A 57,021-nucleotide genomic window follows, 5' to 3' on the forward strand; every position below is an offset into this window, starting at 1 on the left:
AGGCGAAAATTCAAAGGGAATTTCAAAAGGGTTTCAGAATTTTTTAATTCCGAACCCCTTTTGTCTACAAACTGAAAAGACCAGAAAAACCAATTCATTTAGATGAATTGGTTTTTCTGGTCTTTTTATAGATTTAATTTCAGTATGTATAGATTATTTTTTAACTTTAATGCATGTTCATTCGAATATAGGACGCATAAAGCTTCTCTCATAACTTAAAATACATTTAGTCTCTTCAGCAAATTTATATGCTTCTTGACATTCTGCATCCAATGCCATTTTTACTCGGTACTCTTCATATGCTGCTAAACTTGGGAAAGTGAATAATGCAAAAGCAATATTATTAGCACCCTCATGTGGAAGGAAATAACCCTGATGTGTACCGCCTAATTTATTAACTAATCGAATCCACATCTTACCGTATTCCTCGAACTCATTTAATTTATATGGGTCAATAACATATTTCAAATAGCATGTAACCATTTTAACCCCCCAAAAAAATCTATTTTTTCCATCATAACATATAATTCGACTAACCTGCCCCGTTAGCCATCCATGAAGCGCAAAAAAAGACTAAGACTTGAAAGTTTAGGATACACAGTTACATGACAAGAATCTGAAGCATCTTAATCCAGTCCACTTACCTACAATAAATCAGTAAATTAGGCGCTCTCCCCTTTTTAAAAAACAATGAGCTGCGTCTTCTTAAGTATTGTCTTTTCCCCAAAATTCCAGAAGTCTATTTTCATGGTAGTACAATTGGTTACTCCATGTACTTCCACCTCTTTATCCTACTAGTAATTCAATCAAACCCCACCCTCTTTCGAGGTGTAGCTTTTAAATAAAGTTTAATCAAAAATATCTCGCAAACCCACATTTTATGATAAATAAAAAGAATCTATTTTGAAAAAAGATTGATCAAAATAGATTCCTATACAGAATAATCCGGTTTGATTTTTATAAAATATTTTAATCAATTTCAGTGTATCTAAAGTTTATTCTGCCTTCTCGAATTGAATGTGCCAGCTTTCCATGACTTTCCCGGCTAGGCTGATCTCTGTAACAAGCCTGTGCTTCACCGGCTTGTGTTCTGTCCCGGATGGGTTGATGGTCAGAAGCATTAGCTGAAATATTTGCCGAATTAGCCATCAGTGCGCCTCCTGGATCGTCCATCCTGCAAGATCGGACGGACCGGCCAACTTCTTATTGTTGGCGGAGCCGTCGCGTGGACGAAGCATGCCGCCAACGAGACGAAGTCCCTGTTTCTTCGTCATGAATCGTCCGATCTGCGTACCTATATAATTCTGTGTACCCGGAACGACATACATCTTCCCGTCCTTCAAAGCCCGAAGCGCAACTTCCACAACTCGCTCCGGTGTGTCTTTCTTACCGACGGCGGCTTCTTCCGCTCCTACGGCGGTGAAGAAGCCGGTGTCCGTCGCTCCGGGACAAAGCGTGAAAAATTGGACGCCACTGTTGCGGTTTTCCCACCACAAAGCTTGAGTAAACGACAAGACGAAGGCTTTCGTTGCTCCGTATACGGCCATATAGGGAAGGGGCTGAAATCCGGCGGTCGATGCGACATTGATAACGGCCCCGGAGTTTCTACACAACATATCCGGCAAGAACAAGTGCGTCATATCTACAACAGCGGCAACATTGAGCATGACTTCCTCATGCTGGCGCACGCCTGACACTTGTTCAAACAAACCGTGCGTGGCAAAGCCTGCGTTGTTGACCAGCAGTTCGATCTCTAAATTCAGAAGTTGACATTGCCGATATAACTCGCCTGGCGCGCCCTCTTTGCCAAGATCGGTAGGAATCACCTCGACCTTGACGCCGTGCTTCTTTCTAAGCTCCGATGCCAGGTTCTCCAGCTTGTTTTTCGATCGGGCTACGAGTACAAGGTCGCCACCCTCTTTGGCCAATTGTCGGGCGAATTGCTCTCCGATGCCGGATGAAGCTCCCGTGACAAGCGCCCAATTTCCTTTTATGTTCATTGTGCAACTCTCCTATCTACTTTTTTATAATTAGGAAACAGTGTTACTTTGTCCTTAAAAATAATTCCTGACTCTCATAAGAGTCAAGAATTGTGATGCGTTCCGGTAACACTGTTTCTAATTGAAATCATTGTAACTAAGCTTTTTAAGAAAGTCAACATCGTTTTTTGAATCGTTGGTTTTTGGCATCCCTCTCAACATTGACAACGGTCCGACAATTATATTAAAATTCCTGTTAAGAGCTGGAAACATTGTTTCTTATCAAAAATGTATTAATTGAGGGTGATATAGATGACAGACCAAAATAATTCCTTCGATGCAAATACGCAAAAGTTGGAAACGTATCAGGAGGCTCGCTTGAAAAATATTGAAAATCTTCGAAAGCTCGTCGTCGATGCTGCGGCAACGATTTTGTACGATGAGGGTCCTGAAGCTGTGACGGTGCGTAAAGTTGCGCAGAAGATGAATTGCTCTACCAAAATCATATACAACCTGTTTGTCAATAAAGATGGACTGGCTCAGCAGCTTTATCTCGACGGCTGCAAGCTTCTCGCCAACGAATTCGAGGGAACGCCGCGCGCTGACGATCCGATGCAGCAGCTGTTTAATTTAGGCGAAACCTTCTGGCAATTCGGACAGCGTTACTCCGGTTATTACAAGCTGATGTTCGGAGGAGCCTTCGCGGATTTCAAACCAGACGAGGAGAGCATACACGGCACCGTAACAGCCATGCGGCAATTGTTGACGGTAATTAGTAATGCGCAAGAGCAGGGACTGATTACCGGTCCGTATGACACGGAAACAGTCGTCCGTATCTTCTGGGCGTCGCTCCACGGTGTTATCCATCTTTACATGTGCGGACATTTTGGTGATGTGCAGTCCGCACATGCCGTTTACGAGCAAACGTTGTCTTTGGTTGTGGGTTCGTTATTTTCGAGTTGAGGCTTCTAGAGAGGGAAAAAAGCACCTTAGGGTGTCTTTTCGTTATTTTTTAAAACGTCGCAACTTTATTTCAAAACGACACGAGGGTATTTTTTTAATACAAGCAACCTTGATAAATGAATAAATAGAAAGGGTAGTTTTGAAAAAGATTAATCAAAACATGCCCTTATACTATTTAATTGGATTATTCTATTATAAAAAAGATTGAAAATTTTTATGTCCCTTAATGAACTAAACCAGCTAATAGGATGTCAATATCTTTCTCTAATATTTTCATTTCCCTAATGATATACTATTTTTGGCCATACCAAATAACCCTCCAAAACCCTTTTCGAAGGATTTGGATTTTTCTCTGTTTCACAAAACCGTTAATTAGGCTAAATCTAGGAACGTTTCTTTTCTCTTTAATAAAGCATAAATCCAATGAAGCAACTTATTCATACAGGCAACGATTGACACTTTGGCAGGTTTCCTTCTGATTTTTTCTTTTCATAGAATGCTTTAAGCTTTTTGTTCCTTGAACTTCTTATGCCGCATAGTACGGCAAGATACAGAGAATGACGTAGTCTGCTCGAACCCCTTTTGGTTATACGATTAATGGTTGCCGTAAACTTACCCGATGAGTGAACACTTGGATCCACTCCAGCGAAGGCAACCCGTTTTTTCGGATGATTAAACCGATCGATTTCACCAATTTCAGAGATAATCGTGGCTGCGATTTTTTCTCCTATACCGGGAATCGATTTGATCTTATATTCTTCCAGTTCATTTGCCAGGGCCACTATACGATCTTCCAAATCAGAGAGGTGTCCCTGGTAATGAAAAAGCAACTCCATATACATACGAAGATTGATTACGTGACTTTGAAACACGTTTTTTTGGAATGGATTTCGAGATGCGGAGTCCATTATTTTTTTTGCTTTTTCCCATGCCCAATTGACCCGATCGGCAAGGACAGAACTCTATAACACTCTCTGCTAGCTTACTTTCCCCGGCTGTTAAAACCGCCTCTGAAGTGGGATATTCCTTTAATATCAATAAAGAAACCCTTGAATATAGATCACCAAAAACCTTCCGGTATTCAGGAAACACATGATCTAAAATGGTGTGAAACTGAAGTTTAGCCTCCACATACATATTCGTTACGATTTCCTGTTGTCTTGACAAATTCCGAAGGTCTAATAGCTGTATTCCTCTAATTTTATGAGGGTCAAAATCCTCTTTGTAATACAGCACACAAAACTGGTACGCATCGATAGCGTCTGTTTTACCTTCCGTAAATTGGTCTTCTTTGCCTGATAAGAAATAATCGGATTTAGTAAGATATATAGAATCCCAAGTATTGAATAACAGGAGTATGGTAATGCCCTGTAGATTCTAAAATGACCATTGGCATCTGCCCTGTCACCTCTTCAATTTCTTTTAGAAAGTCTAAAAAATGATTTAGTTCCTCTTTAATATGCTTCATTGAAAAGCTCTTCCCATACGTTTAGATTGATCTAAAAATCTCTTCTTATGGCGCTAACGCACCCGATAGTTGAAGTAACGGGTTTTGTGGTTGACATTAATTTTGACAACAGTATTGACGTTAAAGACAGAATTCTGCAATTAGCTGCCTATCTGACTATATTAGAGTAATAATTGGAGTAAGCTCGGTAATATGATAAATAACAAGTATTGGAAGTATTAAATTTGTTTGGGACCCAACGGGTTATTAGTCTTATCACTATACTTAAAAAAGGGAGATGAACAAATGAATACTACCAAAAAGAGCGCAAAAATTGTAGGGGTACTGTTTATACTTGCAGCAGTTACAGCAATAATAGGTCTAATTTTATACAAGCCTATCCTAAATGGTCCGGATTATCTGATTAATGGTTCTGAACATGCCAACCAGGTGACACTGGGAGCGCTTATGGAATTAATTCTTGTCGCTTCAGCGATTGGTACTGCAACTACAATGTTTCCAATTTTAAGAAGGTATAATGAAACTATTGCTCTTTGGCATGTTTGCTTCAGGTTTCTTGAAGCGATTGTCATTACTATTGGTGTAATCGGCGTACTGTCCCTATTGACCTTAAGCCGCGAATTTGTCGCAGCAGGAGCCCCGGATACCGCATCTTTTCAAACTTCAGGTATAGTATTAAAAGCAATACATGACTGGACATTTATGCTTGGTCCCCTTTTCATGTTGGGTATAAATACGATGATGTACAGTTATATATTTTACAAAACCAAGCTCGTACCCAGGTTTATACCAATCTTGGGTATGACCGGGGCAACTCTTGTTTTTATTTGTGCCTTGTTGGTAATGTTCGGTGTAATTCAACAAATTTCTGTTTGGGGTGCTATTTTGGCGCTTCCAGTAGCAGCTAATGAAATGATTTTAGCAGTATGGCTCATCGTTAAAGGGTTCAATGAATCTGCGCTTGCTTCCATGTCTGCAAGCAAGACAACGAACGAGAGCTGATGGCAACCACCATTTAATCATCTGAACTTAAAGGTGAATCGTTTCTTACCTTTAAAGTTAAAGACGTTTGGAAGAATTTCTAAACGTCCCTTTTTATTAATCTTTACATACTCTTATTGAACTAAACTGCCCCTTCGTATTATAAGGTCAGCCAGATATTTAAACTGTACCCTATAGAGTAGACACTAAAAAAAGGTCATGCCACTTGGAGAAGGTGATTTCTGTATTGAACAGGAGTCATCTTTAATAATGGGGTAATCCTTAGAGTCTGAATAAAAGTCTCAATAAAGATCGGTTTTGGTTCTGGTTTAAAAATATTTTTTACCAAACAAAAAGGGGTTCGGAATGTTTTAATTCCGACCCCCTTTTGTCGACAAACTGAAGAGACCACGAGCTCTTGGCTGGGATGGCGCAGGCCGTGTAATCAACTGCCACTCCTGTCAATGCCCCGTTCTGTCCTGCATGGTTCTGACCATACGGGTCACCATCTTGCGTGGCATTAACCGTGGAATGAACGCCACGAACCGGTTGCGAGCCCCTGGCATTATGAGCGTCTTGCCGCGCAAGAAGCCTCGGTACCCTTCCTCAGCCACCTGCCCGGCCTCCATGATGGCGCCACTTTGGAACAGCTTCGAGGCGCCCATACCCGAACGATCGACGAATCCGGTTGACGTCAGCCCCGGACATAGTGCCGTCACAGTCACGCCCGTGCCGCTCACCTCGTTCTCCAGAGCCTCGGTGAACGACAGCACGTACGACTTCGTCGCGTAGTAAACCGACATCATAGGTCCTGGGAAAAAACCCACCAACGAAGCCACATTCATGACGCCTCCTTGGCCCCGTTCGACCATATCTGGCAAGAACAGCTTCGTCATAACAGTCAGAGCCTTGATATTGACGTCAATCATATTCGTCTCTTGCTCCAACTTCGTTTCCAAGAATGTCCCGTACAAACCGAATCCTGCATTATTGACAAGGTAGTCGACGACGATTCCCTTCTCCTTAAGCTCCGCGACAATCTCCTCCGGCACTCCGGGTGACGCTACATCCTTGGCGATGACCGTCGCTTGGACGCCATATTTTTCCCGATATTCCTTCGCCAACTCCAAAAGTTTACCCTCGGTGCGCGCCACCAGGACCATATCATGTCCATCTTTGGCGAAACGATCCGCCAACTCTTTGCCAATCCCACCCGACACTCCAGTGATAAGAACAGTTTTTCTCATTTTGCAGCCCACCTCTATTTTTAGTGTAAAACTTTAAACCGTTTTGCAGCGTTTCTAACCCCGGATTGTGACTATGGATGTTGGTTATCCATATAGAAGAATCCGCTGGTCGGACCGTCATCACGCAAAGTGGTTAGCTTCGCCTGTCATACAAGCTTCTGCGATGGATTCCCATATGCTCGACCAGATCGGTCATGGATGTCTTCTCGTAGCCCTGTTCCCAAAAAAGCCTCATAGCATTATCCAATACCGCGGACTCTTCGAACGTTTTGCTTCTCGCCATTCCAACTCCCTCCCGTCGACATAATCTTTACGTAGGTTTTTATGTTCTTCGTAAATTTTTCCTAACTCTAAAATGTTGCTCAGGTTGATTAACTTCAGAGGAAAGACAAGTTTTAAGTTGAGAGTAGATACATGCTGACTTACAATCTGTATGCCAATATATCATGACCCGCCCCCATGTTTTTGATGCCATTCGATTTATTATCTTCTTTTGCAGCTTTAAAACTTAAATATACAAGGGTATTACCATCTCCGTTTAACTGAGCCATAATACCCTTGTGGTCAGAAAGGGCAAATAATTTTCCTCGACTATTAAAAGCAGCAATCTCAGGATGTTTAGTTTTAACATCTTGCAACATGATTTCCACCATAGTCAGCCCTGTATATTGGGCCAGCATCTGGAGAAGGGAACGAATATAGAAAAGGCACCATCTGAACCAACGACTAAATCAACCGTATCTATATATCCATTCTCTAATCGAAGCTCATGTTTACCATTAAGAGTATCTACTTCACCTTACTAATATTATGAATGATTTGTTGGAGAATGGGGGCTGCGGCATCCACTTATCTTTGTCCCCTAACGGAGTAGGTAGTTTAGCAAAAATAACAAACTGATGGATTATCAATGTGATTGTTTGACATATGGTTGGATACTTGTGACATTCCATTCGATCAACCTCAAGAAACAAAAATGTACTTTCTCAACAATTTAAAGACTGGGATGAATCCTTAACAAACTATATTAAATGTCCAGAGGGTCCTCTTCTTCCACGACGTATTTATATGCTCCCTGTAGGTCTTACTTGGGATCATAAACCAGGCGTATCCAATTTCTGCGGTTAATTTTCCCCTGTGACTTCTTCAGCGAAAAAATGGCATGCCAGCTGAGTTAAACAGGATGTCTAGTTTCGGATACTGTTGTTTGATTTGATGCCGACTTCACTTAACTGACATCCGCAGCAATGCCGATTAAAATTAGGTTTTTCTTTGATTGCTTGGTCAATATTTTGCTTCGAGCGACTAGTGACAATCACCGTGTTGCCCATTTCAAGAAACTTTTTCGCAATTGCCGAGCCTATACCAGACGTCCCGCCCTTTACTAAAATAGTTCGATTTGTCAATATTATGTTGTTTTTCCCTCTTGTATAGTCATAAGAATCTTTCCTTGAGCTTTCCCTTTTGCGATTTTGGCAATAGCTTCGTTCACTTGCCGAAAAGCAAATGTCGAATCAATGGTTGGTTTGATGCCCGCTTCATCAATCCACTGGGTGATGTTTTTTAGTTGTTTGCCATTTGGCTGAACATATAAGAAATCATACGTTTTCCGTTGAAGATGTGCCGCTATATCAAACGGCATTCCGATCACACCGAAAAGAAGCCTCTGCAACGTTGAAAATCCGCCATGCTGAATTGCAAAACGTGCATTTGGACCAGCATTTAATGACAATAATTTTCCGCCAGGTTTTAAAACACGCAATTCTTTCCTGAACTCACTTGCACCACGGGTATCAATCACGTAATCGAAATCTTTCAGCACCTCAACATAATCTTGCTTCTGATAGTCGATGAATTGGTCAGCACCAACGGATAGCGCTAAATGACGAGATGATTCACTACCACTGACAGCTACAAAAAGCTTCTTTGATCTCGCAAACGGAATTGCAATCTGCCCAAATCCGCCTGTTCCACCAGGAATGAACAGTTTTGCGCCAGGTTTCACGTTCAGTACATCGAATGCTTGAACAACTGTCAGAGCCGATAATGGAATGGCAGCCCCTTCTTCAAAAGTAAGATGTTTTGGCATTTTCGCAACGATATTTGCATCAGCAACAACATATTCTGCAAAGGCACCCATTGTATCTAGTGGCATTAACGCATATACTCTGTCGCCCTTTTTAAAGTCTGTCACCGCTTCGCCAACCGATTCAATCACACCTGAAAGTTCATTTCCGAGTGTCAACGGAAAATCATAGTGGTCAAAAATGCGCACCTTTCCGGTAATCGCCAATATAAGATGTGGGTCAACGCCCGCCACATTTGTTTTGATTAACACTTGATGTTTGTTTATTCTTGGAATAGGCACATCGTTGATGTGAGCTTCTAGCTTTTTCGAGTAGCTTTTTATTTGGACTGCTTTCATCATGTTCCCCTAAAAATTAATAATCACTTTCCCTTTTGGTCGTCCATTTGCGACTAGTTCTAGCGCTTCATTTACGTTGTCTATGGTAAATAGTGTTGGATGAATTGCTGGAACAATGTTATTTTCTTCAATGATTTTAGTAATCTCTTTGAGTTGTGCGCCGTCAGAACGAACGAAGATAAAATGGTATTCCACGTCGTGTTTCTTGGCTTTGTGGTCATACTTTGCGCCAGCAATGGAAAATAGCTTTTGTTTCCACAATGGAAAGTTTCTGTCTTTTCCAAAACGTTTATTTGGTCCTGTACGGAGAGAGAGCAATCTTCCGCCCGGTTTGATGATACTCAATTCATTGTCAAATTCTTTAGGACCCAGTGTATCAATCACGTAATCCACATTCGCCAACAAGTCAACATAGTTTTCTGTTGTATATTCCAAATATTGGTCTGCACCAATTTCCAAAGTGCGTTCGCGCGATTCTGAGTTACCACTAACAATGACATTTAGACCCATTGCCTTTGCGATTGGGACAGCCGTTTGACCAAAGCTACCCGATCCACCTGGAATGAAAACAGATTTACCAGACTGTGCTTCAAGTTCTTCATGTAGACCTTGATACGCTGTGAGTCCAGCCAGTGCTGCAGCAGCGGCTTCCACGTAGGACAAGTTTTTTGGCATGGGTGCAATTGCAGCAGCGTCAATTGCGGCATATTCCGCAAAAGCACCAATTTTTTCTAGTGGAAGACGTGTATAGATGGCATCTCCTACGTGAAAGTCTGTCACATTTTTTCCGACTTTTTCGATAACGCCTGTCAATTCATTACCAAGCGTTAATGGGAATTCATAATCTTGAATCAGTTTCACGCTACCTGTGATAATCAACATTTCGAGCGGATTGACCGCCGCAGCTTTGACCTTTACCAAGACTTCGTTATCATCGATTTCTGGAATTGGAATGTCATTGACTTGGACATGGATATTTTTTGAGTACTTGGTGATCTGAGCTGCTTTCATGAGTGTTTTCATTTTTTCATCAGCATCCTTACGTTGAGTTACATTTATTAGGTTTCTTTACCTTATTTTTATTATTTTCACTGTCTACTTGCCATAATCGAATTGAGCTAATTCTTTTCAAGGTAGTGATAAACTTCAGGACCTTGTTCACCGGCAATTTCATCCCCCCCTCATCTACTTATTGGGTGACTACCGTCCTTCTACAGATGGTTGAAGATCATCGTTCTTTCATCTTGCCAGTGAGAGAATAGAGGAGTTAGCAATTCCCTCAACTTCCCAACTGTTTGTGAAACCTTGATTTTTTATATAAGCTATACTTCCCCCTCTTGAGATACTAATTCTTTCATATCGTAGGATAATCCGTATAACCCTTGCTTCTGATACCAAAGAATGTTGTAGGATCTGCTTCATTCAATGGAGCACCTTCTTAAGCCGTTCTACTAAATCCGGATTAGCTAATGACCATGCACCGACTGGTACCATATCAGCAAGACCATTATCAAGATCGACACTAAGGTCTTCTAGAGCCCGTTCAGCTCGATTGACTAATAATGGATTCGTCCAAATTGAATGAATTTCACGTAGCAGTGTTTCGTTTCCAAGATGCATGACATGAAGGTAAGCTAAATCGAATTGAGCTAATTCTTTTACAAGATGGTTGGGAGTTATTATTGAACTCCCCGTTAATTCAATAAGAATAAAGTGATTTTACGACTGAGTCCATATTTTAGTTATTCAAGAAAAGGGCGCTTTTCTGGAGTATAGATTGCATAATTTACTACTGTTTGAATTGATTGGTTCGGTACATAATCCAATAAATTATTTACTGATATGAATTGGGGTTCCGAGTGCAACTTCGGCAGCTTCCATTGTCATTTCTCCAAGTGTTGGATGGGCATGGATTGTCATAGCGATGTCTTCTGCAGTCAATCCTGTTTCAACAGCTAAACCTAACTCCGAAATGAGATCTGATGCATTTGCTCCGGCAACTTGCGCCCCGATAACAAGTCCATCTTCTTTACGAGTTACAAGCTTAACGAACCCATCTTTGCTGTCAAGTGACAAGGCACGTCCATTTCCCGCATATGGGAATTTCGCAGCTACTACTTCAATACCTTTATCTTTTGCTTGTTGTTCAGTATAACCTACAGTTGCAAGCTCAGGGTCTGAAAATACGACTGCTGGAATGCCTATATAATCAATTTCAGATGGATGTCCGGCAATCGCTTCAGCAGCAATTTTTGCTTCATAGAATGCCTTATGTGCTAATTGTGGACCTGGAACAACATCACCGATTGCATAAATATTAGGAACATTCGTGCGGCATTGCTTATCGATTTCAATAAGTCCACGGTCTGTCTTTTTTACGCCGGCTTTTTCAAGACCTATTTCATCCGTATTCGGGCGGCGTCCGACCATTACAAACACATAATCAGCGTCTAATTTCTTTTCTTCGCCTTTTACCTCAAAGGTTACAGTGACGCCATTTTCTGTTTCTTCTACACCTTTTGCCATTGCTTTGGTATAAAATTCTACACCTTTTTTCTTCATACTCTTCTTAACAACGGCTGACATTTGTTTTTCAAAACCTACGCCTAAAATTTCATCTGCACCCTCTAAAATCGTTACTTGGGTACCAAAGTTTGCATAGGCACCGCCAAGTTCGATTCCGATAACACCGCCGCCAATAACAACGATTTTTTCAGGAATTTCATTTAAGCTGAGGGCACCAGTCGAATTTAGAACGCGTTTTGAATATTTAAATGTAGGCAACTCGATTGAACGCGATCCTGTTGCAATAATTGCATTTTTAAAGGTGTATGTTTGAGCATTTTTTTCGCCCATTACGCGTAATGAATTACTGCCTACAAAGAATGCTTCACCACGTACAATCTCAACTTTATTTCCTTTTAATAGTCCTTCGACACCGCCAGTTAACTTTTTCACTACACTAGCTTTCCACTCTTGTACTTTTGAAAAATCAACCTTTACATTCTCTGCTGTAATCCCATATGCATCCGAATGCTTAGCTGTTTCATAGCGGTGACCAGCGGCAATTAATGCCTTTGAAGGAATACAGCCGACATTACAACATACACCGCCCAAATATTCCTTTTCAACAATTGTTACTTTTTGTCCCAGCTGGGCAGCACGAATTGCTGCTACATAACCCCCAGGACCTGCACCGATGACTATAGTATCTGTTTCAATTGGGAAATCTCCGACAACCATTACTTACGCCTCCATTAACAATAGTTTTGGGTCGTTTAATAATCGCATAATATGATTCATTCATTGCATTCTGCTGTAGCTCCGTCGATCTATTCTGTAGTCGAAGCTTAATAAAAGAACAAGTACAGACGCTTCTACAATTTCACCATCTCGAACAATTGGTTTTTCAGCAATACGGCCAACCCCAAGAATAGCTACTTCAGGATGGTTAGTAACAGGTGTATCCCATTCTCCGCAGGCTGAACAAATGTTTGAAGTCGTACATGATGCACCATTCATTTCGTTTTGGGCTTAGGGAAGTCTAAAAAATTTGGTTTTTTACCGTAGTTTTCAATTGCTAAAGCTTTCATTACAATCCTCCACATTTTTATTTAACGCACATGTATCTTTTCATAACGAACCTAAGAAAAAAGATTATGAATATCCCTAGATGGGATATTCATATTAAATAAATTATTTTAAGAAAGGATAATCTGTATAACCTTCTTTTCCTCCTGCATAGAGCGTGTTTTTATCAGGTTCGTTTAGGGGAGCACCTGATTGAATCCGTTCTACAAAGTCTGGATTAGCTAGTACCCAAGTTCCAACTGTGACAACATCTGCAAAATTATTATCTACATCAGACGAAAGTTGATCTAAAGGACGACCTGGACGGTTAACAAGAAGTGATTGATCCCAAAGTTGACGCACATCTTTTAGGAATTGCTCGTTTCCGAAGTGCATTAAATGCAGATATGCAAGGTTAAGCTTATTTAATTCACTTATTAAATAGCGATACATCTCAAGGCTATTTTCCCCCTCATCAATGCCTTGCAGTGTTCCTTGAGGAGAAAAACGGATGCCTGTTCTTTCTGCTCCTATTTCATCAACAACTGCTTTAGCTACTTCAATAGCGAATCGAGAACGCCCCTCAATCGTACCACCGTATGCATCTTGACGATGATTGGAGTTTTCACTAAGGAATTGTTGGATCAGATAACCATTCGCTCCGTGAATTTCAACTCCGTCTGCACCAGCTTCAATTGCTGAACGTGCTGCTAAACGAAACTCATTGATAACATCTTTTATCTCAAGCTCACTCAATTCTCTTGGTATTGGAATATCTTTCATTCCTTCTGCCGTGAAGATTTCTACACCAGGTGCAATAGCTGACGGTGCAACTGCTTGGCGGTGGTGAGGTGTGTTATCAGGGTGTGATACACGTCCCACATGCATAAGCTGAACAAAAATATGACCGCCTTCACTATGAACTTTAGAAGTTACTTTTTTCCACCCTTTAATATGATTTTCTGTATAAATACCAGGTGTATTAGTGTAACCTTGCCCACCATCTGAAGGTTGGGTTCCTTCGCTAATAATTAAACCGACTGAAGCACGCTGACCATAGTACTCTGCTATTAAATCGCTCGGTGTACCATCTGGTAAAGCTCTACTTCTAGTCATCGGAGCCATTCCTATACGATTTTTTAAGTCAATGTTTCCGATACGAACTGTTTCAAATAATCTGCTCATATGAATACTCCTTTTTAATAAGAATTAGAATCAAGGAATGAATTTACGTGTTCTGCAAATAGTTCTGGAAATTGAAACAGGTGCCCGTGACCAGAATCAGGATATATAATCAGCTGTGCTTTCGGTAATTTCTCTGTTAAGATATAACTGTTTTTAGTCGGTACCATCACATCATTAACACCATTAGTAACAAGTACAGGGTGTTTGATGTTTTGTAACCATTCATAATCATGATTAGATTTTTGTTTAGCCCATTTTGCAATGGCTTGTAATTGTGCCTCTTTTACTTGTTCAGAACTGTTTACTTTTTTCTGATTAAAGATTCTTTGTAGTGAAGCCATTCCTGCAGATTTACTTGTTTCGGTTTGTTCGTAGAAAAAGAACATAAAATCATTTATTCCATCTTCTTCCGTTCCGCCGTGACGATTCATTCTTTCAAAAATCTCTGGATTTGGATTAATACCAGATTCAGGCGAAGTACCTGCCATAATAATTTTTCTTACTAAATCTCCTTCTTGTAAAGCCAGCTCTTGTGCAACCATGCCACCAATGGAAAAACCAAGAATGTCAACTTGTTCTAATCCAAGAGTTTTTATAAATGTTGCTGTATCTTTTGCCATATCAGCAATTGTAGTAGGCGTTAGTCCATCGGTCTCACCAACCCCTTTATTGTCAAATAAGATTACTGGGCGTGTATTTGCAATAGGTTCAAGCATGTTTGGATCCCAGTTTTCCATCGTTCCTCTAAAGTGAACAAGAAATACTACTGGTATACCATCTTGTGTACCAAATTTCCTATATGCGTAACGAGTTCCATCTGCTTCAATAAATTCTGATTCTGTTGGTAATTTAAAGGTTGTCATTTTTGTGTTCCTCCTTAGAAATTAAAAAACGATTTTATAAGTATCATTATGATGGTTTGTTTCATGCTAATTCTAGAATGAACGTTCTAAAAAGGGTAAAAAAAGAAAGCTAGTCCAACACTGAAAGTGCTAGAGTGATGATGCCTTCTAATTCTTTTTTATTGTAATTAGTTTTTATTAGTACTCTTATACCTACCAAATTGTTGTGTAAGAAACGAGATGTGTTATCAGAATCGATTTCTTTTGATAGCTCTCCACTAGTCTGGCCCCGTTTTATAAGGTTATTAAACATATCTTCAGTACGGTTAAACATTTTTGTAACTATGCGTCCAATTTCCTTGTCCAACAAAGATAATTCAATGGCTGCATTTACTGATAGACAACCTTTTGGGTATTGTTCAATGGAATTCAGTACGAAAATAAAAACATCACGTATCGTCTGTTTAATGGATGAAGTGCTACTAATTATGCTTTCCATCTCATTGACGATGAGCTCTTCATAGTGATTAAGGGAAGCTAAAAACAATGAACGCTTGTCACCAAATGTATCATATATACTCCTGCGGTGTATCCCCATATGATCCACCAAATCTTGGATGGATGTTTTTTCATAACCCTGTTCCCAGAAAAGCTCCATTGCTTTTCTTAATACTGCTTTTTCGTCAAACTCTTTACTTCTGGCCATTTTATTTCTCCTTAAAAATATCCATGAACCAATACTAACAAAAACAAACGTCATAATCCATTATAGAATGAACGTTCTAAAATAAACACATGAATTTCAAACCATGATTAAATAATACCCTTTTTAGAACGATTAGTAAAGAATTATAACTAACCAATAATCCCCAACACATTTGCTACATATCACAATGTTATCCCTTAACTTTCACTTAGGGGTACTGCCAAACATTTCTTCTATTCATTTAGTTTCTTCATGATTGTTTTCTTCCACTGTTTCAATTAATGGATCAAACTCTTTTACAGATGCACTCATACCAAATAAACAAGAAATAGCAATTAGAAAAAAACATCTGAGCCCTTACTCAACCAAACTGCCCCTTTAGTTGCATAAGAAACTTCTATGGCGGCCGGCTGCCACAGCAACCCCTGTTATTGAAGTAAAGCAACCATTACTTGAAGAAGAGTGATACAAAAATAAAGCCGATTATGATTACAAGAATAAGAATTCCCGTACCTTTCCAACCTAAGCTATTAACTAAATCAGCAAGATCTCCACCGTGAACGATGCTAGAAGGATTTCCTTTTAATTCTTCTTGCCTTAATTTTTCTCTTCTTCTTTCAGGAGTTAATAAACTAGCAAATCCATCTTCATTATTTTCAAATGCAAGTGGATCTCCGACTACAATTCCACGGAAATTCACTGCTCCAGCCACATGTAATTGTTGGGCAATATCCACTCCAACAACAAGGTGTTTATCAGAAATTCTTTCTATTAGTTGATTTTGTTTATCTTGCATTTTTAAACTTCATATTAGGGTTCCTCCTAAAGTTTTGAGTTAGAGTGGTGCCCTATCTTTTTCAAAGCTGAAAAATAACGAACTACAGGAATGCTATCCTGCCCCGTTAGTGTATTAAGAACAAAATAAAAAGGATCCTCGGTCCCTTAAAAATACTTTCTATACAAGTCTCTGCGCATTGCACCACTTAGATATGCATAAATTTTTGTGGTTTCACTATTTTCATGACCCATTAAATTTTGAATCACTTCTAGAGGCGCTCCATTATTCAATAAATTTGTGGCGTAACTATGTCTAAGCTGGTGGGGATGAATGCTCTTTTTAATGTCCGTTCTCTTTGCTACCAGTTTTATAATGTTTCTCGCTTGAGAAATACTCATTCGATGGGGTGCACGTGTTGTCACAAATAGTGCTTCCTCATGATCTTTTCGCTCACTTAAATATCGCTTCAACCATATTTCACAACGGGTATTGAAATATACTTCTCGCTCTTTACGCCCTTTACCTAAAACGATTGCTGATTGATTAGAGAAATTGATTGAGGCCCTATCTAGCGTTATTGCTTCACCAATTCTTTGGTTGCTTTTACATTTTTTGAACCACTTTTTCAATCACCATTCTTCATGCTCCAACATATAATACCTCAAAGGAAAACCGGGGGTATCAACATGCAAGACAATCAACATGGATCGCAAATGAATGAGGTTGAAAAGTTTGATGAATGGGTAAAAAGTTTTTTTCTGGATCCGGAAACTTGTGCGTTGGATCATCAACTTTTTTCAATTGATATATACGAAAGTGACGATGAGTATATGGTGGAAGCGGTTTTGGAAAATCATGATGTGAAAGATATAAAAGTTTGCCTATGTGATAATGAGCTATCGATCATCGTTGACGATACTGATAAGCCAATTCTTGAAAAGAAAGAAGATTCACTGCCCACACAGAGAAAGATCCCTTTCCCCTTTTCGATTTGCTCTCGAAGAATTACCGCTGAATTCTCGAATCCGATATTGGTGATTCGCATCCATAAGTTTTCCCCCGGAAAAACAGCTGAAGATATTAACATTGAATAGTTCATTCATGAAAATAAAAAGAATGGCTAAGGGGAACCACATCCCCCTTAGCCATTCTTTTTTCTTAATTAACCAGCAAAATAAAAGGACGTTCGACTTCCATTTTGTGTCGAAATGACTTGCAGCTGTGCATCGATTCTTTCTTTCAATTCCGGAACATGAGAAATTATCCCGACCAATCTCCCGGTGCTTTGTATATCCATTAATGCTTCAATCGCATGATCAAGAGATTCAGGATCGAGCGTACCGAAACCTTCATCGATGAACATCGTTTCGAGTGAAATACCGCCAGCATTCTGCTGGACAACATCCGCAAGACCCAAAGCAAGTGCAAGGGATGCCTTAAAGCTCTCGCCTCCCGAAAGGGTTTTGACATGCCTCTCATGTCCTGTATATTGGTCATACACAGATAACTCCAGACCGCTCTGGATGTTCCTGCGTGTAGGATCAAGCTTTCGCAACAGCTGATATCTGCCGCTTGTCATTTTCAGCAGCCTTGAATTGGCTTCTTTTAAGATATCATCTAAAAAGGCTGCCAGTACATATCGTTCAAAAGTTATTTTGAAGGAGTTTTGACCTTTGGAAATCTCAGACAGATGACCGACGATACTGTACCTTTCATCTAAACTTTTCTGATTTTCCCTGATTTGCGCCAATTTCCTTTCGATTTCTTCGTTAGTCCGAATTTCAGCCTGTAATTCATTCTGATTTTGGCGTAACGACTCCAATTCTCCATCTATGAAATCGAAAGTCTTTTTCAATCCTTCAAGATCTGGTTTGGCCACATCTTTTAATTTCATTTCCAAATCATGAAACAGACTTAAAACACTTTGCCAATTTTGATTATACTGTTGTACTTGGTCCTCCAAATTTCCAAGAGCCGCTTCCGATTTTTTTGCTGCCGTATATTCTTTATAATTGGAAAAGCCTTGATTGGTCATATCCGTAATTAACTTTTCCCGCTCCTCTTTCAATTCTGTATTTAAGGCCTCTATATTTCCACTTAGGGATTCTTTTTTTGCAATGATGGCCGATTCTCTTTCCTTCACCAGTTGGAGGTTTTTTTGTGCATCATCAAAGGCCGATTGTAAGCGTTTCTGTGTATTTACAGCCATTTGATAAGCTTCATTATATTCTTCCTCATTCCGTATTCCGTCTGGCAGGGAATCGGTTAATCCTGTTAGTTTTGTAGAGTTTTCAATATACCTCGTTTTCCCTTGGTCCTCTTTTCTCTCTAAAGAGATCATATTATCCTTAAGCTGGGATGCTTTCTCTTTTAAATCCTGCAACCTTTTTTCCAGATCATTGAGTACAGACTTTTTCCGCATCCATTCTTTTAGCTGCTCTTGAAGCATTTTTCCTTTTTGTACAAACTGTAGCAAATGCCCATCAATATTTTCACACCTAAACTCCGGCATGTCGTTTTGTAAGTCACTAAGCTTTTCTTGTGAAGACTCTACCAGTGCATCATATTTGGATTTCGCTTGATAATATTCACTTTCAGCTTGGCTTTTTTGTTGTTCTGCAGTTTTCAGCTTGTTTTCTTGCTCTTTCAGTTCCAAATCCGTCGGCATATGCTCATGCAATTGCGCTGGTTTTGGATGACTTTGCGAACCGCACACAGGACAATTTTCTCCAGAATGCAGCATGGAAGCAAGCATACCCGCTTGGCCAGATCTCCAGTTTCGGTTCAGGGATTCCAGTTTTTCCTTCTCCTGAATTTGTATTCTTTGTAACTCTTGGAACCGATTATTCTTTTCATCCAGAACTCGTTTCGTATTCTGGATTTCATAAAGAACTTCTTGAAGCTTTTTAATCTTCGATAACGAATGATCATTTCTTTCTGCTTCAATTTCCTGATCACGATAAAGAACAGCCGCTTTTTCCGCTTCTGTTTTTTCTTGAGCGACTTTCTCTGTTTCCGCTTCAATCGACAGATGTTCCGAAACAGTTTTTTCACGAAGTCGTTTGCTAGTTTGCCACTCTTTTTCATCTAAAGTAACCTGTGCTTTTAAACTTGCAAAAGTCATGACAGCCTCTTTTACCTGCTCAAGCTGATGAACAGTTCGTACTGCCTGCTCCCTTTGATTATCCTTCAACTTTTCCTTATCATAGGAATCCTGCTTCTCAATGCGCTCAATCCGTAACTTCTCGGACTGCTCACTTAACTTTTGAAGTTCGGCATTCGCATCTTGTACTTGTTTGCCAATTCGCAAATAGTATTGTTCCTGCTTTTCAAGCGAAGCCGCTTTGTGTGCCATTTTTATTTGGACTTTCACTAATTCCATTTCTGGCAGCTTTGCTTCAAGGGCTTCCTTTTCATTTCGCAGTTTTTCTTTTTCCGAAAATCGGTTTAATAAATCGACAGCTTTTGAAAGTTCTTGATTTACTTGATCACGAGCTTTCTGCTTTTCCTGTATTTGTTTATTTATATACTCACTTTTTTCTGCCGCTTGCAAAATGACTTTCTGTAACAGCGGTAAGACCTGTTGTTCATTAGGCTCTTCCCCTTGTATTTGTGCCTGTAATTCTTCATTATTGCCAGGCTGGATGCCTTTCATTAATTCAATTCGACGCTGAGCACTTTTTTCACTTTCCTTTTTTAGGATGGAAGCCTCTTCTTTTAATTTTTCTTCTATTCGTTTATAAAGTTCAGTATGAAATAATTTCTGGAGAATCTGTTCTTTATCCTTGCTGTCGGAAGTTAACAGTTTTCGAAATTCATTCTGTGGAATCATCAGGATTTGCCGGAATTGATTAGCGTCAAGTCCAATGAGTACTTTGATTTTTTCTTCAACTTCCCGTACATTTGCTCCCAGCAATTTTTTTCCTTCGGCCAATATCTCATATAATTCAGCCTTTGCTCCAACCGTTGTTGTTCCTTCACCTGCTTTTTTCTTGCGTTCCTGCTGCGGGGACCGGGTCACCAAATACGTTTTTCCACGCAGGGTAAATTGCAACGAGACTTCCGTCAATATATCATCTTCGGCAAACTGACTTCGTAAATCTTGCCCGCTTCGATCTTCACCACTGGCTTTTCCATATATCGCAAAACTAATACCATCAAATATCGTTGTTTTCCCTGCGCCTGTCTTTCCAGAAATGACAAACATCGTCCGTTCTCCAAGGGAATTAAAGTCAATCGTTTCCCTTCCTGCATATGGTCCGAATGCCTGCATCGTTAAAATATCCGGTCTCATTTCAAAGCCTCCTCTTTCTTAACAGCCTCAATTACCGAAACCATCAAATCCTGCTTTTGAGAATCAAAGTCCCGATCTGTCATTTCTTGATAAAACGTTTCAAACAGGTCCAATTCTGATTTCCGTTCATCTTTTACAGAGGAGAAAGATTTTTTTCTTCTAAGGTCGGTCAAATCCCATTTACGCTCTAGATGTAGTACGTTCGGATAAATCTGGCGCAAGCGGTTAATAGGATCGATGAGTGCCCCCTCATCATTTAGTGTTATTTTCAAATAGTCATCCCTTTTTTGCGATTGATAGAAAGCGGGATCGAGTAACTCTTCCATAACTCCGGATATTTCCCTCATATCGAACTTGGGTGCCAAAGAACGATAGCGTATATCAAAGCTTCCATCTTCTTGCATATCGACGATGGAAAGCGACTTATTTTGCTTGGCCTCGGAAAAAGAATATTTTAATAGTGATCCAGAGTAAAACACTTTAGGATGACGTATCGCATCTGGACTATGTAAATGCCCAAGTGCCGTATAATCGAACGCATCGAATAAGTCGGATGAAACACAGCCGGAGCCACCTACAGACAAGACCCTTTCCGAATCGCTCGTTTTTCCGCCTAATACAAAAGCGTGTCCTACGAAGACATTCGGCTCATCCTTATTGAAATTCCCGGCAATCGTTCCGTTTATCCGCCTCATCGCGTCTTGATGGGAATGGATACTATCATCTTCAAAAAGATGGCGGACCGTCCCAGGTTCTGCATATGGAACACAATAAAAGTTCACGCCTTTGATACGGACCGGCTCACATGTTTTTGTCAATTTCCCATGAATGTATAACTGACTATGACGATACCATGATGAACCGAATGCGAGCCTTTCCGCAGAATCATGGTTTCCCGATATCGCAACGATCGGAGTATTCATTTTCACATTAATCGTATAAAGGATTTCATCAAGAAGCTCCACCGCTTCAGTCGGCGGAACGGAACGATCATATAAATCACCGGCAATCACAACCGCATCCGGTTTTTCCTCTTCGACAATTTCTATGAATTGCAAGAGTGCATGCCTTTGGTCATCTGTCATATGTACCCCGTGAACGATTTTCCCTAAATGCCAATCAGCCGTATGGATAAATTTCATAGTTTCACTCCGTCCTAATTTTTACTTACTATTATTATATCAAAAATTTTACGAATAGCATGGTTTGGGTACAAACGTTCTAATTTTTACCACACTGCCCCATTCTTTTGAAAGATTCAGAATAAAAAAAGCAAACTCCAAAAGAGTCTGCTTTTTTCATCATTAGCTGAATAAGTGTTCATATGGACCCATATTCACCTTTCTTTCAGCTAATTTTTTTTGTAAAAATTTATGGTCACGTTTTGGTGTGGCAATGATATAGCCGCGTATCACTAAATCTTCCGTAATATCGCCCGCTTTTTCCTTTAACGCCAACTCTCCGATTTTCCCCGCGATTTTATGACGTGCAACATCACGAAAAAGTTCTGGCACAGGGCTCACTAAATCTTCCAGTAATTCCTTTTGCCGCTTTGACCATAAGTGCTTTGTTTGTTCCAAATAATATTCTTCCCAATCCATATCGGATTTCCCATCTTCTTTCGGAAATCTTTTCAGGAACTTCCGAAACATGAAAAAGCCACCTATGCTCATCAATATAATTAAAAGGGCTACCCAAAATAGAATAAACCATAAAAACCATCCACTAAGCAAAGTACCACCTCATATGTATAGAATGATCGTCACTATTATTATAGACAGTAACCCATATCTTTACAAGACTGGCAATGCAATCATTCCTGACCGTTCACTTCCAGCAATACAAGCGAAAATTCCCCCACCGCATTTTCTTCATATAGATTCGTGACCGAAGTTGCGTAGTTAAAGATCTCTGCTCGAAACTCCTCGTTTGACTGTGGAATCTTTAAATCAAATACCATTTGATAAAGCAGTGTTGTAATATCATGATATTCACTATTTGTAACCTTGAAATTAAAACTGACTTTTCTGATTTCTCTACCTTTAGAATCCTTTACATTTTCAGAAAGAAAGTCAGTGACATGCAGTGGAACATCGTTTAAAATGACCTTGTCTACCATTATCAACATCTCCTTAATAAATTGGTTAAAGACATGTTATCACTAGAAACTTTCAGCTTCCAATTATTCAACCTCGAAAAAATAAAAAAAACGTGCACAGGAAACCCGAGCACGTTTTCTTCAAATCAATTTACTTTCCCTTTTTCACGATTATACGCCATTTAGCGTCATTGATTTGCTTAAACTCCGTGATTTCATGACCTTCGGTAGCAGCCCAACGCAGGATGCTCCCGTTGCTTGTGTGCAATCGAAATTAATGATCAATTCCTCTCCTATTGCCATGTCCACTATCGCTTCTTTTGCTTCCACTAAAGAGAATGGACATACCATTCCAGTCGTTTCCAATACAATACCCAATACTAAAAACGTACCCCAATCGATTAACGCATCATCTCCTGTTATAAGGAAAGTTAGAATGTTCGCGGAAGGCGCTGTAATTCCAAGTCCGAACATCCTGCCTGTCATAGCGCTTAGCGGCCATGCCTTGATTAAAATAAGGCCGACCAATGATGCCGTAACAAAGGGATGCCACCGTTTCTCGAATAAGATGTGGGCCAATCCTGTTTTTTCGGTTTCATTTTAAAGATTGGAAGTTTCGGTTTTCTCAATTCACGAATCACCAATAGGCCAACCAAAAGTGTCACAATAATAACAAGCACCCATGGCGAAACATTTAATGTTTCATGAATATACGTATCACTTGTACGATAAGATAACAGATTATCTCCAGCCACTTTTCATACACCATATTTCGTCATTGCTGCCCCTAGCATATATCCAAAAAGAGCAACCCAACTTCCGATCATACCCTCACTGAATGACCCCTGTATCATTCAATGTATAAACACCAATACTTTGTAATGCAATTACAATAAATGTAGCTAAGAGCATCCGTCCATCTTTAGCTAAAATCAAATCACGATATGCACCAACAACACAGAAACCGCCTCTTTGAAGCACAAATCCCAGCAGTAAACCAAAAATAAACCCCGGATAAAATTACTAGGTTTTTGAATGAATTTTTTTACCCTCATGAAAAGTTCCCAGGCAAATGAAAAACCTGAGTCATTTATCGACTCAGGTTTATTGATTGTTCCTTTGATTAAATCCTACAGTACATGTATTACACCATGCTACTTCTGCCGAAACTGGCTGCTTTAACTTTCTTATATTGGTAAAGCATGGCAATTCTCCACGGAACGATCATCGCAAAAGCAAGCAAGAAAAACATTCCACTCAATACACCGATTTCAATCGTGCTTCCCAGCATCAGTTTTGCCACCAGTCGAATCACCATTAGACCAATCAATATGAATATGAACGCTTTAGAGCGCAGAATATAAATTTTTTCATCTCTAACTTCAAATTTAGATGTTTTTATCAATAAGATGGAAAATAACATCCCTGCAACAAGTGCCTCCAACAATTCGTATCGAGTCACCCGGAACATCGGGAAAATAAACATCAAAGCACCCGTACTCATGAACAGCGGCGGTAAAATGATTTTCTTTTCATTCACTGGTTTTTTCGTTTCCTTCATCCGTAACATGAAAACACCTATAGCCATCACAATCGCTATACCTGTTGATATATATATCATCTCTTAACCATCCCTTTAAACTAAAATAGGTAAGTACCATTTAAAATTATATATGACTTCAATTTATAAACAAAGTATATATTACCTATTTGAGATAAACAAGGAGAGTGTTATTAATCAAGCGCCGTTTTTATGTCATCCAATACCATGCCCTCGTCAGAATGCTTGACGTTAAAATCTTGCGCCCCAGCTTCTATAGCCTCGACAACCATTTTTTGCTGACCCATGGCAGAGCACATTAACCTGAAATTCCTTCTTAATTTATTGAACGGCATCCAGCCCGCTCAAGATTGGCATGGTAATCTCCATCATTATAAGGTCAGGATTCGAATTTCGATATCATTCAATGGCTTCTCGTCCCTCACTGACCACTTCATGTCCTGCTTTAGGTAAAATATTTGAAAGTGTCATTCTTATAAACTTTGCATCTTCAACGATAAATATTCGGGCCATAGCCGTTCTTCCTCACTCAACAGCATGAAAAATCCTATCATTATAGAAAGAAAAAATTAAAAAATCACATCATAAAACCTAATTAAAGACAATCCATTTTGAATTTTATTGAAAAAATAGCTTATTATGGACTAAAACCCGGTAAAGCCACCGAATAGTCTAGACAGGACTGCGATTATTTTGGTCATCCAATCAAAAAACAAAATCACACCCATTACAATCATTAAATATCCACCAATCTTCATGATGTATTGGCTGTACTTTTTGATCCATATCAATTTTCCGACAAAGAAGGATAATATGAAAAACGGTATGGCAAATCCTAAAATATAGGCAGTCATATAGCTCATGGCCGCACTAGGATTAGTTGCACCCAGTGAAATGACAGCACCTAATAGCGGACCTGCACAAGGGGTCCATCCAGCCGCAAAGGCAAGTCCGATAAGAATGGAACCTATATATCCGCTAGGTCGGTTCTTAAATTCAAAACGACTGTCTTTCATCAAAGATTTCGGCTGAAAGATTCCTACAATGAATAAACCAAAGATAATAATCAGGATGGCTCCAATCTGACGAATTAATTCTTTATAATTCGAGAAAAAAGAACCTAGGTATGATGTGCTAAACCCTATTGCAATAAAAACCAGAGAAAACCCAAGAAGGAAGAATAAAGTATGCAGCATGCTTCTTCTTTGGAGCATGGCGTTCTCGGATTTGATTTCACCAACACTCATACCAGTGATATAAGATAAAAAGGCCGGATATAGCGGTAAGCAGCATGGCGAAATAAAACTCAGAAATCCCGCCCCAAAAGCTAAAAAAATATTAATATCATCCAAATAAGCTCACTCCTATGTATGTCAACCTATAAACATTGTAACAAATAAGATAAAAAAATACATTTATGGAACTTTGAATATTTCATGACAACCAATTGCTTAAACTTGACGGATTAAGTTAACTTATTTGAATTCATTAGTCCAAGCCGATATAATTGTTATATTCATACATATTTTACAACGAACACATAAATTAAGGGTACCTTGAAAAAATGTTGGGGCCAGAAAGGAAATATAATGGCTAAAAAGAATGAATTTCTCGAACAGATTGAATTAAAGAGAAATGAACTTATCAAGATTGTCGCTAAAGATGGTTTAAACTCGCATGTTGCCGTTGAATATAGCCAGCAACTTGATCAATTATTAAATAAATATAATGAACTTTTTTATAAAACCGGTACAGGTTTTTAACTCAGTCCATCTCCCATAGATAACCACATATGGTATTATATGAATTATTTTGCTGTCAAATTCCCCTTTTTACATTCATTCTCATATGAATACTTAGGCATGACCTTTGGTATATAAAAAACAGGCAAGCGCTATGTGCGCTGCCTGTTTTCCTGTTTTTTCATTTAAAAGGATGCACTTGAATCACGTAGCAATATCAACATCGGATGTCGGTGCTTAGTTTGTCACAACAAGAACAATTGGAGATCCAGCTAAGATGGAAGAACCGTCCGGAACAGTGATGACATGACTTCCTTTTATAAAATGTATAGGGAGATAATCACGAGTAATTCAGCAAAACTCACGAGTAAAAGTACGAAACTCACGAGTAAGATAGATGTGCAGGGAGGTCATTCGTTTGAAGATAATTGTGACTGTTACAGCCAAAATATTCATGACGAAGTCTACCAACAGAACGATAATGGAATATGTTACGGTTTCTGAAGGCAGTACCATCTCAAAAAGCAAAACTTCCTCCCATCCAGATTTGCATGCAGTACGCTGTAATTGTAGTAGCTGACAGTGAACATTCCTCATCTTTTTCTGGCTCATCTCCCTTTAGTACAGAACCTCGTTCCTTTTTCTCCACGGCAATCATTCAAATTGAAATGAGAAAATTATATTTGACAAATCGCTCAAAAAATATTATCTTTAATTAAAGATAAATTAATTCGAGATAATATCCCTTACTTTTTTTTAATATGAATCTCGAATCAAAGATATCTAAATTAAAAATAAATTCCAGGAGGAATCATAAATGATTGGTATAGGTTTATTAGTTATACGTGTGGTAATCGGGTTATCGTTTGTTGGACATGGAGCTCAAAAATTATTTGGATGGTTTGGCGGACATGGCTTGAAAGGTACAGGAGGCTGGTTTGATTCGATTGGCATGAAGCCAGGAGTTACCATGGCCCTATTTGCAGGTCTATCAGAGCTTATTGGCGGAGCTTTATTTGCTTTAGGTCTCCTTACACCCTTTGCTGGTATATTAATTGCACTTACAATGCTCGTTGCGATCGTTAAAGTCCATGGAGCAAATGGCTACTGGGCAACTCAAAATGGTTATGAATATAATCTTGCCATTCTTGCAGTGGCGATTGGCGTTGCGTTAACCGGAGCTGGCCCATACTCACTTGATTCTTTTCTATTTTAAACAAATCGCTTGGATTTGTTAGTGCCAATATGGAAAACACGGAGTTGGATAAAACCACTCCGTGTTTTTTCTTTTTCCCCATTGCTCCAGAAATTTTTCTATTGGTTATCAAAGCTTATAACTCGAGTAATGGATACTTCGATTATAGTGTTGGTTTGAAATATCATGTCTAAAAACTAAAACTCAAAATCAGGAAAAATGGAGTACAGTAATAAAGAGAATGATCATAACCTCATGTTTTTTATCTCTGGAGTGTCCTCACTGAATCAAAAGAACCGCTATAAGTTAAATTTTCCCTCAGAGACAGTTAAAGTGCTCCTATCCAAGCCTGAGGATATAGAAATCAATCGTACTTTAATTTGAACCTATGGTTTTAGAATACATACGATAGATATTTAGACTGTAGTAAAAAAAATAACCTATGGTCTTAGAAAATTGCTGGTACACCTTCTGTGTCAGTTTATCCGACCGGTTTATCTATTACACCAACAACAGCTACAGATACAAGGTCATATGCATTAACGCTGTCTTCTTGATCTGTTGTTAGAATGGGGGGACCATGAGGCAAATCATTATTAATTTCATTTTCATTCTAGTAATATCAGTAATCTTATTTTTTATCATTAGCTATGATGCCTCTTTAGATGAACATTTTATATTATCTCTTTTACTTATCATTACTCTGCAAATATCTTTGATATTAGCTATTCTGTTAAAAAGAAGATAACACCAGAAAAGCAGCCATTATTGGTTGCAATTCTGGCGTTTAATCGCAACTTCCTAAGTGCTGTTTAGATAGATTCTCCCCATATAAATGACCCTTCCATAAACATAAAAAACCCCGGATAAGGAGCACATATATATATGTTCCTTATCCGGGGTTATATGCATTTTTCATTTCACTAATATCTGAACGTCTATTTATTCAATCCCTGGAAACCATCCTGGAGAGTGAATGATCGCCTGCCATAATGGGTCTGGAATATCAAGTTGCTGCTGATTATCCTTGTTTATTTTTGTCACGATTTCTGCTTCCCTGCCTTGTTCCACTTTTTGTACCCATTCAGGATCTATAATGATTTCACGGCCTAATGCGATTAACGGAACCCCCGATTGCAGTGCTTTGATCGCATCATCCGCTGTATAGATGGAACCAACACCAATGACAGGTACTTGATCTCCGATACGGTCTTTTATAATTTCTATCCGAGGTCTGTCAACCTCGGCTCCCCTTCTTGCTTTCGACCAGAAATCCATTAATGAAACATGAAGATAATCAAGATTTTTTGTTACAAGCCCATCAATTAATGTAAGTGTATCATCCATGGTGATTCCTGGTGTTTCAGGCTCCTCCGGTGAAAAACGATATCCTACGATGAACGGATCCTTGGCATGTTCAGCAACAGCCTTTTTCACTTCATCCACAACCGCTAATGGAAAAGTCAGACGCTTTTCAAGGGAACCGCCCCACTTGTCTTCACGCCGGTTTGAATGAGGCGAAAAGAATTGCTGTAGCAAGTAACCATTTGCACCGTGAATCTCGACACCGTCAAATCCCGCTTCAATGGCACGTCGGGTGGTTTCACCAAAGTCAAGAATGATCGATTCTATTTCCTTTTCAGATAGTGGACGCGGAACTGCTTTCCCTTCGCCTTCCGATGGGATATTGCTTGCACTGACAACATCGCCATTTACTAATTCCGGTGGTACCTCACGGCCGCCATGAAAAATCTGAAGAATTGCCTTTGCACCTTTCGCTTTAATTGCTGATGCCAAACGACTTAGACTAGGTATCAATTCATCCTGATCTCCGCCAAATTCCCCATGAAAACCTTTGCCATTAGCCGTCACGTAAGTACATGCCGTTATAACCATGCCGACCCCGCTTGACCTACGTTCATAATAGTTAACTTCGGCGTCGGTTACAGTCCCGTCAGGATTAGAAGAGAAATTTGTCATAGGCGCCATCACCAATCGATTTTTCACTTCTAATTTCTTTCCAAAATTGAACGATTCAAATAATGGTGTATATTTAGAATTCATTTAGTAATCCTCCATTTAGTTACCCACCATGTTGGTTGGTATTATTCCTTAATTCACAATACACATCCGCATATCATGATAATGATCATGCATGTTTTGTGATTAATGCCGAAATGGCTTCTTTTGGCTGGAAGCCAATAGCTTGATCTACCTTTTCTCCATCTTTGAATAGAATTAGAGCTGGAATTCCCATAACTCCATATTCGCTTGTAGTATCAGAATTTTCATCCACATTAAGTTTTACGATTTTAACCTGATCACCCATTTCCACATCAATTTCATTAAGCACTGGGGCAATCATTTTACACGGACCGCACCACGGTGCCCAAAAATCAACCAATACTAAACCTTCCTTGATTTCACTAGCAAAATTATCATCTGTTACATGTTCTATTGTCATGTTCATTTCCTCCTTGTATTATCCGAAATATTTATGGTCTTTACTCATCATCTATTTAAATCAAGTTTAGCGATTCTATTTCCCGGGATAAGAAACTCTGATTTCCTCGCATTTATTTTCGGATGGATTTTGATGGATTCCAATTTACCGGATAACTCCATAAACCATGTTTCATCTTTAGAAAGTAACGCTAAATCAATTAAGGCCAAAAGATGATTTTCGTTACTGATTTCTAGATCCGGCAGTTTTTCAGTCCATTTACTCGGAATCCAAATCGATTTCCCGACCGCTTTTTCATTGTCACTTTCCACTACATTCACTTTAACGATTTCTCGATTATCACTTACCGTTTCAATGAAACCATGGATAAGTTCCCCATCTCTTGATTTTCCCTGTACCCAATCCCCATTTTTGAACTGATCGTTTTCAACCATTTCCTTAACACCCCTTTTATGTTCATTTAATATTCAAACTATAGTTATTAACTGTAATAATAAAATATACATTTAGTGCAAAGAAAAAACTAAATCAATATCACGGACATTGTTTAATTTTTTCCAAAAAAGTGCTGAGAGTTATATCTTCTAAATATTTTTCAAAATATAATTCAGCTTCATCGAATATTTGATTCATGACTATCTGGGTATTGGAAGATATGACACATTTTTTCTCCGGATCACCTGTACACCACTTTGGTTTCAATGTCCCATGTGAAACAGTTATATAAATATCTGCCAAACTTACCTCTTCAGGGTTACAGTCTAGAATATAGCCTCCGCCAACACCTTCTTTAGTTTTTACAAATCCTTTTTTTCTTAAGCAGCTCATCATTTTTCGAATCCTTACCGGGTTTGTACAAACGTTTTCTGCGATAGACTCGCTGCTTGCCATATGATCTGGTAGATAAGCTAAATAGACCAAACTATGCACAGCTATTGTAAAATCACTATTCACTTTTCGCATCCTCCTCAAGAAGATTACTGTAATAATAATATTTACAGTTGGTAAAGTCAAGTCAAAAAACTCAACAGCTTCCTCAACTGTGTTGATTAATTTATTATTGTGATGAAATCCCCCTACACAAAGGAAAGAGGGAATGATTTTTAGAGAGATATCTCATTGTTGAGAAAGATTCAATGCTGTATATGCCGATATTAGATTAACCTAGAGTACTCACTTTTATCCTGAGGATGATAATAACCTTTTGAAACCATATAATCACCTATTAACCCAAAAGAAGTTAAATAACCCTATACCAAAACTTCAGATGATATTATCGTAAAAGTTACAAATTCAGCCATTTGCGGTTCGGATTTGAGCTTGATTCATCAAAGATTCAAAAAAACAACGGATTATGTTAGATGCCATAAGCCAATGGGGGCTGTCGAGGAAGTCGGTCTTGGTATAAATAAAATCCTATATAAAAAATAAGCACTCGACCAATTCAGGTTAATTGCTTTTCTATTTATAAGGTTCATTCAAATCAAAAACACCCGATTACTTGGATGCTTACCTTTAATCAATTTCATATATTAACTAACTCTCCATTGGTAAATAAAAAGACTAATAGAAAAGATTTTTATTTTTTACATTTACATTTAGATTTCCATTTGAATTTAGATTCCCATTTGTTGTCTTTAAATTTACTTTTGTGTTCAAATTTATGTTCACATATAGGAAACCACACCTTACAAGTATCCTCAAAGCATTTTTTCACAAAATCATTTATCATTTTAACACCCTCCTTAATACTGTATATGCATCTTTTGATAGTAGGTGTGGACAAGTATTGTTTTAGTTTGCGTGTTTACTTTCAAAATAAAAAAGCCCTCACATAGAACGAGGACTTACCTTACAATTCCAAAACAAAAACCACCTTTACTGAATCATTCATTCAGAAAAAGTGGCTTAAGAAACAAAAATGAAAGATAAACCAAAATTTTATATAAAATCGGTGGAAAAATTCAGTCTAAATGGATCACCATTTCGATATTATATAAAATTTTGCATCCAATCTTCCAAGAACATTGATATATCAAGGTTTCATGCTATCTTATTTTGTTTGTTGTTTATTCATGGCGCTCATCATTTGATTAATTTTCTTTTGGGATGGTTTCATACCCATTTGCATCATCATCATTTTCAACATCTGTTCGTTAATTGGCGGATTTTTCTTTAAGTAATCCATCATGTATTTACGAGCGATGAAAAATCCCAGCACTACTCCAGCAATCAATGCCAGTACGCCAACTAGAATGTAAACCCACATACTATTTCCTCCTTCATGTTGTCTAACATCAGTGTACTAGACCAAAGGTTATTATACAATACCCGCTACCGAAAAGTCCCCCATTTAGACAAATTTTCTTTCTTTTATCGGTTTTAACCAACCGTATTTTTCATGTTCAAAATCAATGGCCAGAAAACTTGCTTCATATTTTCGAATACTTTCAAAGAAAGCGGTCTCCGCTTCATAATCTCCTTCAGCTTTAAGAGTAATGGACTCATTTTGAATGATTAAAACGGCTTTACTTGTTCCGTTTGTTTTTTCTAAATAGTATTTTCCATTTTGACTCCAATAATTCATCTTTTTTTGCAAACGTTGTTCAATAGCTACCTGCAACTGGTTAATCGGGACTGTTTTGGTGACATATTCGATTTGTTTTTGCAAAATACTCTTCAGTCTGCCCCTTGCTTGAATATACTCCAAAAACAAATTGAAAAATAGCTTTTCTCTACCATAATAATGATGGGCAAATTCATCTTCGATTAAATAAATTTGATAGGTTCTCATCAGCCAATGCCTCCTAGCTCTCCTATTTTGGTCATGAAAACATCTAACCACCAGGACCCTCTCCACTATTTTCCACTATTGATGACTTTCCCCTTTAACTGACACATTTAAACGAAATTTATTTATTCTCATTATATATTGACAAACTAAAAAGATATGTTGATTGCTGGAGAAATTTTCTTCTTTTTTTGTCGAATGGAAGATTTCCTTTAGAATAGGAACACATTCAATATAAAATAGGATTGTTTTTTGGAAAAAAACTGACACCAATCCAATTGGTGTCAGTTCCCATTACTATTATTTAAGCATTTCCTTAACTCGAGCAACTACATTTTCTACAGTGAAACCGAATTCCTCCATGATTTTACCGCCTGGTGCAGAAGCTCCAAAATGATTGATGGCCAATATTTCACCTTCATCACCTGCATAACGATCCCAGCCAAATGGTGAAGCCACTTCGATAGCTAGACGTTTTTTCACTGCCGGATTGATTACGCTTTGTTTATATTCTTTAGATTGAGTTTCAAATCGATCCCATGATGGCATGCTGATTACCGAAACATCAATTCCTTCGTTCGCTAAAGCTTTCTGTGCTTCCACAGCCAAGTTCACTTCGGAACCAGTCGCAAGAAGTAATGCATCGGCTACTTCTTTCTTGGAAGCAGAGATGATGTAAGCACCTTTTGAAACACCTTCATACGCGGTTTCGGAAGTGTCTTTTATTGTTGGCAATCCTTGACGAGTCAGTACAAGAGCAGTTGGTTTATTTGTAGACTCCATTGCCACTTTCCAGGCTGCTGCCGTTTCATTGCCATCAGCTGGACGTATTACCCCTAGGTTAGGCATTGCGCGCAATGATGCTAATTGTTCGATTGGCTCATGAGTCGGTCCGTCTTCCCCTACAGCAATGCTGTCATGAGTGAACACATAGTTTACTGGCAGTCCCATTAGTGCTGCCATTCTTATGGCAGGACGTAGATAATCAGAGAATACAAAGAATGTTCCTCCGTATACTTTTAATCCACCATGAAGTGCCATTCCATTTAAAGCCGCACCCATAGCGAATTCACGTACACCGAACCATATATTACGGCCACTGTAATTACCAGGTAATAGGTCTGTCTCACCTTTTATGGCAGTATTATTAGATCCGGCTAAATCCGCAGAACCCCCAATGAAGCTAGGGACCTTTTTGGCAATCGCATTTAGTACTTCCCCACTCGAAGCACGGGAAGCTAATGTCTTACCTTCTTCATAGACTGGAATTTCCTGATCCCATTCAGCAGGCAGTTCACCTTTGATGGCAAGCTCCAATTGCTCTGCTAACTCAGGATGTGCTTCTTTATAATTTTTAAACAATTCATTCCAAGCCTCTTCTTTTTGAGCGCCTGCATCAACAACAGCTTCATTGAAGTGTGAATACACTTCTTCCGGAACATGGAAGTCCTCTTCGAATGTCCATTTATATGCTTCTTTTGTCAACTTCAGCTCATCTGCACCAAGCGGAGCGCCGTGAACAGCAGATTTACCTGAACGGTTTGGTGAACCGTAACCAATAACCGTTTTCACTTCGATTAATGTTGGGCGTGCATCATCGGTTTTCGCTTCTTCAATCGCTTTGGCAATTTCCTGAAGATCGTTCCCATCCTCAACGCGGATATATTGCCATCCATAAGATTTAAACCGGTCTGCCACGCTTTCACTAAATGATTGACTTAAGTCTCCGTCAAGGGAAATATCATTAGAATCATATAAAACAACAAGTCTTCCGAGTTGTAGATGTCCAGCTAATGAAGCGGCCTCTGCAGAAACACCTTCCATTAAATCCCCATCTCCACAAATGCTATATGTATAATGATCGACCACATTATAAGAATCGCGGTTATAGCTTTCTGCCAAGTGACGTTCTGCCATTGCCATTCCGACTGCCATTGCGATACCTTGTCCAAGCGGCCCAGTAGTTGCATCTACACCAGCAGTATGTCCGTATTCAGGATGTCCTGGAGTTTTACTGCCCCATTGGCGGAAGCTTTTCAAATCATCGATAGATAAGCCATAGCCCGATAGATGAAGAAGGCTGTATAACAGCATAGACCCATGACCAGCTGAAAGAACAAAGCGGTCTCTATTAAACCAATCTGGATTTTTCGGGTTATGGTTCATATATTCGGTCCATAGTTTATACGCCATCGGCGCTGCACCCATTGGCATACCTGGATGGCCAGAATTAGCCTTTTCAATTGCATCAATCGATAATGTACGAATCGTATTAATAGAAAGTGCATCTAATTTATCTAACATATCGTAAAAACATCCCTTCCTGTAATGTACCTCTTTATATTATAGTGACAAGCATAATATCACAACTAAAATCACTATTTACTGCCCCAATATTACAATTTTCTAGAAATAAGAGAAGTCCCCTATTTAGATTAAACTAAATAGGAGAATACATACATGAATGCACTCTCTTTTTACTCCAAATTGCTAATAGAATCCTCAAATGGAATGTTCCATCAGAAGAATCCAAGCATTATTAATGTAAGTTTCTTTTTTCTTTTATATTTTTTATCTTTTGAGGAGTGACATCATTACCTTCTGGATCCACGACTTTCACATGCTCCAACGTAGAGGTCATGGACTTTCTGAATGTTTCCAAATACTCACTTCTCAATTGGGTTTGTTCTTTCGCCTCAACTTCCGTCAAACCTTCAGCCTTTGCCTTTTTAGAAAGTTCATTAATACGGGCTAATTTTTCTTTTGATAACATAATTTCGCTCCTTCATAATCTGCGGATATTGTCATGGTATTAAAAAAATAGCGAAATTACAAGTTCTATGATTGACTTTCCAGTGTATTCAGTTGATGTTCGAGGAAACGCCTGTTCACAGTAGCCTTAGATACATTGTATCCAAATCCCCTTAAAGTTGCTGCGATTTCAGCAAATGTCAATCCATTGGCCCGAAGTTTAATAATTTCCTCTATAGGAATCTCCTTACGGTCCCTTCCAGTGGAATTCCTTTGATTCTGAAGATTTTTTTGAGGACGATACCCTTTTTCAACGGCCCTTATCATCCCGCGCTTTATTTTAAGATTATGTAGTTTCCTTTGATATTCTTCTACAATTCCGACTATCTGGATGACCATCGCATCCGAATCCGATAGCTCAAGTTCCCCATCGTGTGAGAGCGTATAAATTTTAACATCTTCTTTAAGGATGACATGGAAAAGGGCTATTTTGGCATTTCCTCTTCCCAGTCTTGTTTCGTCCTGGATTAATAGTACTTCAGCTTCTTTGGTTTTAAATAGTTCGAGCATGTCAAAAATGCCATCCCTATTCAACTCATAACCACTTGCCTGTTCTTTTATGATGGAAATGACTTCAACATCCATCTTTTCTGCCAATTTGACTAATTCATCTTCCTGCCTTGCCAATGATGTTTCCTGTGACTCTTTTTCTGTGCTGACCCTACAATAGATTACCGCTTTCATAATACCCTACCTTCACTGCTTACTGCTCACTCGCCAAATTCTGGACAAGTTCTTCCCCTTTAACCGGAATGACGATGACTTGACCAGGTTTAATCGAATCCGCCCTGACTTCATTATGCTCTTCTATCCAACCAATGAATTCTTTTTTTGTCAAATTTGCTTCTTCATATTCTTCGGCAATTTCCCATAGGGTGTCACCTTCACTTACTTCTATAGAAAGGAAATCATTTTTTTGTTCATTGTTCAATGTACAAGAGAATAAAATTGAAAAGATGAATACTGATCCCGCTAATAGAATCGTATAAATATAATTTTTGTATAATTTTTTCATAAATATCCCTCCAAAGCGAATGTTCGTTCGTATGTTATGATCAAATTATAATACGAACGTTTGTTTCAGTCAACAACAAAATTCGAACTTATGTTTGTATAGAGTTGGGGGCCATGCTATAATATAGCCAAAGAACATTGGGGAAGAGGTGCACAAATGACTAAACTATCAAAACGGCAGCAAGATATTCTTGATTTCATTAAAGAAGAGGTTCGCCAAAAAGGCTATCCACCTTCCGTACGGGAGATTGGCGAAGCAGTGGGACTTGCATCAAGTTCAACAGTACACGGACATTTATCCCGCCTGGAAAGTAAAGGCCTGATTAGACGTGACCCAACCAAGCCAAGGGCCATTGAAATAATGAATTCGGAGGAAGCGAACAATATTCCCAAAGCCAATGTCGTGAACGTGCCGTTACTTGGAAAAGTAACAGCGGGCATGCCCATAACGGCCATCGAGAACATAGAAGAATACTTTCCGCTTCCCGAAAGCATGGTTCCACATGATGACCATGTTTTCATGCTGGAAATCATGGGTGAAAGTATGATCGAAGCTGGAATTCATGATGGAGACTATGTCATCGTCAAACAACAAAGCAATGCCAATAATGGAGATATCGTCGTGGCCATGACGGAAGATGATGAAGCCACTGTAAAGCGATTCTTTAAGGAACCGGATTACATAAGGCTTCAGCCTGAGAACTCAAATATGGAACCAATTATTTTACGAGATGTTTCGATACTTGGAAAAGTAATAGGCTTATATAGACAAATACACTAAAAGCGCTAACCGCGCTTTTTTTGTTTTGTTTAATTTATGTCCCGAATTCTCTCAATATGCATATGGAAGAGTAGGTTTTGATATATTTTTTTAATAGAATCCATTTTCATGGGAATATTACATCTTTTATAACGGATGTAAGGTACACTATCCCTCTTGATATAAATACTTTGGCAAGAAGCTCATTCAAATAAAAAAGGAGAGCGTTAAAATACCGCTCCCAGTTAAAATTCATTTCACTCTTAATCTTTGATTCACTTTAATAAGGTTAAGATCGACCAAGCCATTCCACTGTTGAATCTGCACTTGTGTAGAACCATATGCTTTTGCAATCCCAGAGACGGAATCCCCTTTTATGACAATATGATAAACCTCCTCGTTGCTTGCATCATATTTAGTTAAATCGCTTGTTTCGATAAGGTTCACCAGTTTTTCTGTATATTCCGGATCCGAAGCATACCCCGCATCGAATATTGCTTTGAGTGCTTTTTTGTAATCTTTTTCTCCAATGACAGCTGTATATAGACTTCACTTCCAAGACGCCCCCTTTACGTATAGATTGGCAAGATCTCGAAGACTTTCTTCCCAAGATGGGTATTTCCTGAATTTGTTTCATACTTGAACGGGCACACCGTTGATGCATTCCATTTTTTGGATAATGACAGACTTGCCCTTAAAGTCATCTTTTATACCGAATATATTTTTTCCTTGATTTGCTAATAAGCTTGTGCAATGACAACAGAAGGTAAAATATTAAATTCCTTTTGAATTTTCTGGGCATAAGGAGCAATTTCCTTAATTAATCTTTCCTTGCTCATTAGAACCTACCATTAAAAGGTATTACTTTATTTTTTACTGTTTATCTTCATTAATATTCTTAACCATGAGAAAGGTTACAGCTTGTCCATCAAAAATGAGTCCGATATTTCGTTTATTACTTTTAATTTAGATAACATACTTATGTTGGCTCGCTCCGAGTTTTATTAAACCATTCCCGCTGCCAACCAGAAAAAGCCGTCAATCCATATAATTATATGGATTGACGGCTTTAAAATTGAACTCTGAAAATTTTCAAAACCTGGTTGCATAACCTTTTATTTATTAGTTTTAAATATGAATTTATTTATTATTGTATAAAGCCTTGATAAAAAGTGAAAATTAATTTTGAAAACTTCAATTTAAGGTGGTGAAATTATGGACTTCCCAACCATCCATACAAACTTTTGGGATGCGGTAATAGCCATTCCTATCATCATGATTCTTACTCAATTTATTAAGGTCATGTTTCATATTCATCCAAAATTCATCCCTACCATCGCTTTGGGTCTTGGCTTATTCATTTCCATTTTCATCAGTCATCGTCATCACTTGGTTGCAGGGATTTTCATGGGCTGGTTTTATGGCTATGCAAGCATTGGCAATTATGCTGCACTTAAAACTGGTATTTTGTCTTATAGAGACACTTATCATAAGACAGATTAAACCCTATGTCTCTCGCTGCAATTCATCAATCTCTTGTATTGCAAGGGCCCTACTTGCTTCTATCCCCATCGAATATCCGTTAAATTAATTTCTATATTAACAATTACGACCTGAATGTTTCCTTTGGCTGAATCACCATCTCCCATGTTAACCATACCATTAAACATTACCCCAAAAATACCTTTTCAATTAAGAAAAGGTATTCATTTGGTAAAAAAAGGAGGTTCGGAATACTCTTATCCCGAACCATGATTTTAATGGTTGAAACCCTCACCTGATTGAAGAAATTTACGACGCTCCTGCCGAAAAACGACTAACCAAAATCCACTAGATGCTTGCTTTGATGAGGCTTGGTAGACAGTAGTTGAAAAGGGAGCGGATTTCTCAATAAGAGAAGGCATTTCATTATTTCTCGATATAGACCGAACGAACCAGCGTCCGGGTTCTTTCAGTGCCATCCACATTTTTTTCCTTGACATCAATTGTTACATTATAAACACCTGACTTAGGTACTTCTGGAAGGGTACCAGTAAAATTTTCCGGCTCCATTACCTTAATTGAGCTTTTCCCACTAATTTCATTACCGGTTTCATCTACTAAATGAACCAAAAATGTTGTGCTGATAGGCGTTTTTTTATCTTTCATTGGATTCTTTATTAAAAATTTCGCATCTTTTTGCTTAACTTTTCCGGGCATACTTAATGTAATGGGATTCTTTTCGTTAAATTGCGCTGTGAACAGGTAGGCGTCTTTTGGCGATTTAGTCTTCATTCGCACTTTCCAGTCACCGATTTCAAGGTTGTTTCTATTGAATGTTTGGATGGTTGCACCATTAAAAAAGGAAGTTTCATTTTTGACTGAATCAACCTTTAAGGAAGGTGAATATTTTTTATTGGATGGAGAAATCAATTCAACCTCGACATCATCTGAGGCTGTATATATGGTTATATTACCCGGGGCTGATTCATTTACATGGAAACTTTGTTCAATCCAAACATTTTGTTTCAGGTCATCACCCAGAACAGTTTGAGCGAGTGCGGTTGTAATGACATCATCTTCAACTCGTTCTTTATAATTGACATTAAAGCCAGGAATCCCAGCGGTGGAAGTACTCCTTAAATAGGGTTCAATTCTTGAAAATACAGCTGAACCGACTCGGATATTGTCGTGATCAAAGTTGGGATCCGTAAATAAATGTGTTGCGTAGGGTATTTTTGTACTCCATACATTTACTAGACCATCATTTTCGCCATATGAAGATAGATATTGTCCACCCATTGATAAAGCTGAAAGAACCGGGCCTCTGTTCATACCTGCCACAGTGAAATACATGTTTTTACGAGAGTTAACATGGTTATCCGTGACAGAACGAAATTCCGCCATTTTACCAACTTGTAAAGAATAAGTTCCATCATCTTTTTGACCTAATAGGGAACCAAGCCAGCCCGCATACCAGCTATAAGCCAAATCAGCAAGGTAAGAACCATGATGAGGGGAAGCTAAAGTGATGACCCTTCCAACATATTGGTGTGCTCCATAGTGTACTAGAGCCGCTTGGGTGTCTGCCCCCCCTTTGCTGTGAGCTATAATATTTACTTTTTCGCCCCCGAAATGGTTACTGATTTCTGAAAGCATTTGTGCTAAAAGCCTTCCATTAGCATATTGGCTCACTGATCCATTTCCAGCTGAATCATGAAGCTGAACAAAAACCGTTTGGTAGCCTGCTTCATACGCCTTGGTATACATATCATTGATCCCATGATATTCCGTTTCACCGTACCAGCTGGTTGAACTGCTGTTTCTCCCTTGAACAAACACGATCGGTGGTTTCTCTTTGTCAAGATTGGGAGGAATGCTTCCAAGAAACCAATCCCCTGGACTGAAAGTTTCGGAGGGAGGCTTCAATTTCCCTGCTGAGGAAACGTCTGGCTTAGCCATAATTAATATGGTTAGAATGAGGACAAGAAAAACGATATAATTGATTACATTCCTTTTCAATTGTTATCTCCTCCAATATCCTGTAGTATTTTTTCGAACTCATCCTATTATCAATGCCCTCCTTCCCAGGACTTCCTTAGCCTTCATTATTATATAATTGTACTTTTGCATACCATTACCTGCCATCTTCATAAAGATGGGAGAAAAAAACTAGAAGAAGTTCAATAAAAATGGAGATAAAGTATGAAGATTAGCTTTCATTCATTTAGGTATGCAGTCTTTTTCATTTTATGAAGTCGTACATACGGAGCAAATCGGGATGCTTCAAGTTCACAAAAATAAGAACAAGCCCTTATCCTGGAAAGGATAAGGGCTTGTTCATCCATATTAACTTTTCCTTAGAATTTGCCATTGTCCAATTGCTCCTATTCATGGTGTTTTGAAAATCCGTCCTATACATTAAGTAAATAAAAATGTTTCACAGCAATTGTCTGTCATTCAATGGGATCTCAGTATCAATCGTCAATTTTATATAAAGTATCAGCATACAGCCCTTTTATTAAGGAACACCCAAGAAATTTGGATTTTTACTCTTTTAAGCACGTATTTCATCCTGAGAACAGGATCAATAATTTCAGTGATAAGCCAATTTGTCAACACCGTCGTGTACGATAATATCCTCAATGACCTCTCCACGAATTTCCTTCCAATCTTAAATGTGCTAACGGCAGCAGCTCCTACTGCAACTTCCCTTTCCACTTTGTTCACCTTCTTTCCATCATTTCTTGAATCTTGTCCCATGGAAGTTAGGATTGTAATTGATTAGACTTTACATTCCGAATGGCCACTCTGGTGAAGAAACGCTGGAACACTTGAACTTTCAACTACATTTGAAGTGTAGGTGAGGATCAAAAAAAATAATCTCGTCGATTGAGAATCCTACACATTCAGCAAATAAATAAGCCTTATCGATTCGCAAAGGAATCTTATATTGCTCATAGTCAATGTAAGTTCTCTTGGCCATCTTCAGCACTTTAGCCATTTCATCTTGAGTTAATCCTTTATACTTCCTCGCTTGTTTAAGTGTGAACTTAACGTTTGTCATATCTTGTCACCACCTGTCTAAAAAAATAATATCACACTTGAAGTATAGTTTCCAACATTTTTTCACAAAATTCACGCACTTTAAGTTTACTCGCTTTCACTCATAGTGTATATTCAAGTAAGAGGTGAAGAAATATGCACATTGGTGAACGGATTAAAATGTTAAGAAAAGAAAGAAAAATGACACAAGAAGATTTGGCAAATATATTAAAAGTGGCCCCAACGGCAGTATCGGCCTGGGAATCCGGACGGAATAAACCTTTAATGGATAAATTGAGCATGATGTCCACATGCTTTGAAATACCTCTATCCCACCTCATTGAAGGAGCACCTGTCGTTAGAAATAATCCTGGAATGGAATTCCTAAATGAAAGGAATGTAAGATTAATTGGTGTTTACGGGAATATCCCTGCTGGAGAACCTAATTTTACCAATGAATATATTGAAGCCTATATGCCGACATTAAATTCGATGCTAAAATCGAATAAAGAATATTTTTTCCTTAGAGTGAATGGCAATAGCATGAACAAAGAATTCAGAGACGGATCATTGATTCTCGTTGAAAAAACAACCTACATGGAAAACGGAAAAATTGGTGTGGTTTTAGTAAATGGCCACGATGCTACAGTCAAAAAAGTGAATATCAATGAAGGAAACATCACACTAACTCCCTGCAGCACGGATCCTTTTTATGAAGAAAAAACCTATAACATCAAAAATGATAGAGTCCGTATTTTGGGAAAAGTGGTTCAAGCCATTAAAATATACGATTAATATCCAACTCGAGTGTTTCTTTACACAAAGGAAAATAAAGGAATAATGAGCAACAATACATAGATTCAATTCAGTTATTTGCTGATAACCATTATGGTTTGTTCTTTTTATATGTCATTACAAAGAATCCTATCTGAAAAAGCATAGCTTACATTAGTTAAGAAGTGGAATAACTAAAGGGAAAACTAACGGGCGTCGCTATTGATCACCTGTAATTGGCTATTTAAAATATCCTATCCGTTTTTCCCAGATTACTTTTTCATTTAGTGAATGCATTTGGAAACTATATGCGTGCCAGGATGCATTTTTCAGTATATTTTCCTATTGTTTATATTGTGCAATCAAATCATCTTATTTTTATTATTGCACATCTTCAGCCTCTGACGTGATTCGAACCCGCACTCCTTTCGTAAGCATAGGCTAGGGGGAGAACACGCTTCCCTACGGATTTTTACCGGCAGGAATTCCACCTGCCTCAGCGTATTTGCTTTTCGGTGCTTCTGAAACCCTTCCTTGCGACCCGGTGGCTACAATGTTTTCTGGCGCTCTTCCCTTCTAGAGCTACAGAGGCAAATGCTTATTCTTCAATTATGAGATTCTTATAAAACTATGATTATATATAATCCCAGAAAGTGACTCCCATTTGCACAAGTCAACTGCCTTCTGTGCAAATTTATTAGTTTCTCCTTCCGCGCTATTATGCAAGTAATGGATCAATTCAGGACATTAGAATGTACATGATTATTTCATTACATGATATTCTTGAACCTGGAAAAGCCCCTCTCTATTTGAGAAGGGCTTCCTGCGTGGAGTGCTTCTGGAAGTTATAAATAATTTAACCAGTCAATTATTAATTATTCATTTCACCCGCAACTTCTGGTTTACTGTAATGGTGTATTGACTGTCAAGATCGTTCCAATCTTTAATTTGCTGAACCGTACTGCCATAAGCGGTGCTTAAGGAGTATACGGTATCCCCACTAACGACAGTGTGGTATACAGCTGTCCTTTTCTTTGTAAGATTGAAGCATTTAACTAAACCGTTTACATGTCCGCGAGCCAGTGCTTCGATAAAGGAAGCCGTTTTCAATTTGGATGCGTCATTGACATTATCGATAAAGCCATTTTCAGACAGGAGTGCAGGCATGTCCGTTTCACGGAGTACATGTAAATCTCCTGTTTTTTGTCCTCTGTCTTGGATGTTGATAAGCTTCATGACCTCTGAATGAATATGATCTTGATACGTTTTCGTGATCTGGTTAGTGGACGTATAGATGTAATCCTCGTACCCAGTTCCTCCGCCGGCATTAATGTGGATGGAGAGATAAAAGTCAGCTCCCCACGCGTTCGCTGCATTCGTACGATCGTTTAAGGAGGGGTACGTATCTTGGGTCCTGCTCATTTTTACATAAACGTTAATATATTCTATTAATAAGATGTCTTTGATTCGAGTTGCAATGGATAAAGTTAAATCCTTTTCTCTCAATCCATTCCCTACCGAGCCTGGATCCGTACCTCCATGGCCGGGATCAATAAATACTTTTACCATTTCTATCACCTCTATTAATCTTATGTTATGTTTGAACAAATGCTTGTACACATAACTATCGGATTATAGAAATTTCAAAATAATATAGAATTCTTCATCTCGCCTGCCTTTCCAAAAAAACACACCCCAAAAGGTGTTTATCGCATATTATATTATGACATTTGCCCAATGGACGAGAATTTTTGAAAAAGCTATCTTCTATTTTTTCTCTTTGGTATCAGGGATTATTGTGGTATAAGCCATCTATATACATAGTGTTGGAAAGAGATAGAGAGATTTAAAAAAAGTCAACATTAACAATAATAGTCTAACAAAAAGCTTAGCATTTATTGGTGATGGTTTATTTTATTTATTGCTACTGCACAATCTTTGATTGAGTCAATCACTATGGTGGGTTCTGATAATTGTTGAAAGTGTCCACTTTTTCCAGCGATAATGTGTTTGCTGTTTTTTGACAATGAAAGTAATTCCAATTGATTCTCAAGTCGTTTTTTTCAAACTTCCTCTGGCATCATTCGATTTTCTTGTCCACCAGTAATTACAAATAGATAAAGATTCTGAAATTTCCGACAGTTTTTCATTTAACCCTCTATCGGTCCAGAACCACCGTTAATCAAAACTATATTTGGCTTGCCGTTTCCGCTAAAATTATATTAGTAACGTCCCTTTTGGTGTATCCACTTTATATTTTTCAATTTTCAATGTCAGCACACCTCACTTGTTTAAATTACTAACAAGCTATTGGTTTCATTTATTGAAATTGCAGTCAAATATGAGGCCTTTGAATTTTTTCACGAAAGTTATAGGAAAATGTGAACTTAAATTCCTTAACATTGAACGGGATTAAGGAGATGTCATATGATGAACGATTATGATAAGTTTGAACGATTGGTTCAAAAGTTTGATCAAGAAAACAAGCTAATTCGCGCATGGGAATTAAAAGGCGGAATTTCTGCAAAGGTGACAGGACTTGAAATATTGCAATCGTCAGGGCAGATCGTAAAAATGATCGCTCGTCAGCATGGTGATAATGACTTGAAACGGAATCCAAATATTGCAGCAGATGAACACAAGCTCTTAGGGAAATTGAAATCTGCCGGTTTGCCTGTACCGATGCCATATTACTTCGAGCAATCCTGCGAGATATTTTCCAAGCCATACATACTTCTAGAGTTTATTGAGGGTAAGTCAGAATTCACCCCCTCAAATCTTAATGATCATATCTTACAATTGGCAATCAATCTAGTAAAAATCCATCGTGTTAATTGTGCGGATCTATCCTTATCATTCCTGCCTAAAGTAGAAAATACATATGTTGAGATGTTAAATAATATAGAAAGGGTAATCCTGGACGAAACATTAAATCTGAGCATGATTAGCGATTTGTTAAAATCTTTCATGCCATTAGTCTCCAAGAATAAAGAAGTAATCCTTCATGGTGATTATTGGCCAGGAAATATATTATGGAAAGAGATAAACTAGTTTCCATAATTGATTGGGAAGACTCAGGCTTAGGGGACCCTTTGGCTGACCTTGCCAATAGTCAACTCGAAATTTCATATCATTTTGGAATGCAAGCAATGAATGACTTCACCCATCAATATAAATCCATGATGCCGGAGTTGAATTTTACAAACTTACCCTTCTGGCAATTATTTGCCGCATTACGGTTATCTAAATTCCCTGAATGGGGCTTGGAAAAAAGCAAGGAAAATAGCTGGAAGAAAAGACACAAGTCATTTGTTCGTCAAGCAATTAACCAAATTCGTTTAATTTAATGTATATTCATTTTTCAAAAAAATGAGTGAAAGATCTGATATGCCCATGAAATTTTGATAAAGGCATTTATACCAGTCCATTTATCAATTTTTTTCATAAACTAACTATGACTTTCAAAAAAATCCAGGAGGTGTTTAAATGTATAATAAGCCCTGGGGACATCCGAAAGGCGGTCAATGTCCACCACAATATTGCCCACCTCACAGAATGCCTACTCAGTATAATCCACCTCAAATCTCCCCGACAAAGCAATATGTTAAAACTAATGTCATTAACACTGTGATTCCGGTTTTTCACCCGACACATACAACTACCGTGAATAAACATTTCACCACATATATACCGCATACCCGAAGTATCGTGAAAGAGTGTTATTCCCAAAACTTTGTTTGTGGAGTTCCTCAATCCCCCAGTTTTACGAGGAGAATGTTAAGATATTAATTAAAAAAACCCCGATTCGGGGTTTTTATTAATTCCTTCCATCAATCTTTGAAAATTGACATTCAAAGGATTTACAACTGTCTAAATACGAACTCCCTATACTTTTTAAAGTCTTGTTTCTTATAAAACTCTTTTGCTGCAATGTTTTCACACCAATAATCCAATTCAATTAAATCTATATCGTTCTTTTTAGCCATTTCATAGACCTCATTCATTAGTTTTTTACCGTAACCTTTTTGGGTTTGACTTTCAGCGATACTAAGCTGATGCACATATACTGATTTATACTCATTTTTAAAAGCACTTTCTGGATAGTTTTTAATTTCAATAGGGCGTTTTAGCAGTTATTGTATTAGTTTTGCATTTGGAAAAAGGCATACTTCTTAGCCAAATTGGATTTAAGAAAAGCTTGATGCGAACATTGAACTACCCTGCAGCACGTATCGACCTTACTGTCTGATTGAAGTGGAGGTTTCCTAAGAACAAAAGGGAGAACAGGTCATGTGGATGACTTGTTCTCCCCCTTTCTTATTTTATTTCAAAGCATGGCGTGGTTCTGCTGCATATCTTCATCTTTTTATTTTTCCAAGTTACAAAATGAACCTTCTGTAAAGACCCATTGGCTTAAATGCTCAGGTATAGTACTTGAAGCGGCCCTTACTGGACTTAGGAGAATAAATCCTACTAAAAACGAATCGTGAGTATTTTACTCTTATTGGATCACATTTATATTATATATTCTATCGAGGTTTATTTTAAAATAAACCTCTTTAAAGAGATTCTTCCTACAGTGCTCAAGCAAGCCAAAATGACTAATAATTATATAATCTGCCATTTACCTATTCCTAACGTTCTTAGTAAAAAAATTCTGTTACCCAGATGTGCGTCATTGATTAACAGCCGCGTACGATTACAGATGAAGAGTAGGATATTCTCAGGTCTCTTGCACAAATCGACATGGATGAAGTGTAATTGCGCATGGCTTCATTTCACATCAATAATCTCAGTAAGGATAAATCCGACTTATTGGCGGTCTTAAGTCCTTTCATTAATCTGCTTTTGCCGTTTGGCGATTTACCCCTGTTATTCGTTTCCTACAGTCTTTGCGCTTTAGTATGTTCTCACTGGTGAAATTAGATGAAGATAGGAGGAATTATCACTTGGTTCGATTAAGACAGGTTTCATTGGACCACCAAAACTGAGCTTTAGCTCTTTTTCTTTTATCGCTTTTAAGGCATCCAATAAAAAACTTCCATCCAGTGATATATTTAACCCCGCATCACCTCTGATTGCCTTGATGCCTTGCGTTTCTTCTATTTTACCTAATTCCGATCAGTTAGAAGATATCCTTAGCTTACCAATATCCAAGATTTCTAAATGAACATTGTTATTTCTCCATTCATGCAAAAAGGAAGGCCCTATCAATACCTTTTAATAGTGTATTAGCTTAATTTTGAGCGTGACTGCAATGACAGAAAATATGAAACTAACTATAGGTGGTATTAGTTTAATATGAGTCCTTTAGATGATAAGATTCTTGGGGGAAGTGATTGAAAAATAGATCAATATTTAGGAGGAGTTCATCTTGAATCCTTATGCATTTTTGGCAATAGCCATCCTAAGTGAAGTGTTTGGCAGTTCGATGTTAAAAGTATCAAACGGGTTTAAAAGGTTATTCCCTTCCATTGGTGTGGTAATTGGAATGGGTTTGGCTTTTTATTGCCTGTCGTTATCATTAATAACCATACCGCTTGGAACGGCTTATGCCATTTGGTCGGGAATAGGCACAGCTTTAACTGCTTTAGTCGGAGTTATCGTTTATAAAGAAAGCTTTAACGTGAAAAAACTTTTAGGTTTAGTCCTGATCATTGGAGGAGTGGTGGTTTTGAAGCTCTCAAGTGGAGGCACTCATTAGCAATTTAGTAATCGGAGGTTATAGTATGAAAGGATACATAGCTTTAGGAATATCTATCATAAGCGAAGTATTTGGTACGACCATGATTAAGTTGTCTGAAGGATTCACGCATTTATTCGCTTCATTTGGGGTTATAATAGGATTTGGAATTGCATTTTATAGCTTATCTATATGTCTTAAAACAATTCCGTTAAGCTTAGCATATGCCATTTGGTCAGGAATAGGCACAGCTTTAACGGCATTAATTGGCGTACTATTATGGAGTGAGCCATTTAGTATCACTACATTAGGTGGCTTAGTATTAATCATTGGTGGAGTGGTTTTACTAAATGCTTCCCATACTCCCAAACAAGCAGAAGGATCGTCAAACTAATGGTTTGATGATCCTCCTCCTCTCCCCCACTCGTTCAAAATAAAAAGAGTCCAATTCGATGTCTATAAGAAAAACATGATACCTTGAACAGCATTAGAAAAGGCCGCCACGGCGACCTTTTCTTTTTGAATGAAGTTGAACTTTCATGAATCAGTCCATCCCTTCCATATAATTCTACAGCATTTTCCTTGGCAAACTAATTGTTTTTTCATTTCATCCTTAGCCTGCCAGTCATCAAATACATTTAGCCTTCACCAAGTCCTTCGTGCAAAGTCCGTAAACTTGAATTTATCGGGTCTATGCCTGGATTCGCTATACTGAAACAAGCTTCCATCGATTAAATGGACAGTACTTTTCACAACTGCCACCATATCGAAGTCTTCAATGTCCAATAATTGTTTATCTTCTTCACTGCATGGCTCCACGGTAATTTCCTTATTGGAAAAACCGATCTGGAGTCCGAGTTCCTTTTCGATATATCCATAAATCGAATCCTCACAAATTTCCTTCGTCAGGTTAGTTACGAACTCGCTTTTGAAATAGTCTTTGTCCAGTATGATTTTTTTGCCATTGATTTGCCGTACCCGACACACTTTCCATACTTTACCACCATCCGTTAAGTCCAGAAGCTTGGTCATGTTTGAATCAGGGGTCTCAAGCTCCAACTTATAGATGATCGTTTTGGAATGCAAATTCAACTTTTCCACCATTTCTTTATAGGAAATCAACCCTGCTACAGGAAAATTAAATTTGCTGAAATCCAAGACAAATGAACCCTTGCCTTTGATTTTATGGATATATCCATTTTGTTCAAGCAACTGTAATGACTTTCTCACAGTATCCCTGGATATGTCATACTCTTCCATGAGGCTGCTTTCGGAAGGAAGCTTTGAATTTGTCGGAAAGATTCCTTCTTCAATTTTTGAAACGATATCACCATATAGCGATAGATATTTGCTGTTCATTTCATCACCACAATATATTTTTCTTAGTCTGCTACTTGTCCTTTTTCAACAAATAGACAACCGATTCATAGGGACGTAGGATAAAATCACCTGCAAGTTCTTTCGAATCGATATAGTTTGAGAGCAGGAGCTTTGAGTTGTATCCGAATAGGGCAATATCTTTTGGAATCTCGAAGGACGCTTCATTTGCATAAAAGTTATTGATGACCAAAAGTTTCTCGTCTTCATAACCGCGAACATAAGCGAATAATTGGTCATGGTCGCCAAGAATTTCCTGGTAGTCCCCATATGCAATGATATCATGTTTCTTGCGTAAGAATATAAGTTTTTGGTAATGATGAAAAATGGAATCCTGATCCTTCATTGCGTGTTCAGCATTGATGTTCTTAGCATTATCAGGCACTGAAATCCATGGCGTCCCTTTTGTAAAGCCTGCGTGCTCCGTATCTTCCCACTGCATGGGAGTTCGAGAATTATCACGGGATTTAGCTTGAAGAATTTCGATTATTTCCTTTTCATCCTTGCCTGCCTCTTTTAAAATATTATAATAATTAATCGATTCCACATCCCGATATTGTCCAATATCATTGAATTTCGGGTTGGCCATTCCTATTTCCTCCCCTTGATAAATATAAGGGGTTCCCCTAAGCATATGAATGGCTGTTGCCAGCATCTTGGCAGATTCCTTATGATACTCTTGATCATTCCCAAACCTGGATACGATCCTCGGCTGGTCATGGTTGCACCAGAACAGGGCATTCCATCCATTTCCTTCTTGCATCCCATACTGCCAGCTGCTTAGGATTTCCTTTAACTTCCTGAAGTCAAAATCTGCAAGTGACCACTTTTCCCCATCTTTATAATCCACCTTTAGATGATGGAAACTGAATACCATGGACAGCTCCTTTTCAACTGGAGATGAATATTTGATGCAATGGTCAATGGTCGTCGATGACATTTCCCCTACAGTCATCACCTCTGCATCCTTCCCAAATGTTTCTTCATTCATCTCTTTAAGGAATTGATGAATTTTGGGACCATCTGTATAAAAGCATCGTCCATCTCCATCATTGTCATTTTCATAGAGATCAGGTTTCGAAATAAGATTGATCACATCCAAACGGAATCCTTTGACACCTTTATCCATCCAGAAGTTTACTACATTGAAGATTTCCTGCCTTACTCTTGGATTTTCCCAGTTAAGATCAGCTTGGGTCCGATCGAACAAGTGAAGGTAGTATTCATCATGTTCCGCTACATATTCCCATGCAGGGCCTCCGAATTTCGAAGTCCAATTGGTAGGGGGCTCTCCATCTTTCGATTTCTTGAAAATATAATAGTCCTTATATTCTTTCTCTCCATCCAATGCTTTTTGGAACCATTCATGCTCTGTTGATGTATGGTTGAATACCATATCCAGCATGATTTGGATATCCCGCGAATTAGCTTCCTTCACCAATCTTTCGAAATCTTCCATCGTCCCGAAAACAGGATCAATGGATGTATAATCCGCTACATCATATCCATTATCATTCTGAGGTGAACGATAAAAAGGGGTCAGCCAAATATAATCCACTCCCAGTTCATTCAGATAATCAAGTTTTTCAATAACACCATTTATGTCCCCGATGCCGTCACCGTTCGAATCCTTAAATGACTTCGGATAAATTTGATAGATGGTACTTTTTTTAAAATCCTTCATTGTGATTCCTCCCCTGCTATCCCTGATGTCTCTTTTGCCAGTATGGTAAAAAAGAGGGAGAATGCTCTCCCTCCGCGTTATTAAGCATCTAATTTCGTTGTTTTCGTTCTTGTTTTCAAATTCATTTTAGGACGTTTGGAGAATACGATAGTCAAAATGAATGGCACAACGAAAGCAACCAACATCGCGAGTGCAAACATTCCCATATGCTGTGGCTGGATGGATAGGATACCCGGGATCCCTCCAACACCGATGGAATTTGCCATTACTCCAGATCCGACTGAAACGATGCCTGCGAAAAGTGAACCGATCATACCGGCTAAGAACGGAAAGCCGTATTTCAGGTTAATCCCGAACATGGCTGGCTCGGTTACACCGAGATAACATGAAATCGTAGCGGGTATGGAAACTTGCCTTTCCTCCTGGTCCTTTCTGTTGATGTAAATCATCGCAAGCACTGCCGTTCCTTGTGCAATATTGGATAATGCGATCATCGGCCATAGGTTCGTACCGCCAAGTTCACTCATAAGCTGAAGATCGATCGCGTTTGTCATATGATGCAGTCCCGTGATGACAAGCGGTGCATAGGCAAAGCCAAAAACTGCAGCAAATAGCCAGCCAACTGATGAATTCAATCCGGAATATACAACCGTAGAAATGACAGAACCGATTTTCCAGCCTAAAGGCCCCAAAATGGTATGGGCAATGATTACAGTTGGAAGTAAAGCGAAAAATGGAACGACGATCATGGAAATCGAATTGTGCACTTTATCTCTCAAGAACCGTTCTAAATACGCCAAGACGAACCCTGCAAGTATCGCTGGGATGACTTGAGCCTGATAGCCGATCATATCGACCTGGGCAAAACCGAAATCCCAAAAAGGTATATCACTTGCCTTTGTGTTTGCCACTGCATATGCATTAAGAAGTTGTGGAGAAACCAATGTCAAACCAAGGACGATGCCGAGAATTTGAGTCGTGCCCATTTTCTTAGAGATGGACCATGTAATCCCAACAGGAAGAAAATGGAAAATAGCTTCACCTATCAGCCAAAGGAAGGCGTGTACTCCTGACCAGAATTGTGAAATATCCACAAGGGTCTTTGTGCTATCATCGAACATTTTAATATCGCCAATGATATTGCGGAATCCAAGAATGAGTCCGCCAACGACTATGGCAGGAATCAGCGGGGTAAAAATATCCGCAAGATGGGCAATCATACGCTGCAGCCAGCTCATATTCTGTTTAGCTGCTTCTTTCACATCTTCTTTTGACGCTTCCTGAAGTCCAGCTATGGAAACGAATTCATTATAAAACGATGATACTTCGTTCCCGATTATGACCTGGAACTGTCCAGCTTGTGTAAACGTTCCTTTCACAAGCTTAATCGATTCGATATTCGTTACATCCGCCTTGGAGGGGTCTTTCAAAGCAAAACGCATTCTTGTCGCACAATGCGTAACCGTCGCAATATTCTCTTTCCCTCCGACATGTTGAAGCAAATCCGTTGCTGGTTCTGTGTATTTACCCATTTCACTACTTCCTTTCCCTAGAAAGCAAAATATAGTTGTTTTTATAACCTGTACGTATAGGTTCTGTATACGCTTTCATATTATCCTGTACGTACAGGTTCTGTCAAGAACTTTTTCCCTCACTTTAAAAGGATTGATTATCAACTGTTATTGACAGTATAGATGTTTCACCTGTTTTAACTGTTGCTGTGATAAACGTTTTCCTGGCATTGTTAATTAATAATTTGCGCAGCAACCGGAGCTATCCAACTTTTTTGGATTTGATATAAACATGAGGGCATGCTTTTTACTGTGATATCAATCCAATCGTATATGAGAGAAAGCATGAATATTTTGCACTATGTCACTATCAGGAAATAATTAAAAACGAGGAACTCTTAGGCTCCTCGTTTTTGTCAGTTATAAGTGCTGGTACTCATGTAATTAATCAAGAACTCCCATACTTTTTAAGATCCTTTATCCTTCAGCGTTTAGTTTGATATGCGTTTCTGCAACCTCCACTCCGTTTACGAGAAGGGAGATTCGATGAATTCCCATGTAATGTCGACGTGTCGTCAGGTCTTTCCAATTGTGAATCCTCACTCTTTCAACTCTTTCACCATCTGAGAAATCCCTATCTGCCAATAGGAAAATTTTACGGGAAGTTTTCTGATTTGCTTTCACAAAATCGATGGCATACTCGATGCGAAGTTTCACAGTGTTCTTTTCTTGAACTTGAAAACCGAAATGAAGTTCACTCGTTTCCCCAATAAAAATCGAGTCTGGTTCATTTCTAATAAATGCGTTTGTAATGAAATTCGGATTATTCAATATATCCGTGTATCCAAATAAAGATAGGACTTCTGGATCTGCTTGACGAACTAAAGTCCTGCATCCCCGTCGAATAATCCAAATCGTGTTGGGTTCTCCGCTTTCATACCAGCGCTTGGCTGTTTCTATTACGGTTTTCGGATGATCTTTGGCAATATCATTCAAGTTATTGGCCACACTTTTGCGAACATATAGGGACGGATCGTTTTTCAGGTTCTCAAGTAATTCCAGTACTGGTGCCGGATCGGATTTGAACATCGGTAAAGATTGGCCCCAAGGTAACCTGGGCCTGCATCCCTCACTAGCCAGCCTGCGGACATGCTCATCATCATGATTGGTCCATTCCTTCATCTTCTCGATCATTAAAACGGGATCAAGCAAGATAAAAGCACGGATTGCAAACTCGGAGGATGACCTTGCTGTAAAACGCTCCAACGCATCTAGCGATAACGGCCAATCTTTCTTATTCAATCCATGTACCTCGACAAAATCAGGGAAAAATAAATATCTAAAACCCTCACAATCCTTATCAAGCCGATACAAAATATCCAAAGCCTCTTGATAATCACTTGGAAGATACTTTCCAAGAGTAATGGAAATGTGCCTTATTCGTTCTTTTAACTTCCTCTCGTCCCAATGCTCATCAATTACTTCCCCTATAAACGATTCAGTAGAGAAGGACGGATGGACACCCTTTACTTTTTCACCGAATTCACGAATGAACATTTCATTATATAAATTCTTTAAAGGCTCAGCCATTTCATTCACTTCTTTTCTTCAGGTTAAATTTGCTTTTGGATACTTGCACTGCCTATCAGCTATCATTTCAAACTATGTTATGCACGATACAATCATTAAAAAAGGACAGCTTACTTTACAGAACAAGTCTGTCCAAAATCAAGTGAAGTTCATTCATCACTATTTGGAATGGCTGTATAATAGCTGATTCTATAGGAATCTATAAACCTCTTTCCAATGGATGTAATCTTTGCACCGGAACCCGTTTCCCATAAGTCCATCTACTATCCCCATACAAAATCCCTCCAGGAGTTTTCCTTTGTGTATAGTATGATAGTAGTAGCATATAAAGTAAAATATTTCTACCATATTAATGAATTAATCAAAACGACAAAAGGCCCACTCTGAAGGGCAAGGGCCTGCTTCTAGCTTTTATCAAAGAAAAAGGGTCAGTCCCACTGAGTTAATACTTTAACACAGTGGGGACTGACCCCATTGTCTATTATATATTTTGATTTTAGCTTTATCTGACCTTTCTACTTATCTAATTAATTGTTTCACTTTTACAGGCTTTTTTTCCTTGCTTAATTTGATGATTTGACCGATAATACTGATGGCAATTTCTTCTGATGTTTCCGAGTCAATTTCCAATCCGATTGGAGAATGGACCTGCTCCAACTGTTCTTGCGTGACCCCTTCACTTTTTAACTTTTCAAATATGCTTATGACCTTGCGTTTACTGGCAACCATCCCAACATATGCAATCGGAAATTGCAGTGCCGTTTTTAATACAATATCATCACAATCTTTTGTAACAATTACCACATATGATTTTTCATTTAGGTTGGCTGCGAGCAAAGCCTTTCCAATATCCTCGTTCACAAAAAGGTTTGCCGCATTCGGAAAGCGTTCCTTTGTACAATAACCAACGCGATCATCGACAATGCAATAAGGATATTCAAGGAAATCAGCAAGCTTTGCCAACGCATGGCCTAAATGACCGGCCCCAGCCAGAATGAGTTCAGGCCTGCTTGTATAGACTTCAATAAAGACCCGTAACGTGCCGCCACAATTCATCTGAATTCCGTCTTTTGCATGTTTATTCAATTTATATTCAACGATTTTCGATTGGCCATTTTGGATCGCCTTTACACTATCTTCGATCACATAGTGTTCAGCCAAGCCCCCTCCGACAGTCCCTTCAATGGTACCATCCCGGTAGACAATCATTTTTCCAACATGCCTGGGAGTCGAGCCCTTTGATTCAATAATCATGGCTAAAGCAAAGGTTTCGTTTTGACGCGTCAGCATGGACACTTTTTCCATCAACTGCATGAAAAGCTCCCCCCTATCTTTAAACATTAATTTGGTTGATATTGCTTCATGCTAAGAAAATAACGTAAAAGATGTAACGCGACGGTTTTTCTGTAAGCCGCAGTGGAGCGTTGATCGTCGATTGGTCTAATGATCTTATCGAAGGCTGCCACAATTTCAGCGATGTCTGCATCGGCTAATGGTATCGTTTTTCCAACCAGTTTCCTCTCAATATCAATGGAACGAACCATCGTAGGTCCGACCGCCCCGAAGGCAAATCGAATGTCATCGATTCGATCTTTGCTTATCCGGACGAAACCCGCAAACGATACTTTGGCAATGGCATCTGCGTTGCGGTTGCCGACTTTCTCGAAAACGACATGTGAATCTCCTAATACAAACGGAAGAATAATCTCCGTTACCATTTCATTGTGAAAGCGTTGAACCTGTCGTGGACCTTGAATGAAATCGCTAATCGCGACCATGCGATCACCATTTACGGAACGCAACAGAAGCTTTGCATTGTATACATATAATAAAGGAAGCATGTCACCGGCTGGAGAGGCGTTGCATATATTACCGCCTAATGTTCCCCGGTTTCTAATTGCCGGGGCAGCAATTGTTTTAATTGCATTCTTTAAAGCAAAAGGAATCAACGGATTTTCAAGTAATTCACTATAGGTACAGCAGGCCCCGATGTGGAGATCCTTGTGATGTTGATACACCTGCTTTAATTCGGAAAGATGATTAATAAAAACAATCGGTTTAGGGATTTTTGGAGGTACTCCCCTTCTACTTTTGTGAAGAACCATAACATCGGTGCCTCCGGCTATGATTGCACAATCTTCTCTATTCAATTGGCTCAAAGTTTCGTCTAAACGCTCGAAGCGATACGCTGTTATTTTCTCTATCATAAGCCATCACCTTTTTTAGCTGCTAGGTTAATCGCATCAACAATCATATTGTAGCCCGTACATCGGCACAGATTTCCGGAGATGCCCTCACGAATTTCAGCCTCTGAAGGATGAGGATTTTCAGATAACAAAGCTGCACTTGCCATAATCATTCCCGGTATGCAATAGCCGCATTGCACTCCCCCGGCTATGGAATAGCTTTCATCTAAAATTTTAAATTGTTCTGTTTCAATGATGCCTTCGATCGTTTGAATATCGGCACCAGCAATAGAGCCAATTGGAATAAGGCAGCTGTTTTGCAGGAGGTTATTCACAAAAACACTGCAGGCTCCGCACTCCCCTTCACCACAGCCTTCCTTTGTTCCGATTAACTCAAACTCATCTCTTAATAAATCTAGTAATCTTGCTGTAGCAGGGGCGTCAGTTTCTACCGTTCTTCCATTTAGTGTGAATGTAATCAACCCTCTTCACCTTCTTTCATCCAAAGACTTTCAATAATGACTTCCGGTGTAATCGGAATTTGCTGAAAAGAAGTGTGCAGGGCATCCTCAATTGCAGCTTGGACTGCTGGAGCGCCTCCGATTAAAGTCAATTCACCTGCGCCCTTCGCCCCGTATGGACCATCAGCATAGGGGTTATCAAAGACCTTGCTTTCAATTGAAACAATATCCAAGGAAGTCGGCGGTCCATAATCCGATATGCTTTTTTGTTGGATTCTACCTTGTTTTGACGTCATCTTTTCCAGATAACCGTATGCTAGCCCTTGAGCCAAACCACCGTCAATTTGGCCTTTCATA

At 38.8% G+C, this 57,021-nt stretch carries 59 protein-coding genes and 9 pseudogenes (1 of these 68 only partly in view); 14 read left to right on the forward strand and 54 right to left on the reverse strand.

Annotated features, from left to right (window positions below; translation table 11 throughout):
• Positions 1-177 precede the first annotated feature (177 nt).
• The 3 genes from ACFX4I_RS17420 to ACFX4I_RS17430 all read right to left on the reverse strand — a co-directional run bounded on the left by ACFX4I_RS17420 (position 178) and on the right by ACFX4I_RS17430 (position 2,000).
• Positions 178-483, reverse strand: a complete 306-nt coding sequence (locus ACFX4I_RS17420; protein ID WP_141993620.1) for an NIPSNAP family protein — start codon at positions 481-483, stop codon at positions 178-180.
• Positions 484-969: 486 nt separating this feature from the next.
• On the reverse strand, positions 970-1,149 hold the full coding sequence (locus tag ACFX4I_RS17425) for a hypothetical protein (protein WP_230302913.1): 180 nt from the start codon (positions 1,147-1,149) through the stop codon (positions 970-972).
• A complete protein-coding gene (locus ACFX4I_RS17430; RefSeq protein ID WP_230302912.1) occupies positions 1,149-2,000 on the reverse strand; it encodes an SDR family NAD(P)-dependent oxidoreductase in 852 nt (283 codons plus the stop codon). The genes ACFX4I_RS17425 and ACFX4I_RS17430 overlap by 1 nt, the downstream gene beginning before the upstream one ends.
• A 291-nt stretch (positions 2,001-2,291) precedes the next feature.
• Here ACFX4I_RS17430 and ACFX4I_RS17435 point away from each other — a divergent pair, with 291 nt between their 5' ends.
• Complete coding sequence (locus ACFX4I_RS17435) at positions 2,292-2,942, forward strand: TetR/AcrR family transcriptional regulator (RefSeq protein ID WP_377421993.1); 651 nt, start codon at positions 2,292-2,294, stop codon at positions 2,940-2,942.
• A gap of 372 nt (positions 2,943-3,314) precedes the next feature.
• Here the strand turns inward: ACFX4I_RS17435 and ACFX4I_RS17440 are convergent.
• Positions 3,315-4,428: pseudogene (locus ACFX4I_RS17440) on the reverse strand (IS110 family RNA-guided transposase); the annotation flags it as partial.
• Between the two features lie 267 nt (positions 4,429-4,695).
• Here ACFX4I_RS17440 and ACFX4I_RS17445 point away from each other — a divergent pair.
• A complete protein-coding gene (locus ACFX4I_RS17445; protein WP_230302910.1) occupies positions 4,696-5,412 on the forward strand; it encodes a DUF4386 domain-containing protein in 717 nt (238 codons plus the stop codon).
• Positions 5,413-5,852: 440 nt separating this feature from the next.
• Here ACFX4I_RS17445 and ACFX4I_RS17450 read toward each other — a convergent pair whose 3' ends face one another.
• The 14 genes and pseudogenes from ACFX4I_RS17450 to ACFX4I_RS17515 all read right to left on the reverse strand — a co-directional run.
• Positions 5,853-6,638, reverse strand: a complete 786-nt coding sequence (locus ACFX4I_RS17450) for an SDR family NAD(P)-dependent oxidoreductase (protein ID WP_377421995.1) — start codon at positions 6,636-6,638, stop codon at positions 5,853-5,855.
• A gap of 145 nt (positions 6,639-6,783) precedes the next feature.
• Positions 6,784-6,921: pseudogene (locus ACFX4I_RS17455) on the reverse strand (TetR/AcrR family transcriptional regulator); the annotation flags it as partial.
• 139 nt (positions 6,922-7,060) lie between these two features.
• On the reverse strand, positions 7,061-7,279 hold the full coding sequence (locus tag ACFX4I_RS17460) for a hypothetical protein (RefSeq protein WP_377422080.1): 219 nt from the start codon (positions 7,277-7,279) through the stop codon (positions 7,061-7,063).
• Between the two features lie 546 nt (positions 7,280-7,825).
• Positions 7,826-8,044 (reverse strand): SDR family NAD(P)-dependent oxidoreductase, encoded by a 219-nt coding sequence (locus ACFX4I_RS17465; protein ID WP_377421997.1) that lies wholly within the window; start codon positions 8,042-8,044, stop codon positions 7,826-7,828.
• A 2-nt stretch (positions 8,045-8,046) separates the two neighbouring features.
• A complete protein-coding gene (locus tag ACFX4I_RS17470) occupies positions 8,047-9,066 on the reverse strand; it encodes an NADP-dependent oxidoreductase (RefSeq protein WP_377421999.1) in 1,020 nt (339 codons plus the stop codon).
• Between the two features lie 6 nt (positions 9,067-9,072).
• Positions 9,073-10,086: an NADP-dependent oxidoreductase gene (locus ACFX4I_RS17475; RefSeq protein ID WP_377422001.1), complete on the reverse strand. Its 1,014-nt coding sequence runs from the start codon at positions 10,084-10,086 to the stop codon at positions 9,073-9,075.
• Positions 10,087-10,485: 399 nt separating this feature from the next.
• Positions 10,486-10,683, reverse strand: coding sequence for a hypothetical protein (locus ACFX4I_RS17480; protein WP_377422003.1), 198 nt, complete (start codon positions 10,681-10,683; stop codon positions 10,486-10,488).
• 210 nt (positions 10,684-10,893) lie between these two features.
• Complete coding sequence (lpdA, locus tag ACFX4I_RS17485) at positions 10,894-12,306, reverse strand: dihydrolipoyl dehydrogenase (RefSeq protein ID WP_377422005.1); 1,413 nt, start codon at positions 12,304-12,306, stop codon at positions 10,894-10,896.
• Between the two features lie 3 nt (positions 12,307-12,309).
• Positions 12,310-12,591 (reverse strand): annotated as a pseudogene (locus tag ACFX4I_RS17490) (2-oxo acid dehydrogenase subunit E2); the annotation flags it as partial.
• Positions 12,592-12,759: 168 nt separating this feature from the next.
• Entirely contained in the window at positions 12,760-13,818 is a 1,059-nt protein-coding gene (locus ACFX4I_RS17495) for an alkene reductase (protein ID WP_377422007.1), read from the reverse strand.
• A 14-nt stretch (positions 13,819-13,832) separates the two neighbouring features.
• Positions 13,833-14,681, reverse strand: a complete 849-nt coding sequence (locus ACFX4I_RS17500; RefSeq protein ID WP_377422009.1) for an alpha/beta fold hydrolase — start codon at positions 14,679-14,681, stop codon at positions 13,833-13,835.
• 109 nt (positions 14,682-14,790) lie between these two features.
• A complete protein-coding gene (locus tag ACFX4I_RS17505; protein ID WP_377422011.1) occupies positions 14,791-15,366 on the reverse strand; it encodes a TetR/AcrR family transcriptional regulator in 576 nt (191 codons plus the stop codon).
• A gap of 448 nt (positions 15,367-15,814) precedes the next feature.
• Positions 15,815-16,162 carry a DUF6366 family protein gene (locus tag ACFX4I_RS17510; protein WP_377422013.1) on the reverse strand — a complete coding sequence of 116 codons (348 nt, stop codon included), beginning with the start codon at positions 16,160-16,162 and terminating at the stop codon, positions 15,815-15,817.
• Positions 16,163-16,308: 146 nt separating this feature from the next.
• A pseudogene (locus tag ACFX4I_RS17515) lies at positions 16,309-16,737 on the reverse strand (tyrosine-type recombinase/integrase); the annotation flags it as partial.
• A 93-nt stretch (positions 16,738-16,830) separates the two neighbouring features.
• Between ACFX4I_RS17515 and ACFX4I_RS17520 the strand changes: the two are divergent.
• On the forward strand, positions 16,831-17,238 hold the full coding sequence (locus ACFX4I_RS17520) for an Hsp20/alpha crystallin family protein (RefSeq protein ID WP_230302902.1): 408 nt from the start codon (positions 16,831-16,833) through the stop codon (positions 17,236-17,238).
• 68 nt (positions 17,239-17,306) lie between these two features.
• On the opposite strand, the gene ACFX4I_RS17525 is transcribed toward ACFX4I_RS17520, so the two are convergent.
• The 11 genes and pseudogenes from ACFX4I_RS17525 to ACFX4I_RS17575 form a co-directional block, all read right to left on the reverse strand.
• Positions 17,307-20,438 (reverse strand): AAA family ATPase, encoded by a 3,132-nt coding sequence (locus tag ACFX4I_RS17525; protein WP_377422015.1) that lies wholly within the window; start codon positions 20,436-20,438, stop codon positions 17,307-17,309.
• Complete coding sequence (locus tag ACFX4I_RS17530) at positions 20,435-21,580, reverse strand: exonuclease SbcCD subunit D (protein WP_377422017.1); 1,146 nt, start codon at positions 21,578-21,580, stop codon at positions 20,435-20,437. The genes ACFX4I_RS17525 and ACFX4I_RS17530 overlap by 4 nt, the downstream gene beginning before the upstream one ends.
• 162 nt (positions 21,581-21,742) lie before the next feature.
• Positions 21,743-22,171 (reverse strand): DUF2621 domain-containing protein, encoded by a 429-nt coding sequence (locus ACFX4I_RS17535; protein WP_377422019.1) that lies wholly within the window; start codon positions 22,169-22,171, stop codon positions 21,743-21,745.
• An 80-nt stretch (positions 22,172-22,251) separates the two neighbouring features.
• Positions 22,252-22,557: a DUF3219 family protein gene (locus ACFX4I_RS17540; RefSeq protein ID WP_230304245.1), complete on the reverse strand. Its 306-nt coding sequence runs from the start codon at positions 22,555-22,557 to the stop codon at positions 22,252-22,254.
• 130 nt (positions 22,558-22,687) lie between these two features.
• A pseudogene (locus ACFX4I_RS17545) lies at positions 22,688-22,887 on the reverse strand (sulfurtransferase TusA family protein).
• Positions 22,888-22,959: 72 nt separating this feature from the next.
• Positions 22,960-23,115, reverse strand: a pseudogene (locus ACFX4I_RS17550) (YeeE/YedE thiosulfate transporter family protein); the annotation flags it as partial.
• Entirely contained in the window at positions 23,046-23,291 is a 246-nt protein-coding gene (locus ACFX4I_RS17555; RefSeq protein ID WP_377422082.1) for a hypothetical protein, read from the reverse strand. The pseudogene ACFX4I_RS17550 and the gene ACFX4I_RS17555, both read right to left, overlap by 70 nt.
• A gap of 76 nt (positions 23,292-23,367) precedes the next feature.
• A complete protein-coding gene (locus ACFX4I_RS17560; protein ID WP_377422021.1) occupies positions 23,368-23,517 on the reverse strand; it encodes a YeeE/YedE thiosulfate transporter family protein in 150 nt (49 codons plus the stop codon).
• A 163-nt stretch (positions 23,518-23,680) separates the two neighbouring features.
• On the reverse strand, positions 23,681-24,157 hold the full coding sequence (locus ACFX4I_RS17565; RefSeq protein ID WP_098372929.1) for a CcdC family protein: 477 nt from the start codon (positions 24,155-24,157) through the stop codon (positions 23,681-23,683).
• A gap of 113 nt (positions 24,158-24,270) precedes the next feature.
• Positions 24,271-24,610 (reverse strand): annotated as a pseudogene (locus ACFX4I_RS17570) (response regulator).
• A 131-nt stretch (positions 24,611-24,741) separates the two neighbouring features.
• Positions 24,742-25,449: a cytochrome c biogenesis protein CcdA gene (locus ACFX4I_RS17575; protein ID WP_230304244.1), complete on the reverse strand. Its 708-nt coding sequence runs from the start codon at positions 25,447-25,449 to the stop codon at positions 24,742-24,744.
• 237 nt (positions 25,450-25,686) lie between these two features.
• Between ACFX4I_RS17575 and ACFX4I_RS17580 the strand changes: the two genes are divergently transcribed.
• Positions 25,687-25,860 carry an aspartyl-phosphate phosphatase Spo0E family protein gene (locus tag ACFX4I_RS17580; RefSeq protein ID WP_076368851.1) on the forward strand — a complete coding sequence of 58 codons (174 nt, stop codon included), beginning with the start codon at positions 25,687-25,689 and terminating at the stop codon, positions 25,858-25,860.
• Positions 25,861-26,190: 330 nt separating this feature from the next.
• On the opposite strand, the gene ACFX4I_RS17585 is transcribed toward ACFX4I_RS17580, so the two are convergent.
• Positions 26,191-26,367 carry a hypothetical protein gene (locus ACFX4I_RS17585; protein WP_230304243.1) on the reverse strand — a complete coding sequence of 59 codons (177 nt, stop codon included), beginning with the start codon at positions 26,365-26,367 and terminating at the stop codon, positions 26,191-26,193.
• 289 nt (positions 26,368-26,656) lie between these two features.
• Between ACFX4I_RS17585 and ACFX4I_RS17590 the strand changes: the two genes are divergently transcribed.
• On the forward strand, positions 26,657-27,055 hold the full coding sequence (locus ACFX4I_RS17590) for a DoxX family protein (RefSeq protein ID WP_283932875.1): 399 nt from the start codon (positions 26,657-26,659) through the stop codon (positions 27,053-27,055).
• A gap of 921 nt (positions 27,056-27,976) precedes the next feature.
• Here ACFX4I_RS17590 and ACFX4I_RS17595 read toward each other — a convergent pair.
• The 4 genes from ACFX4I_RS17595 to ACFX4I_RS17610 form a co-directional block, all read right to left on the reverse strand.
• Positions 27,977-29,098 (reverse strand): NADH-dependent flavin oxidoreductase, encoded by a 1,122-nt coding sequence (locus ACFX4I_RS17595; protein WP_377422023.1) that lies wholly within the window; start codon positions 29,096-29,098, stop codon positions 27,977-27,979.
• 85 nt (positions 29,099-29,183) lie between these two features.
• Positions 29,184-29,498 (reverse strand): thioredoxin, encoded by a 315-nt coding sequence (gene trxA, locus ACFX4I_RS17600; RefSeq protein WP_230304262.1) that lies wholly within the window; start codon positions 29,496-29,498, stop codon positions 29,184-29,186.
• Between the two features lie 47 nt (positions 29,499-29,545).
• Positions 29,546-29,932 carry an IDEAL domain-containing protein gene (locus ACFX4I_RS17605; protein WP_230304261.1) on the reverse strand — a complete coding sequence of 129 codons (387 nt, stop codon included), beginning with the start codon at positions 29,930-29,932 and terminating at the stop codon, positions 29,546-29,548.
• A 100-nt stretch (positions 29,933-30,032) separates the two neighbouring features.
• Complete coding sequence (locus ACFX4I_RS17610) at positions 30,033-30,452, reverse strand: RrF2 family transcriptional regulator (RefSeq protein ID WP_309519347.1); 420 nt, start codon at positions 30,450-30,452, stop codon at positions 30,033-30,035.
• Between the two features lie 321 nt (positions 30,453-30,773).
• On the opposite strand from ACFX4I_RS17610, the gene ACFX4I_RS17615 reads away from it, so the two are divergent.
• The gene (locus ACFX4I_RS17615; protein ID WP_377422073.1) at positions 30,774-30,929 is read left to right on the forward strand and encodes an alcohol dehydrogenase catalytic domain-containing protein; all 156 of its coding nucleotides are present in this window, start codon (positions 30,774-30,776) and stop codon (positions 30,927-30,929) included.
• 622 nt (positions 30,930-31,551) lie between these two features.
• Here the strand turns inward: ACFX4I_RS17615 and ACFX4I_RS17620 are convergent.
• The 6 genes from ACFX4I_RS17620 to yneA form a co-directional block, all read right to left on the reverse strand.
• Positions 31,552-31,767, reverse strand: coding sequence for a YneF family protein (locus ACFX4I_RS17620; protein ID WP_034312934.1), 216 nt, complete (start codon positions 31,765-31,767; stop codon positions 31,552-31,554).
• A gap of 84 nt (positions 31,768-31,851) precedes the next feature.
• Positions 31,852-32,292 (reverse strand): sporulation inhibitor of replication protein SirA, encoded by a 441-nt coding sequence (sirA, locus tag ACFX4I_RS17625; RefSeq protein ID WP_230304316.1) that lies wholly within the window; start codon positions 32,290-32,292, stop codon positions 31,852-31,854.
• 297 nt (positions 32,293-32,589) lie between these two features.
• Positions 32,590-34,593 (reverse strand): transketolase, encoded by a 2,004-nt coding sequence (tkt, locus tag ACFX4I_RS17630; protein WP_283932874.1) that lies wholly within the window; start codon positions 34,591-34,593, stop codon positions 32,590-32,592.
• Positions 34,594-34,828: 235 nt separating this feature from the next.
• Entirely contained in the window at positions 34,829-35,062 is a 234-nt protein-coding gene (locus tag ACFX4I_RS17635; protein WP_230302427.1) for a DUF896 domain-containing protein, read from the reverse strand.
• A 65-nt stretch (positions 35,063-35,127) separates the two neighbouring features.
• Positions 35,128-35,784 carry a YneB family resolvase-like protein gene (locus tag ACFX4I_RS17640; protein WP_141995055.1) on the reverse strand — a complete coding sequence of 219 codons (657 nt, stop codon included), beginning with the start codon at positions 35,782-35,784 and terminating at the stop codon, positions 35,128-35,130.
• A gap of 19 nt (positions 35,785-35,803) precedes the next feature.
• Positions 35,804-36,115 carry a cell division suppressor protein YneA gene (gene yneA / locus ACFX4I_RS17645; RefSeq protein WP_230302426.1) on the reverse strand — a complete coding sequence of 104 codons (312 nt, stop codon included), beginning with the start codon at positions 36,113-36,115 and terminating at the stop codon, positions 35,804-35,806.
• A gap of 156 nt (positions 36,116-36,271) precedes the next feature.
• Between yneA and lexA the strand changes: the two genes are divergently transcribed.
• Complete coding sequence (gene lexA, locus ACFX4I_RS17650; RefSeq protein ID WP_098372919.1) at positions 36,272-36,895, forward strand: transcriptional repressor LexA; 624 nt, start codon at positions 36,272-36,274, stop codon at positions 36,893-36,895.
• A 231-nt stretch (positions 36,896-37,126) separates the two neighbouring features.
• Here the strand turns inward: lexA and ACFX4I_RS17655 are convergent, their stop codons facing one another.
• On the reverse strand, positions 37,127-37,321 hold the full coding sequence (locus tag ACFX4I_RS17655) for a LysM peptidoglycan-binding domain-containing protein (protein ID WP_309519344.1): 195 nt from the start codon (positions 37,319-37,321) through the stop codon (positions 37,127-37,129).
• Positions 37,322-38,089: 768 nt separating this feature from the next.
• Here ACFX4I_RS17655 and ACFX4I_RS17660 point away from each other — a divergent pair.
• Positions 38,090-38,377, forward strand: coding sequence for a hypothetical protein (locus ACFX4I_RS17660; protein ID WP_230302423.1), 288 nt, complete (start codon positions 38,090-38,092; stop codon positions 38,375-38,377).
• Positions 38,378-38,782: 405 nt separating this feature from the next.
• On the opposite strand, the gene ACFX4I_RS17665 is transcribed toward ACFX4I_RS17660, so the two are convergent.
• Together ACFX4I_RS17665 and ACFX4I_RS17670 are read right to left on the reverse strand one after the other, a co-directional pair.
• Positions 38,783-40,315 (reverse strand): esterase/lipase family protein, encoded by a 1,533-nt coding sequence (locus ACFX4I_RS17665; protein WP_309519370.1) that lies wholly within the window; start codon positions 40,313-40,315, stop codon positions 38,783-38,785.
• 880 nt (positions 40,316-41,195) lie between these two features.
• On the reverse strand, positions 41,196-41,420 hold the full coding sequence (locus ACFX4I_RS17670) for a helix-turn-helix transcriptional regulator (protein WP_098372915.1): 225 nt from the start codon (positions 41,418-41,420) through the stop codon (positions 41,196-41,198).
• Positions 41,421-41,554: 134 nt separating this feature from the next.
• Here ACFX4I_RS17670 and ACFX4I_RS17675 point away from each other — a divergent pair, with 134 nt between their 5' ends.
• Positions 41,555-42,193, forward strand: a complete 639-nt coding sequence (locus tag ACFX4I_RS17675; protein WP_230302422.1) for a LexA family protein — start codon at positions 41,555-41,557, stop codon at positions 42,191-42,193.
• Positions 42,194-43,051: 858 nt separating this feature from the next.
• On the opposite strand, the gene ACFX4I_RS17680 is transcribed toward ACFX4I_RS17675, so the two are convergent.
• The gene (locus ACFX4I_RS17680) at positions 43,052-43,741 is read right to left on the reverse strand and encodes an N-acetylmuramoyl-L-alanine amidase (RefSeq protein ID WP_377422028.1); all 690 of its coding nucleotides are present in this window, start codon (positions 43,739-43,741) and stop codon (positions 43,052-43,054) included.
• 1,113 nt (positions 43,742-44,854) lie between these two features.
• Between ACFX4I_RS17680 and ACFX4I_RS17685 the strand changes: the two are divergent.
• Positions 44,855-45,519 (forward strand): annotated as a pseudogene (locus ACFX4I_RS17685) (aminoglycoside phosphotransferase family protein).
• Between the two features lie 208 nt (positions 45,520-45,727).
• Positions 45,728-45,961, forward strand: a complete 234-nt coding sequence (locus ACFX4I_RS17690) for a CotD family spore coat protein (protein WP_377422075.1) — start codon at positions 45,728-45,730, stop codon at positions 45,959-45,961.
• A 71-nt stretch (positions 45,962-46,032) separates the two neighbouring features.
• Here the strand turns inward: ACFX4I_RS17690 and ACFX4I_RS17695 are convergent, their stop codons facing one another.
• Both ACFX4I_RS17695 and ACFX4I_RS17700 read right to left on the reverse strand, forming a co-directional pair.
• Positions 46,033-46,305, reverse strand: a complete 273-nt coding sequence (locus tag ACFX4I_RS17695; RefSeq protein WP_377422076.1) for a GNAT family N-acetyltransferase — start codon at positions 46,303-46,305, stop codon at positions 46,033-46,035.
• Positions 46,306-47,071: 766 nt separating this feature from the next.
• A complete protein-coding gene (locus ACFX4I_RS17700) occupies positions 47,072-47,278 on the reverse strand; it encodes a hypothetical protein (protein ID WP_377422078.1) in 207 nt (68 codons plus the stop codon).
• 268 nt (positions 47,279-47,546) lie between these two features.
• On the opposite strand from ACFX4I_RS17700, the gene ACFX4I_RS17705 reads away from it, so the two are divergent.
• Together ACFX4I_RS17705 and ACFX4I_RS17710 are read left to right on the forward strand one after the other, a co-directional pair.
• A complete protein-coding gene (locus ACFX4I_RS17705) occupies positions 47,547-47,876 on the forward strand; it encodes a DMT family transporter (protein WP_377422030.1) in 330 nt (109 codons plus the stop codon).
• Positions 47,877-47,901: 25 nt separating this feature from the next.
• The gene (locus ACFX4I_RS17710) at positions 47,902-48,249 is read left to right on the forward strand and encodes a DMT family transporter (RefSeq protein ID WP_377422032.1); all 348 of its coding nucleotides are present in this window, start codon (positions 47,902-47,904) and stop codon (positions 48,247-48,249) included.
• A gap of 251 nt (positions 48,250-48,500) precedes the next feature.
• Here ACFX4I_RS17710 and treR read toward each other — a convergent pair whose 3' ends face one another.
• The 4 genes from treR to ACFX4I_RS17730 form a co-directional block, all read right to left on the reverse strand.
• Entirely contained in the window at positions 48,501-49,214 is a 714-nt protein-coding gene (gene treR, locus ACFX4I_RS17715; RefSeq protein ID WP_377422034.1) for a trehalose operon repressor, read from the reverse strand.
• A gap of 31 nt (positions 49,215-49,245) precedes the next feature.
• The gene (gene treC, locus ACFX4I_RS17720; RefSeq protein WP_377422036.1) at positions 49,246-50,916 is read right to left on the reverse strand and encodes an alpha,alpha-phosphotrehalase; all 1,671 of its coding nucleotides are present in this window, start codon (positions 50,914-50,916) and stop codon (positions 49,246-49,248) included.
• Between the two features lie 80 nt (positions 50,917-50,996).
• Positions 50,997-52,448: a PTS system trehalose-specific EIIBC component gene (treP, locus tag ACFX4I_RS17725; RefSeq protein ID WP_377422038.1), complete on the reverse strand. Its 1,452-nt coding sequence runs from the start codon at positions 52,446-52,448 to the stop codon at positions 50,997-50,999.
• A 456-nt stretch (positions 52,449-52,904) separates the two neighbouring features.
• Entirely contained in the window at positions 52,905-54,017 is a 1,113-nt protein-coding gene (locus ACFX4I_RS17730; protein ID WP_377422040.1) for a DNA alkylation repair protein, read from the reverse strand.
• 91 nt (positions 54,018-54,108) lie between these two features.
• Between ACFX4I_RS17730 and ACFX4I_RS17735 the strand changes: the two are divergent.
• Positions 54,109-54,197 (forward strand): annotated as a pseudogene (locus tag ACFX4I_RS17735) (IS6 family transposase); the annotation flags it as partial.
• Positions 54,198-54,536: 339 nt separating this feature from the next.
• Here ACFX4I_RS17735 and ACFX4I_RS17740 read toward each other — a convergent pair.
• The 4 genes in view from ACFX4I_RS17740 to ACFX4I_RS17755 are tightly spaced (at most 26 nt apart) and all read right to left on the reverse strand, a layout consistent with a single transcriptional unit that may run on beyond the window.
• The gene (locus tag ACFX4I_RS17740) at positions 54,537-55,331 is read right to left on the reverse strand and encodes an XdhC family protein (protein ID WP_377422042.1); all 795 of its coding nucleotides are present in this window, start codon (positions 55,329-55,331) and stop codon (positions 54,537-54,539) included.
• A 26-nt stretch (positions 55,332-55,357) separates the two neighbouring features.
• Positions 55,358-56,224 carry an FAD binding domain-containing protein gene (locus ACFX4I_RS17745; protein ID WP_063576665.1) on the reverse strand — a complete coding sequence of 289 codons (867 nt, stop codon included), beginning with the start codon at positions 56,222-56,224 and terminating at the stop codon, positions 55,358-55,360.
• Positions 56,221-56,685, reverse strand: coding sequence for a (2Fe-2S)-binding protein (locus tag ACFX4I_RS17750; protein ID WP_063576666.1), 465 nt, complete (start codon positions 56,683-56,685; stop codon positions 56,221-56,223). Before ACFX4I_RS17750 ends, ACFX4I_RS17745 begins: the two co-directional genes overlap by 4 nt.
• Positions 56,682-57,021 carry the 3' end of a xanthine dehydrogenase family protein molybdopterin-binding subunit gene (locus ACFX4I_RS17755; RefSeq protein ID WP_377422044.1) on the reverse strand. It continues 1,820 nt past the right edge of the window, so 340 of the gene's 2,160 nt are visible here — the last part of the coding sequence; its start codon lies beyond the right edge, outside the window — the gene reads right to left on this strand; it ends in the stop codon at positions 56,682-56,684. Before ACFX4I_RS17755 ends, ACFX4I_RS17750 begins: the two co-directional genes overlap by 4 nt.

The organism is Peribacillus sp. YIM B13472 (assembly GCF_042788005.1).
GTDB classification, from domain to species: Bacteria; Bacillota; Bacilli; order Bacillales; family DSM-1321; genus Peribacillus; species Peribacillus simplex_E.

What these genes read in the sequence shown, in the direction of transcription:
- ACFX4I_RS17420 (WP_141993620.1), bottom strand. Translation starts at nt 483, where the DNA reads ATGGTTACATGCTATTTGAAATATGTTATTGACCCATATAAATTAAAT.
- ACFX4I_RS17425 (WP_230302913.1), bottom strand. Translation starts at nt 1,149, where the DNA reads ATGGCTAATTCGGCAAATATTTCAGCTAATGCTTCTGACCATCAACCC.
- ACFX4I_RS17430 (WP_230302912.1), bottom strand. Translation starts at nt 2,000, where the DNA reads ATGAACATAAAAGGAAATTGGGCGCTTGTCACGGGAGCTTCATCCGGC.
- ACFX4I_RS17435 (WP_377421993.1), top strand. Translation starts at nt 2,292, where the DNA reads ATGACAGACCAAAATAATTCCTTCGATGCAAATACGCAAAAGTTGGAA.
- ACFX4I_RS17445 (WP_230302910.1), top strand. Translation starts at nt 4,696, where the DNA reads ATGAATACTACCAAAAAGAGCGCAAAAATTGTAGGGGTACTGTTTATA.
- ACFX4I_RS17450 (WP_377421995.1), bottom strand. Translation starts at nt 6,638, where the DNA reads ATGAGAAAAACTGTTCTTATCACTGGAGTGTCGGGTGGGATTGGCAAA.
- ACFX4I_RS17460 (WP_377422080.1), bottom strand. Translation starts at nt 7,279, where the DNA reads ATGTTGCAAGATGTTAAAACTAAACATCCTGAGATTGCTGCTTTTAAT.
- ACFX4I_RS17470 (WP_377421999.1), bottom strand. Translation starts at nt 9,066, where the DNA reads ATGATGAAAGCAGTCCAAATAAAAAGCTACTCGAAAAAGCTAGAAGCT.
- ACFX4I_RS17475 (WP_377422001.1), bottom strand. Translation starts at nt 10,086, where the DNA reads ATGAAAACACTCATGAAAGCAGCTCAGATCACCAAGTACTCAAAAAAT.
- ACFX4I_RS17480 (WP_377422003.1), bottom strand. Translation starts at nt 10,683, where the DNA reads ATGCATCTTGGAAACGAAACACTGCTACGTGAAATTCATTCAATTTGG.
- lpdA (WP_377422005.1), bottom strand. Translation starts at nt 12,306, where the DNA reads ATGGTTGTCGGAGATTTCCCAATTGAAACAGATACTATAGTCATCGGT.
- ACFX4I_RS17495 (WP_377422007.1), bottom strand. Translation starts at nt 13,818, where the DNA reads ATGAGCAGATTATTTGAAACAGTTCGTATCGGAAACATTGACTTAAAA.
- ACFX4I_RS17500 (WP_377422009.1), bottom strand. Translation starts at nt 14,681, where the DNA reads ATGACAACCTTTAAATTACCAACAGAATCAGAATTTATTGAAGCAGAT.
- ACFX4I_RS17505 (WP_377422011.1), bottom strand. Translation starts at nt 15,366, where the DNA reads ATGGCCAGAAGTAAAGAGTTTGACGAAAAAGCAGTATTAAGAAAAGCA.
- ACFX4I_RS17510 (WP_377422013.1), bottom strand. Translation starts at nt 16,162, where the DNA reads ATGCAAGATAAACAAAATCAACTAATAGAAAGAATTTCTGATAAACAC.
- ACFX4I_RS17520 (WP_230302902.1), top strand. Translation starts at nt 16,831, where the DNA reads ATGCAAGACAATCAACATGGATCGCAAATGAATGAGGTTGAAAAGTTT.
- ACFX4I_RS17525 (WP_377422015.1), bottom strand. Translation starts at nt 20,438, where the DNA reads ATGAGACCGGATATTTTAACGATGCAGGCATTCGGACCATATGCAGGA.
- ACFX4I_RS17530 (WP_377422017.1), bottom strand. Translation starts at nt 21,580, where the DNA reads ATGAAATTTATCCATACGGCTGATTGGCATTTAGGGAAAATCGTTCAC.
- ACFX4I_RS17540 (WP_230304245.1), bottom strand. Translation starts at nt 22,557, where the DNA reads ATGGTAGACAAGGTCATTTTAAACGATGTTCCACTGCATGTCACTGAC.
- ACFX4I_RS17565 (WP_098372929.1), bottom strand. Translation starts at nt 24,157, where the DNA reads ATGATATATATATCAACAGGTATAGCGATTGTGATGGCTATAGGTGTT.
- ACFX4I_RS17580 (WP_076368851.1), top strand. Translation starts at nt 25,687, where the DNA reads ATGGCTAAAAAGAATGAATTTCTCGAACAGATTGAATTAAAGAGAAAT.
- ACFX4I_RS17590 (WP_283932875.1), top strand. Translation starts at nt 26,657, where the DNA reads ATGATTGGTATAGGTTTATTAGTTATACGTGTGGTAATCGGGTTATCG.
- ACFX4I_RS17595 (WP_377422023.1), bottom strand. Translation starts at nt 29,098, where the DNA reads ATGAATTCTAAATATACACCATTATTTGAATCGTTCAATTTTGGAAAG.
- trxA (WP_230304262.1), bottom strand. Translation starts at nt 29,498, where the DNA reads ATGACAATAGAACATGTAACAGATGATAATTTTGCTAGTGAAATCAAG.
- ACFX4I_RS17605 (WP_230304261.1), bottom strand. Translation starts at nt 29,932, where the DNA reads ATGGTTGAAAACGATCAGTTCAAAAATGGGGATTGGGTACAGGGAAAA.
- ACFX4I_RS17620 (WP_034312934.1), bottom strand. Translation starts at nt 31,767, where the DNA reads ATGTGGGTTTACATTCTAGTTGGCGTACTGGCATTGATTGCTGGAGTA.
- sirA (WP_230304316.1), bottom strand. Translation starts at nt 32,292, where the DNA reads ATGAGAACCTATCAAATTTATTTAATCGAAGATGAATTTGCCCATCAT.
- tkt (WP_283932874.1), bottom strand. Translation starts at nt 34,593, where the DNA reads ATGTTAGATAAATTAGATGCACTTTCTATTAATACGATTCGTACATTA.
- ACFX4I_RS17635 (WP_230302427.1), bottom strand. Translation starts at nt 35,062, where the DNA reads ATGTTATCAAAAGAAAAATTAGCCCGTATTAATGAACTTTCTAAAAAG.
- ACFX4I_RS17640 (WP_141995055.1), bottom strand. Translation starts at nt 35,784, where the DNA reads ATGAAAGCGGTAATCTATTGTAGGGTCAGCACAGAAAAAGAGTCACAG.
- yneA (WP_230302426.1), bottom strand. Translation starts at nt 36,115, where the DNA reads ATGAAAAAATTATACAAAAATTATATTTATACGATTCTATTAGCGGGA.
- lexA (WP_098372919.1), top strand. Translation starts at nt 36,272, where the DNA reads ATGACTAAACTATCAAAACGGCAGCAAGATATTCTTGATTTCATTAAA.
- ACFX4I_RS17660 (WP_230302423.1), top strand. Translation starts at nt 38,090, where the DNA reads ATGGACTTCCCAACCATCCATACAAACTTTTGGGATGCGGTAATAGCC.
- ACFX4I_RS17665 (WP_309519370.1), bottom strand. Translation starts at nt 40,315, where the DNA reads ATGGCTAAGCCAGACGTTTCCTCAGCAGGGAAATTGAAGCCTCCCTCC.
- ACFX4I_RS17670 (WP_098372915.1), bottom strand. Translation starts at nt 41,420, where the DNA reads ATGACAAACGTTAAGTTCACACTTAAACAAGCGAGGAAGTATAAAGGA.
- ACFX4I_RS17675 (WP_230302422.1), top strand. Translation starts at nt 41,555, where the DNA reads ATGCACATTGGTGAACGGATTAAAATGTTAAGAAAAGAAAGAAAAATG.
- ACFX4I_RS17680 (WP_377422028.1), bottom strand. Translation starts at nt 43,741, where the DNA reads ATGGTAAAAGTATTTATTGATCCCGGCCATGGAGGTACGGATCCAGGC.
- ACFX4I_RS17690 (WP_377422075.1), top strand. Translation starts at nt 45,728, where the DNA reads ATGCCTACTCAGTATAATCCACCTCAAATCTCCCCGACAAAGCAATAT.
- ACFX4I_RS17710 (WP_377422032.1), top strand. Translation starts at nt 47,902, where the DNA reads ATGAAAGGATACATAGCTTTAGGAATATCTATCATAAGCGAAGTATTT.
- treR (WP_377422034.1), bottom strand. Translation starts at nt 49,214, where the DNA reads ATGAACAGCAAATATCTATCGCTATATGGTGATATCGTTTCAAAAATT.
- treC (WP_377422036.1), bottom strand. Translation starts at nt 50,916, where the DNA reads ATGAAGGATTTTAAAAAAAGTACCATCTATCAAATTTATCCGAAGTCA.
- treP (WP_377422038.1), bottom strand. Translation starts at nt 52,448, where the DNA reads ATGGGTAAATACACAGAACCAGCAACGGATTTGCTTCAACATGTCGGA.
- ACFX4I_RS17730 (WP_377422040.1), bottom strand. Translation starts at nt 54,017, where the DNA reads ATGGCTGAGCCTTTAAAGAATTTATATAATGAAATGTTCATTCGTGAA.
- ACFX4I_RS17740 (WP_377422042.1), bottom strand. Translation starts at nt 55,331, where the DNA reads ATGCAGTTGATGGAAAAAGTGTCCATGCTGACGCGTCAAAACGAAACC.
- ACFX4I_RS17745 (WP_063576665.1), bottom strand. Translation starts at nt 56,224, where the DNA reads ATGATAGAGAAAATAACAGCGTATCGCTTCGAGCGTTTAGACGAAACT.